Below are 57,671 nucleotides of genomic sequence, written 5' to 3'. Positions count from 1 at the left end.
GACAGATGAACGAGCCTCCTGGGGCACGTGCTCGTGTTGCTCTCTCTGGTTTAACAGTTGCTGAGAGTTTACGTGACGGTGATGAGAAATCAGGTGGACGTGATATTCTTTTCTTCGTTGATAATATCTTCCGTTTTACACAGGCAGGTTCTGAGGTGTCAGCACTTCTAGGTCGTATGCCTTCTGCGGTAGGTTACCAGCCAACTCTTTCTACAGAGATGGGTATTATGCAAGAGCGTATTACATCAACCAAGCGTGGTTCTATTACATCGGTACAAGCGGTATATGTACCAGCCGATGACTTGACAGACCCTGCTCCGGCGACAACATTTGCTCACTTGGATGCAACAACCGTATTGAATCGTAAAATTGCCGAGTTGGGAATTTATCCTGCGGTAGATCCATTGGATTCAACTTCTCGTATTCTGACACGTGATGTTGTTGGTGATGCACATTACGATTGTGCTCAAAATGTAAAAGAGTTATTACAACGTTATAAAGAACTTCAAGATATTATTGCAATTCTTGGTATGGAAGAGCTTTCTGATGAGGATAAATTGGTTGTACACCGCGCACGTCGTGTTCAGCGTTTCTTATCTCAGCCATTCCACGTTGCAGAGCAGTTTACTGGTCTTAAAGGATGTCTGGTTCCAATTGAGGAGACAATCAAAGGTTTCAACATGATTATGAATGGTGAAGTTGATAAATATCCTGAGGCAGCATTTAACCTTGTTGGAAACATTGAGGAAGCGATTGAAAAAGGTGAGAAATTATTAGCTGAAGCTGAAGCCTAAGTACTTAATCTTGGAATATATGCATTTGGAAATTGTTACACCCGAAAAAAGTCTTTATTCTGGAGAAGTTACTTTAGTTCAACTTCCTGGTAAAAATGGTTCTTTCGAAATTCTGAAAAACCATGCTCCAATTGTTTCTACTCTCGAAAAAGGAGTAATTAAACTTCATCCTGTAGAAGGAGAAGAAATCTTTTTTGAAGTTAGTGGAGGAGTTGTTGAATGTAAGAAAAATGTAATCTCTGTTTTAGCAGAGAGTTAATTGAAGAAAGATTTAAATTATTATATCTCTCAAACCCCGGATGCAATTCCGGGGTTTCTTTTTTGCAGACAATTTGATTTTTCTACTTTTGTTCTTAATTCTATTTTTGTCCTAAATTCCCGAATTGAAATTTATTAAAATGCCAAAAAAGTTCCTGATCATTCGTTTTAGCTCTATTGGAGATATCATTCAGTGTATGACTACAGTAGACGGAATTTTAAATCATTATCCAGATGCAGAAATTCATTGGATAGCTAGAAAAGACATGTCCTCTTTTTTAGCAATGGATCAACGCATCCATAAAGTATGGGGTTTTGAGAGAGGAGCTGGATTCAAAGGACTTTTAAAGCAAGCAAAAGAGCTTAAAAAGGAAAAGTTCGATTACGTATATGATGCACACAGTAATATTCGATCTATCGTTCTAAAAACAGTACTTGTTCCGCGATGGAAACGTTGGTTCGGCATCGGACCCAAATTTACCATGCGAAGCAAGGATCGTATCAAGCGAATTTTGTTGTTTAAATTGAGAATTGATCGTTTCCCAATGCCTTTTAAAGGAATGCTTTCTTTTCGTAAACCTCTCGATAAATGGGGCTTAAGCGATTATTCTAAAGTGAATACCAATTGGTATTTCCCAGAGGATTTGAAAGTGAAAATGGATGCAACTGTGTTCTCTAATTTAAAGGGAGATCAGTCTAAATTAATAACATTAGTGCCTTCTGCGGCTTGGATCATGAAACGTTGGCCTGTTTCACATTGGCAGAAGTTGGTAAGTTTACTTCCTGATTACAATTTTATGATATTGGCAGGTCCAGATGATGTTTTCTGCAAGGAAATTGAAAATGAAGCACCAGATAGAATCTTAAACTTGGCTGGAAAAACGAACCTACTGGAATCCTGTTATCTTACGCAAAAATCTAATTTGGTGATTTCAGGTGATACCGGATTTTTACATGCTGCCGATAAATTTAATGTAAAAGGATTGTCTTTAATGGGACCAACAGCCTTTGGCTTTACAACAGGTGAGCACATTACAACTTTAGAACTTGATATGAAATGTCGCCCTTGCACCAAGGATGGATCAGGGAAATGTTCGCAAGCTATTTATCAACAATGTATGGTTGATATTACGCCGGAATGGGTTGCTAAAGAGGTAATTCAAAGAATGTCTTAAGTCTTTAACTGATATTTAACAATCTTTATTTGAATCAATTCAAAATAAAAATATATATTTGTATCGCACGCGACATTAATTGCGTATTTATTGAATATCAACAAAGACTAATAGTAAAATAAGAAGATGAAAAAAATTGCCTTAGTACTGTTTTTAGCAGCAGGATTGTTTTCAAATCAAGCAATTGCACAAAAAGAAAAAAAGAAAGAATGTAAAAAGGAGTGTTGTTCTAAAAAGAAATGCTCTGCGGATAATATTTACAGCTACAAAATGAACTCTTTAAACGGAGAAGAACTTTCATTGGATGCATATAAAGGTAAAGTGGTACTTGTTGTGAACACTGCCAGTAAATGTGGGTTGACTCCTCAGTATGAAGGATTGGAAGCTATATATAAAAAGTATAAAGATCAGGGGTTTGTGATTTTAGGAATGCCATGTAATCAGTTTTTGGAGCAGGAGCCAGGTTCTTCTTCTGAAATTGCAGAGTTTTGTCAGAAAAATTATGGCGTTAGCTTCCCGATGTTTGAAAAAATTGAGGTGAGAGGTGAAAATGCACATCCTTTATATAAGATGATGACGTCGGAGAAACCTTTTAAGGGCTTTGATGATTCTGCTTCGGGGCAAAAATTCAAATCTTTTTTAAGTGGCAAATTTCCGGAAATTTACAATGGAGATGGTGTTAAATGGAATTTCACAAAATTCATTGTTGGTAGAGATGGTAAAGTAATTGAGCGTATTGAACCGAACATTGTTCCAGAGGACTTTGAAGAAGAAATCAAGAAATTGTTATAATTTTTTAATTTAAAAATATAAAATGAAAGGGCTCCTAGTTGGAGCCCTTTTTTTCATTTAAGCTAGTAGTTTTAGGCTTAAAGGGTCGATTTTTAGGTGAATTTCTTTTCCAAAATAGATCGGTTCTCCATCTATATGTCCTTGATCTGATTGTTGAACAATTGTTATTTCATTGGTAATGATTTCACTAAACAAAGAGGAAGTATTTATTCCTTTCGTAAATACTTTCCAGCCTAATACAGGAATCTGAAACCATTTTGGTTTTTTTAGTAGCGAAATGTTTATTTTTCCATCATCAACTTTTGCCGAAGGAGCAATGTAGGCGTTGTTTCCAAATTGAGATGAATTGGCAAAACAAAGCATCATTCCATTTTCTATTGTTTCGATCTCTTTATTTTTTAATACAAATGATTGGTTAGAGAAAATTCGGAAGCACTTTAAAATAGCTTTAGCATAGCTTGCTAATCCTCTGGATTTCATTTTTGCAAATTCGTGAGCAATTAAAGCGTCAAAACCAATACCAGCCACATTTATAAAACGATAATCATTTGCTCTTATCGTATCTATTTTGTTAATAGTAGCTTTGTTTATGCATTGAATTGCCCTTTTTGTATTCATTGGAATGCCAAGGTGTCGTGCTAAGCCATTACCCGAGCCACAAGGAATTATTCCCATAGCAACATCGCTAAATGTTAATGCATTAGCTATTTCATTAATGGTTCCATCTCCTCCAATTGCAATTACGACATCAAAATCATTTGTAACAGCAAGCTTTGCTAATTCGGTGCCATGTCCTGCGTAGCCTGTCTTTTCTACTTGAAGATGAAATCGCTCATGGTCGAGATATTTTTTTAAAAGGCATTCAATATTTTTTTGTTTACCCGTTCCCGAAATGGGGTTAACTATTGCAAGGGTTTTTAATGCTGTTATCATTCTTTTAAATTAGGAGTAAAATTTGCAGGGCTTTAGTGTTTTGATTATCGATGCATTAAATTAATCCAAAAAATTATATCCTTTGTGATGAAATAGATAACTTGCTGTTTGGTAGTAGCTTATTGCTTCTTCTAATTCCTGTTGATCAACATTATCCACTTTTTGTTTGTTATCAATTACTTGATAAGATTCGACTTGCTTGGTAGGAATTTGAACAGTCAATTTTCCACCTTTTAGCAAACCAATCTTCTGATAGGTGCCCAGTAAGGCACGATTAGGTGCTTCGAAAAGTATATCTTTCCCAAAGAATTTAGAAGTGTAATCCATATTTAGTAAGCCCATAATTGTAGGAGCAAAATCGATCTGTGAGGCTACAGTATTATTCTCTGAAGCAGGAACAATAGCAGGTGCATATACAATTAAAGGAATATGATATTTTTTAACGGGTAAGGATGTTTTTCCTGCGCTTGATGCGCAATGATCGCCAACAATAACAAAAATGGTGTTTTTAAACCAGGGCTTGTTTTTAGCTTCTCGTAAAAATTTGGCAATAGCATAATCAGTGTATTTTACAGCGCCTTTTCTTCCTGAATGTGAAGGAATATCAATTTTTCCCTCAGGGTAGGTATAAGGGCGGTGATTGGAAGTTGTCATGATAAAGTTATGAAAAGGTTTCCCGGTTTTGTACGCACTATCTGCTACCTGAGAGGCTTTCGCAAATAAATCTTCATCGCATACACCCCAGGCATTTTCAAATGTAATTTCATTATCGCTAAAAGCTTTTTTGTCGACTATATTGTAACCACTGTTGCCGAAAAAGTAGTTCATATTATCAAAATAACCATTGCCGGCATAAATGAAATTGCTTTCATAGCCTTTCGAATTTAAAACATGACCAAGTGTAAACATATTTTCATTGTTTGGACGTTTAACAATGGAGTAACCCGGAGTTGGTGGTAATGATAAGGTTAAAGCTTCCATACCACGTACTGTGCGGGTTCCTGTTGCATAAAAATTGGTGAAGAATAAGGATTGCTGAGCTATAGTATCCAGATTAGGTGTGATGTTATATTGCCCTCCAAATTTAGTGAAAAATGAACCACTTAGACTTTCTACAGTAATCATCATTACATTGTAATTTTTGTCTTCACCCTCATAAGTAATATCTCTTCTCACATCAAATATGTCATCGCTAATAAATTCGCTATTCGAAGTTTTAATTAGTTTTCGAAGATTTGTGAAAGCTTCCTTATCGTCTATACTCTGATAAAAAGCTTTGTAGTCTAGCTCATTGTTCCTAAATGCTGAGAAAACCTGATAAATACCATTGTGAGCTAATTCGTTAGAGTAGGTATTATCTTGTATTTCCGCAGAACTTTTATCGATAGAGTAAAAAGCTAAAAGAGGAATTAGCCATAAGACTAAGCTTGTTGCTAAACGAGAAGTGAATCGTGATTTGGAATTAATAGTTTTATCGAAATACTTTTTAACGAGAACAAAAATTCCTGCAGATAATAATAGCATGCCAATAATGATAATGGGCATAGGATAGGATTCACGAATATTGGCAATAACTTCATGAGTATATACCAAATAATCCACAGCTATAAAATTATAACGAACCGAGAATTCTTCCCAAAAGAACCATTCGCCAATGCCCGAAAAGACAAGAATACCAATGCTAATAATAAAAAAAACATAAGATATCCATCTGTGAATATTTGTATTGAAAATTTGATCTGGAACAACAAGCAAATACAGAACAAATGGAATGATGAAATAGGAAATAGTTATTAAATCGTAGAACAAACCAAAGCAGTAAATTTGAAGCAATCGAACAAGATTTAAATCAACATTTTGAATGTCAGTAAGAAGTAGAATGGTTCTAACCAAAAAAGAAAGTGCGAGGAAAATAAAACTAAATATTACAAGACCTCCATAACGACTTTGTAGGATGCTTTTGAATTTCATATTATTGAATTGTTGACTTTGATAAATGACTCAAAGAAAGAGGTGAGTTCTAACAAAAATCTAACAATTCGCCCCTTATTGACTTGTAACCTGTAGAAAATTTTGAAGAATAAAAAAAGGTCCATAAATGGACCTTAAGAAAATGGATTTTTAAAAAATAAATATAGGATTGATGAACTATAAATCTCTTTGTTTGTATTCTTCGATATTATAAATCTAAATTTTAGCTGATATTACTGCTGACTCTTTATTTTTGAACCAGTTAATAAATATATCTATTCCCTCTTCAAAAGGTACTTTTGGACTGTAGCCAATCAAATCTCTGGCTTTGGAGATATCGGCATATGTTTGCTCAACATCACCAGCTTGCATTGGTAATTGATTAATGATCGGAGTAACAGCACAATTTTTTGCAATTACCTCAATCATCGTACTCAGCTGAATAGGATAACTATTACCAAGGTTAATGGTGTTAAATACCGAATGATTTGCAAACAAGTATTCACAAGTTTTTACAATTCCATCAACGGTATCATCTACAAACGTATAATCTCGAGCTGTTGAACCGTCTCCAAACATTGGAATCGGTTCGTTGTTATGAATGAGTTTTACAAATTTATTAATAGCCAAATCGGGGCGTTGACGAGGACCAAAAACAGTAAAAAATCTCATGTTAATGATATCCAGATCGTAGAGGTAGTGATAACTATGATTTAAAATTTCACAAGATTTTTTTGAAAAGGCATAAGGGGAAATTACATTGTCTACATTTTGATCTTCGGTAAAGGGTACGATAGGGTTGTTGCCATATACTGATGAGGAAGAGGCGAATGCAAGTTTCTTGATTCCTTTTTTCTGCATAAAATCAAGAATATTTCTAGTCGCACTAATGTTGCTATCAATATAGCTTTGCGGATTTTGAATGGAAGGACGAACACCAGCCTTACCAGCCAAATGTGCAATAAGAGAAATCTCTTCTTGTATCATATTTAAACTACCATTTTGGCAAAGGTCTAATTGGTAGAATTTAAAAGCCTTATTTCTTTTGAATCCCTCCATATTTTCCATTTTTAAGTCAATGGAATAGAAAGGGTCAAAATTGTCAACACCAATAACCTTATATCCTAAACTTAATAATGTTTCGCTGAGGTGAGAACCAATAAAACCAGCACATCCAGTTACAAGAACTGTTTTCGCTTCTACTTGTTTGCTAACGATACCCATAGTTTCTAGTATTGCTTGATTCTAATATGTTATTTATTTGATGATATGATAGAAGTGGAAGATTTAGCTTCACTATTGTTTAAAGGAGTAATTAAGCTGACATATTTTTTAAAATGTTCTTTGTTTCTTCTTTTTCCGGCTCTTTGTTTGTTGTTATCAAAATGATCGATAATCGTAAGATTCATTTGATTTTTTTGAGCTTCGGAGAATAAATCATTGGGATCCTCAGATGACATAACAACAAAAGGTTTATTTTCTGGGAAAGCAGGATTCATTTTTGAATCCCATGCAGTAATGTCTTTACCAATTTCATATACCAACTCAATTCGAAATGCTTTTTCCCCAATGCTGTAGTAATTGAGACTATTTATTTTGGCGTTATTGCTTACTTCAGATATACTTTTGAATTTTGGGTTTTTATTTAAAACACCTCCAGTGTGTGGTATAATAAATACAAGAACAACCAACATTAATGTGGTCATTCCAATCAGCATTCCTCTTATGTTCTTATTAATCCAACAAACAATTAGAATTACAAAAATGAGTTCTGCAAAAATCGAGAAAAGTGCAAAAGTTTGAATTGACATCAATTTTTGTTGGTGGAACATTAGAAATACAACAATTGGTAAAGCGAAGGCAACAATAGCTATCAACCAAATGTTGATTCCAAAGAGAATTCGATCAATTTTTTTTGAATTATTTTCTTTGAAAACCAGATACAGATGATGAAAAAATTGTCCTGCTAATATTGCACTTGGAATCAGTACTGGTAATAAGTAGCGATCTTTTTTTTCGGGAATTAGCGACAGTAGAATTACGGATGATACCGTCCATATTAAAGCAAATTTATATTCCTTTATTGCCTTAAAATTCTTTAGAGCATAAGGAACTAGTAGGCTAGTGAAAATTGCCATAGTCCAAATTCCCGATTGAATTGGAAAGTTCCAATAATAGAAAAATGGCCGTACATGTCGATTCATCCATGAACCAGATTCTAATTTTGCTACAGCTGCTGCTTCAGGAGCATAAGCAATAGCAATATAAATTGGCCACCAAAAACTGACTATAATGAAAATGATTACGGAAAGAAGTAATGGCTGCCATTTTTGCAAAATAATTTTGCCTCCATAAATCCAGGAATAGGCAATTACAAAGGGAATAAGCATTGCAAAAAAGGCAACGGGCCCTTTGCTTAAGAAGGATAAACCAAGCAATAATCCTATTGCAATAAACAAAATGTAGGATTTAGAATCCCTAGTCCATGCCTTATGAAAAAGCCATATTGCACCCAACATAAAGCTATGACAATAGATATCCCAAGTTCCCGTACGACTCATGTATAGAACATAGAAGCTGGTAGTAAGTATTAAGCTATTAATTAGTGCTTTATTTTTATCTCCATTTAAACTTATGGTAAATCGATACATGAAAAGTACCATCAGAGAACCCATTATTCCAGCAGGAAATCGAAGTAAGCTTAATTTCTCCATCCCAAACCACATGCCAAATAATGCTGTAATCCAAGTTGGTAGAGGAGGTTTGGCTAATCGTAATTCTCCGTTCATTGTTGGAACCAACCAATTTCCTTTCTCTATCATTTCACGAGCGGTAACAAAATTTCTTGCTTCCATGATATTCACAAAAAACTCGCTATTGAAGAGGAAAAATGAGATGTAGCATGCAATTATAAGTATTATTGCATGACTGTATCGGTTATTATCTAAAATTGAATCCAAGTTCATTTTTATTAATTTTCAGTGTTTAGTTGAAGTCTTTTTTTTCTGATAAGCACGATGTTTCGGGCATATACTAGCACCCCAAATCCTTGCCCAATAAACAAAACGGGGTCGGTACGATAAATTGCATAGGATAAGATCATACATGATCCAACGATGCTTATAATCCAAAATCCTAATGGAAGGCAAGATTCTCCTTTACGTTCGGAGTAAATCCATTGGTAAATGAATCGGAATGTGAAGGTAACTTGTCCTGCAACTCCCCATATTAGAAGAGGAAGAGGAACATTTTCATTGTGAAAGAATTGTTGATAATGTACATCCCAATTACGAAGTATACTAATAAAGGCTATAATAGGGGTTGATAGCGCGATTATCCTCGTTATAAGAGGAAGTTTACTCCATTGATTTTGCAATTGCAGATTTCTTATATAGATTGTATAAGCAATAATTTGCCCAATAATAATGGCAAAATCATTACGTAATAAGCCATAAATAAACAACAGCCAAGATGCAAGAATGCTCAATTGCCAAAAGATAGCAGGCGAAAGGGAATCGCCAGCTTTTTCTGACTTAATCCATTGTGCAATTAATCGTGCAGAAAATAGTGCTTGCGCTAAAAAACCAATAATATAGATGTAATAATTTTCCATCATCCTTGATTGATAATTTCGTAATTGATGTAACGTTTTTTCATCCATCGATAAGCAAAACAATCTTTAAAAGGACCAATCATTCGATTAAACAAATGATATTTGGCTTCACCAGCAATTCGTGGAAAATGTTGAACGGGAACTTGTTTTATTTTACCATCCTGTAGCATAATTAACGCAGGGATAAATCGGTGCATTCCTGTGAAAAATGGGATTTTTTTGGCGTAATCAGTTTTCATGATTTTAAGCGGACAACCAGTATCTTCAGCAGTATCTTTTGTCATGTATCTGCGAAAGCCGTTGGCAATTTTAGAACTCATGTTTTTTACAAAACTGTCCTTTCTGTTTTGTCGAACACCTGTCACTAAGGCGTAGTCGTGACGATATTCCATTAACAAATCGAAATCGAAAGGAGTGGTTTGCAAATCGGAATCGATATAACCAACAAATTCGGTATTTGCATAGTCGATTCCAGCTTTTAAGGCTGCACTCAAACCCATGTTATTGCTTAATTGTAGGTAGCTGTATTTGTTGGAGCTTTTACAAATACTTTCGATGAACATCTGGCTATTGTCCGATGATCCATCGTTAACGAATAATACTTTTGATCGATATGGAGATTTGGATAAATAGGAATCAAATTCCTGTTTTACTCTTTCTAAATTGTCTTCCTCGTTAAAAACGGGAACAACGATGGTAAGTTCAAATGCGGTATTAGAATTGTTCATTTTTAGATCAGTTAAATACTCCGTTCCAATAAAAATCATGGAACAAAGGAATCTAACTGATCTAACAAAAACCTAACAAAGGCTTAGTGAAAAAGTGAATTGATGTTTACAATTGTTAAAATTGTAGTGTATTGTCATTCCGTAATGATCTGCAATCTTTTTCACAAGAGCCAGACCTATTCCTGTTGATTTACTGCTTTCACTTTCTTTATAAAAACGATTGAATATCGATTCGGCGTTTTGAATTGGCTTTTCACCGTAATTAGAAATACTGAATTGATTTTGAGCTATTTTTATTTCAATAATTTTGCTACTTGGGCTGTAATTTATAGCATTGGTGGTAATGTTCTGTATAAGAAGGCTTGCCAAACGCATGTCCATTTTCACGAGACAATCTTCGGCTGCACTAATATCTACACTTAGGTTACGATCTTGTAAAATATCCTTTAGGTTTTCAACACGCAATTGAATGAGTTGGTGTAAGGATATCTCTTCTGTATCGTTGAATTGACCGTGATCAATTTTTGCTAGTAGAAGAAGTGCTTTGGTAATCCCTGATAATCGATCTGTTGAAAGGTATATTTCTCGAATGGATTGAATCGTTTCATCGTTTAAGTTTTTCTCAGAAAACAGATTTTCACATTTATTTCTGATTATGGCAAGAGGTGTTTGCAATTCATGAGCCGCATTGGCCGAAAATTCTTTAGAAGCACGATAATCTTTTTCCAATCGATTAGACATGCTAGTAACAACTTGGTTCAGATCATCAAATTCATCTATGCCAGTTGTATTCAATTGTAGTTTTTCATTAGAACTGAATGAATAGTTCTTTAATAGCTCCACATTTTTATTAAATGTTCCCCAAAGTATTGCATTCATTTTTTGAGTAAACAGGAGTACCAATACGAAAATTAAGCCTAAAACGGTTGAAATTAAGGCGGTGTACAAGGAAAAGATATCATCAAACTCCATTAACATTTGTCTTGTAGTAATCCTATAATGTTTACCTTTTATTGATTTGTAAACAGTGCATTCTCTATAGGGTGTCAGTTCGCCTTCACTTGCTTCATAGAGTAAAGTATCTTTGGATGTTTCAATTCCAATTTCAGAATAGGAAATTTTTTCGACAATATCTGTAGGATAAACACTGTGAAAATTACCTTCTCTTCTAACTGTTTCAGCAATAACTTCAGTTTCCATTTTTAATTGCTGATCCATTTCATCTTTCAAGATGTAATTACTCATCAGAATAATTACTACATCAGCTATTAGAAATACAAATAATCCGTATTTAAAATAGGTTCTATTAATCTTGGAAAGTAATTTCATTTTTTAATGAATTTCTAGTTTGTAGCCAAAGCCATGAACTGTTTTAATATAGTTTTCGCCTGTGCTTGTTTTTATCTTTTTTCTTAGTCGATTGATGTGCGTGTAGATAAAATCTGAATTATCCATAAACACCGAATTTTCACCCCAAACATGTTCAAATAGACTCTCTTTAGTTAATACTCTGTTCTCATTTTCAATAAAATAGAGTAAAAGATCATATTCTTTTTTACTAAAATCGATTTTTTCACCAGCTATCTGTACAGATCTGTCAAGCGTGTCAATTTCAATATCTTCAAAATTAATTTTGATTTTATCAGTATGGAAATTACGACGTAAAAGTGCGTTTATTCTGGCATTTAATTCAGACAGATGAAAAGGTTTTACCAAATAATCATCAGCTCCTAAATTTAAACCATCAACTCTATCTTCTAGTTTTTCTCTAGCCGAAATAATAATAACGCCTGTGTCTTCCCAAATGGATTTGATAAATGTGATACAATCCAATCCATCGCCATCAGGTAGACCCAAATCAAGAAGAATAATTGGGTAGAATTTTTTATCGAAAATTTCTTTGGCCTTAGTAATTGTATTTGCTTTGGTACAATTAAAGCCTGAATTTTCAAGAAAATCAACAATGGTCTTTTGTAAAATTAAATCATCTTCAATTATTAAGATCTCTTTCTTCATATCTCATTCTCCATTTCAGATTGCACCTAACAAACATACGAAAAGCAAAGAATATTTTATGAATGAAGTGTTTTTTTCCAAAATTCTGTAAATTCGAACCAGTAAACCAATCATAAAAACCTTTACGGATGAGTAAAATTCGCGATTATTTTGACTTGACAATGAACTTCTTAAGCAGAGGAGTATGGAACATGCGCTTGAAAGAATTGTCAGGACATCGGTATTTTTTGATCCGACAGTTGCGAATCTACTTATTAGCGATTAAAGGGTTTTACGAAGATAAATGCCAGTTGAGAGCTTCTGCCCTCACCTTTTATTCTCTGCTTTCAGTTGTGCCCGTTTTGGCCATGTTCTTTGGAATTGCCAAAGGCTTTGGAATGGAAAAACTTTTGGAAAAAGAATTGACCAAAAGCCTTGCCGGGCAAGAAGAGGTGCTGACCTGGCTGATTGAGTTTGCAAATAAAATGCTCGAAAATACCAAAGGGACACTAATTGCAGGTTTAGGTTTTGCAATTTTATTTTGGTCTGTCATTAAAGTCCTTAGCAATATAGAAGAAGCATTTAACGATGTATGGAGAATTAAAAAATCCAGAACATGGGGAAGAAAATTTAGCGATTATACGGCTATCATGATATTTGCACCAATTTTATTGATTGGTTCGAGTGCAGGAACAGTTGTTTTAAAAACAATGATCAAAGAATTTACGAAAGGAAATACCTTGCTAGAAGCTGTTGGTCCATCACTTACTTTTTTAATCAATTTGGCTCCGTTCTTCTTGGTTTGGGTCTTGTTTACCTTGTTGTACACCTTCATGCCCAATACTCGCGTGAAATTCAAATCTGCTATGTTAGCGGGTATTGTAGCTGGTACAATTTATCAACTTCTACAAGTTGCTTATATTGAATTTCAGGGACATGTGACCTCTTACAATGCTGTTTACGGTAGTTTTGCTGCTCTCCCGTTATTTTTAATGTGGTTGCAATTAAGTTGGTTAGTCGTTTTATTTGGGGCTGAAATTTCATTTGCCGAACAAAATGTTGAAAGTTATGAGTTCGAAGCTGAGTCAACTCAAATTTCATACGATTACAAGCGTTTATTGAGCTTATACATCTTGCAGGTAATCATTCAAAATTTTGAGAAGAATGAAGAACCGCTGCACTCACAAGAAATATCGCACAGGTTGGAAATGCCAATACGTTTGGTTCGAGAAATACTCTTTAATTTGAATAATTCAGGTCTTATTTCTGAACTGGTAACCGATACCGATAAGCAAATGGCCTATCAACCTGCTTTTGATATCAACAAAATGACCATCAATAAAGTTACAGATGTGCTGGAAAAAGCTGGATCTGATAAAATTCCTGTGTTAGAAACAGATACTTATTTCGAACTTAAAAAGTTAATGGAAGAGTATAGAAAATCGGTTTCATTGGATCAGAAAGAGACTTTATTGAAGGATATTTAATCCTAATTCTATTTCTCTCTTATAAGAAGAGAAGAACAGCACTTCGAAACAATTTCTCCCTTTTAGGGGAGATTCCGACAGGGAGAGGGGTGTATTGTAGGAATTAAAACTAATAGTTAAAATCTAAAGAAGTAATAGGTAATTCTACCTTGATACTTTTACTTGGTACTTAATACTTGATACGCCATGATATTTATTTTTGGAGCAAACGATAAAGTTGTTGAAAGACAACAACAATACGCGCAAGAGCATTGCGGCAATTGCAACAATATCACCAATTGGATATTGGAAAAGAATGCCACCTATGCTAGCCTTTTTTTCATATCCATTATACCCATAAAAACTCGATACATTTATTACTGTCCTATTTGTAAAAATGGTCGAAAGCTCGAAAAAGAAGAGTACGAAAGGATGAAGTAAGTTTTCAATTGAAAATTATTAGCTATTTTTATATGAAGTTTGAATTCATGCAATTCGATGCATGAGTACAGGTATCCCAAAAGCCAAATCTGATTACCTAAAATTCAAATTAATGAACAGATCTGTTATTGCTATTTTTATTGTTTTCACAATGATGTTGACCTCTTGTGAACAAGAAAAAAATAAGCTTCCTAAAATCGCCATTGCTGGATTTTGGATAGAATCAAGCACTTTTTCTCCTGCCAGAAGCGACATGAACTCCTTTAAGCAATTACGTGGAGAAGAAATCTTCAATTATTATCCATTTTTTGGTATTGATTCAAGTTTGAGAAATCAAGCCGATTGGATTCCAACGCTGCGAGCAAGAGCAATTCCTGGAGGTATGGTCACTAAAGAAACATACGAAAGCTTGGTTGGAGAGATTCTTGAAAAATTGAAGAAAAATGCTCCCTTTGATGCTTTGTTTTTGGATATCCACGGAGCGAGTAGCGTAGTAGGAATGGATGATCCTGAAGGAGATTTTTTAAGGAGAGTTAGAGAAGTTGTTGGAACGGAACCTTTGATTTCTACGAGCATGGATTTACACGGTAATGTAACCAAAGAATTGGCTCAACATACTGATTTAATTACCTGTTTTAGGATGGCTCCTCACGAAGATGCAACGGAATCTCGAAGAAGAGCGGTAAGTAATTTACTGGATCGATTAGAGAGTGGAAAAGGGAAACCAAAATACAAAGCCTGGATTCCAGTTCCAATTCTTTTGCCAGGAGAGAAAACAAGTACTAGAATAGAACCAGGGAAGAGTTTATATGCGAAAGTTGATCCACTTACCAAACATGAAGGAGTGATTGATGCTGCTATTTGGGTTGGATACGCTTGGGCCGATGCGCCAAGAAACAGAGCTGCAGTTATGGCTTATGGCGACGATAAAGAACAAGTTTCCAAAGCAGCCGAAGAACTGGCTAAAAGCTTTTGGGATGTTCGAGAACAATTTGAGTTTGTTGCACCTGTTGCTAGTCTAGAAGAGAGTTTGAACAAAGCAATTGAGAGTAAAAAGCAGCCTTTTATTATTAGTGATATGGGTGATAATCCTACTGCAGGTGGTGCAGGAGATGTAACTTGGACTCTTCAGGAAGTATTGAAGCAAAAAGAATTTCAGAAAGAAGACGGAACAAGTTTGATTTATGCATCCATTCCAGGGCCAAAATTTGTTGCAAAAGCAATTAAATTAGGGGAGGGAGCGAAAATTGAAGCCTTTGCTGGCGCTAATGTAGATGCGCGGTATGCTGGTCCGGTAAAATTGAAAGGAACAATAGAAAAAATTAGACATGGTGACAAGTATGCCGAAACGGAAGTTGTAGTGAAAGTGGGTAGTGTGCATGTTATTGTGACAAAAATACGTAAGCCCTACCATCATGAAGCTGATTTTACCAATTTGGGCTTAAATCCGCGTAAGACGGATATTGTGATGGTGAAAATTGGTTATTTAGTTCCTGAATTGTACAACATGAGAGGAGATTGGCTAATGGCGCAAACACCTGGAGGAGTAGATCAAGATTTGGAACGAATTGGTTACAAAAGAATTCAAAGACCAATGTTTCCTTTAGATCCAGACATGGAAGATCCCGATTTATCGGCAAGAATGATTCCTTTAGCAGATCAATTAAAGTAAAAGATAAAATTCAAAAGAATAATGGCAGTTCAGTTTTGAGCTGCCATTTTTGTTTCTTCGACTCCTATAAAGGAGAGCTTGTGTGGGGTGATTGCAAATAATTTTTCAAGATTCTCTCTTTTTTAGGGGAGATGTCCGAAGGACAGAGGGGGGTGTTCGCTCTTTTACTATTTTCTCAATAAAAAAGTAAGAACCAGTCTGGCATAAAGACTAGAGTGAAAAATAAAGTTCATTTTCCCATAGGGTATTCTTACTTTTACTCATCATACTATCACACATAAAATATTAAATAATGAAGAAACTCACTTTAATTGTATTAACACTAGGTTTTTTTCTAGTATCGTGTCAGCAAAAAGCACAAAAAACTGAAGCAAGCTTAGAGACAGAGCAAAAGGCAGATTATCCTAAAGTTTTGGAATTTCCTTCCATCGATTCACTTATTATTACTGCACATTTGTATCAGATCGATGAAACATCGCCTTTTATCTTACTTTGTCATCAAGCACGCTTTAACAAGTTCGAATATGCCGGTATAGCAGAGCGATTAAATAAAATGGGTTTCAATTGCATGGCAATAGACCAACGCTCAGGCGGACCAATCGGGAATACTCAAAATGAAACTTATTTGCGAGCAGTTCAAGCAAATAAAGGAATTGATTATGTAGATGCAGAAGTTGACATTGTAGCAGCTATTAATTATATCAAAGCAAATTTTGCTGAAAAAGTGATCTTATGGGGATCGTCTTATTCATCGACCTTGGCATTGTATTTAGCAACAGAAAGAGACGATATAAGGGCAGTTATCTCCTTTAGTCCTGGAAATTATTTAGCTGATGTTAAAGGCTCTTTAATTGAGAAGTTAGAGGCATTTGATAAGCCGATGTTCATAACCAGTTCTAAAAATGAAGCAAAATATGTTGAAGCATTATTAGAGAAACACAAATTAAAAGAAAAGCAGATACACTTTGTTCCAGAAGGTTATGGACATCATGGTTCACGTAATTTATGGATAAATCAGCAGGATGGAGAAGAGTACTGGACTGCTATAAGCTCATTTTTGAATAGCATGAAAGAATAGATCAATATATACTGATAAGAAATAGGGAACGGCTATGCTGTTCCCTTTTTTATGGATTTAATTTTTATCGTAACTTCAGGTTAATTAATTTTTTAAAGTCATGATAAAGAAATTATTACTTGCTTTTGTATTTCTTTTTGCTTTTTCGTGTTCTTCTTCTAATGAGGATAGTCGATTAATGGACGTTAATAAAATGAGTCAGTTAATCTCTAAAAAAGACAAAACTCTCGTCTATATCTGGACAACTTGGTGCAGTGGTTGCAGGGAAACCCTGGCCGAAACATTGCCCGATCTTAAGACCAATATTGATACTTCTGAAGTTCAAATAATTTTAATTGCTGCTAGCAAAAACAAAACTGAGGTTGACTCTTTAGTCAGTATGTCTGGATTTTCCGAGAGTTCTTACTTCCTAAATTTTATTGGTCCAGACAAAGGCAAATTTCAAACTCTAGGCATTAGGCAATTTTTATCAGCCAATTTTAAGGGTGAGAAAATTTATACAGGTGGAATTCCCGTGTTTTTTCTGGTAGATCGGAATGGAAAAATTCTGAATAAAAAGCTACCACATTCTTGCGAGGAGTTAATTAGTAATTTAAAGTGAAAGGTATAATCACAAAGAGCACAAAGAAAAGTTAGTTACGAATTTGTAATGCAATTTGAGCGTGATTTGTCAGCCTACCGCAAGGCGTGATAATAAGGAACAATGAAGGGCAGACAAGGATCAGGCTGACTTGATTCTTTTGTGTACTTTTCTCATTTAAGGAGAAAAGTAAAAGTCTGTCCGGCTTGAGGACAAGTCAAATACTAAAAAGACCCATCAGAATTCTGACAGGTCTTTTTATAAAATATCTATAAAAGTTTAAGCTTTGTTACTCTTCATACATAAACTTATCCGCAAAAGCTGGTTTTAAATCATCCAACCAAAGTGCTTTTGGATCGTATTTAGCAAAGAAAGGTTTTCCAACCCAATCGGTATTTCTTGCCTGAATAAAATTCAGAATAAATACTTTTTCACCATTTATTTCAGTAATACCTAATACCTGTACTTTACCAGGATTAGCCGACATAACTGGTCCACGAACCGTACGGCAAATACCACTCACTTGAGAATAAGCATCGCGGAAAATGTTCCAGGCTTCTTCTAAAGTTAATCCAAAGTATTCCTGAGCACCTGTTTCACGAGCCATAAACATATAGTAAGGAATCATACCCATATCAACTTGTTTACGCCACATGTTTGCCCACATATCTGCATCATCGTTAAGATGCTTCAAAAGTGGAGATTGAGTACGGATAGCAGCACCAGTTTCACGAATATTTTTAACTGCTTCAGCAACTGCTTCTGTGCCCATTTCGTTGATGTGGTTAAAATGTGCCATAATTGACAAGTTTAAACCATTATCAGCGATCTTTTTGAATACATCTAATAATTGCTGAGCATCGTTATCATGCGTATAACGGTATGGCCAGTACGCCAGTGTTTTTGAACCAATACGTATTGTCTTTAAGTTTGGTATATCAGCTTCAAGTATCGCATCAATATAGGCTTTGAACACCTTAGTTTTCATTACCATTGGGTCACCTCCTGTAATCAACAAATCTGTAATTTGTGGATTGGCTCTTAGGTATTCGATAACCAAATCAACTTGCTTCATTGCAAATTTTAATTCGTCGATACCGGTAAACTGTGGCCAACGGAAACAGAACGTACAGTAGGCATGACAAGTTTGTCCTTGAGTAGGGAAAAACAACATGGTTTCCTTGTATTTGTGTTGAGCTCCAACTAGCTTTTCACCATTCAACTCAGGAACATTATGTGCTTGCCCTGCAGGATTTGGGTTCAAATCCATACGGATCTGATTGGCTGCTTTTACAATTTCGTGTTTTGGAGCTTCCTCTTTGATTAATTTGGCCATACGATCGTAATGATTCTTCGAAAGCATACCTTTCTGGGGAAAGGTCAGACGAAAAATAGGATCTTTGCTAAAGTTATCCCAATCTATCAACTCATCAATCACATAGTTGTTTACCTTAAAAGGGAAGAACCTCTCCAACCACTTCAATATCAAAAATCTGTTCTTCGCTTAACCTCGAAATCTGAGGGATCTTTTTAAAGGTCTTCAGCGTGTAAGCTCTATACTTCATAGGCCAATATCCATTTTATGTTTTAACATGCAAACGCGTTGTGAAAACGATTGCTTATGCCTTAATCGTTCATCTAAAAAAGCTATTAGGATAGGGTAGCAGCGAAATAATATAAAAACTCGCAAAAATTAGAGGCTACAAAAGAGATTCCTAATACAAGTTAGGAAGAAATGGGATATTTTCCATATAAACTGTTCACCATCAGTCGTAAAAGGAAGGCTATTATCCCAGTGTATCAAATAGCTGTGGCGCAAAAGTAAATTAATTAAATTTCTTAAACAAGAGGCAGATTTTCGATTAAGCAATATAAAGCCAGAGAATTAACTGTTTTGGAAGCTTTATTTGTATTGCAAGACTGGCGCAGAAAGAGTACTTTTGCTGAAAATCAGAAAGTCTGTGCATTTGTTGGCATATCTGTATTTAACAGCTGTACAAAGGCTTAAATATTGTAATTTTTATTTTTTCCAGATTAAGGAGATTTATTAGATGAATAGAAGTGAAATTGAATTAATGGCACCCGTTGGATCATACGAATCCTTAATGGCTGCTATTCAAGGAGGAGCTAATTCCATTTATTTTGGCATTGAGCAATTGAACATGCGTGCCCGATCGTCAAACAATTTTACCATTGAAGATTTGCATAAAATAGCTTCCATTTGTAAGGAAAATAATATCAAATCTTACCTTACTGTGAACACAGTATTGTTCGATCATGACATAAAGGTGATGCATAAAATTGTAGATGCAGCAAAAGAAGGTGGCGTGACAGCTATTATTGCAGCCGATGTATCCGCTATTCTTTATGCGCGATCTATCGATGTAGAGGTACATATTTCAACCCAATGTAACATCACCAATATCGAAGCGGTTAAGTTTTATTCTCAATTTGCCGATGTTGTTGTGTTAGCTCGAGAATTGAATTTGGATCAGGTGGCAAATATTTACCATCAAATTGTCAAGCAAGATATCAAAGGGCCTAAAGGAGAACTGGTTCAGATTGAGATGTTTGCTCATGGGGCTTTGTGCATGGCTGTTTCAGGTAAATGTTATTTGAGTTTGCATGAGAAATCATCTTCTGCGAATCGTGGAGCTTGTATGCAAACCTGCCGAAAAGCTTATACGGTTACCGAAAAGGAGTCGGGTAATGAGTTGGAGATTGATAACCAATATATCATGTCGCCTAAAGACTTGTGTACAATTGGTTTTGTAAATAAATTAATTGATGCCGGGGTTCGTGTACTTAAATTTGAAGGCAGAGCTCGCTCTCCTGAATATGTAAAAACTGTTCTTGCTTGTTATAACGAAGCAGTTGATGCCTATTTGGATGGTAGCTATGGAGAAGAGAAAATAGCCGTTTGGAAGGAGCAATTATCTACTGTGTTTAATCGTGGTTTCTGGGATGGTTATTATATGGGACAAAAGCTTGGTGAGTGGAGCTCGGAATACGGAAATCGTGCGACTAAGCGTAAAATGTTGATTGGAAAAGGAACCAACTATTTTAATAAGATTAAGGTGGCTGAATTCCTATTGGAGTCACAAGAGTTAAATATAGGGGATAAAATTCTGATTACAGGTCCGACCACTGGTGTTGTAGAAACGACCATTGAAGAAATGAGGGTTGATTTAAAGCCAGTTGAAAAAGCAGTGAAAGGTGATAGCTTCTCAATAGCATTGGATACAGTTATTCGCCGATCAGATAAATTATATAAGATTGTTGAAGTCACTAATGATCTAATACAATAAGCGAATTATAAAGACGCTGATAAATTGAAAATGTACAGACGCACGGCCGTGCGTCTCTAAAGAGATTAATATGAAAAAACTACTATTTGCACTAATTGCCTTAATTGCTACAACAAATTTAATTGCCGAAAATCACCAAGGATCGCTTTTGAAAGAAGGTGATCAGGTACCCGCTTTTACAATCAAAACTCTTGATGGAGAAGAAGTTGCCATTGAAAAGCTAAAGGGAAAAGTGGTATTAATTAATTTCTTCGCTACCTGGTGTGGACCATGTATGAAAGAATTGCCAGAAGTTGAAGCAAAATTGTGGACTAAGTTTAAAGGTGAGAAATTTGCAATGGTTTCAATTGGTAGAGAACATACAAAAGAAGAATTGCTGAAATGGAATAAGAAGAAAGGTTTTACTTTCCCTATTGCTCCAGATCCTAAACGTGAGGTGTATTCTAAATTTGCAAGTCAATACATTCCTCGTAACTTTATTGTTGATAAATCAGGAAAAATTATCTGGCAAGGCGTTGGTTTCGATCAAAAAGAGCTAGAGCAGATGATAAAAGTTATTGAGTCGAATTTGTAAATAAAGCTTGAATGCAAAAACAAGGAAATATAAGAAAAATGCATACTGATCTAGACGATCAGGTTAAGTATAAATTGCCAATTGGTGATGAAAAATTGGATATGAATGCTTTAATTGGGAAAGAAATAACGCTTACCTATTTGGGTCAGATTAATTGTATTCATTGTGGAAAAAAAACAAAAACATCCTTTTCTCAAGGTTATTGCTATTCTTGTTTTACGACCTTGCCGCAAACAGATCCTAGTATTTTACGTCCGGAGTTAGATCTTTCTTACCTTGGAATTGCGAGAGATATGGAATGGGCAAAAGAGAATTCTTTGAAACCACACTATGTATATTTTGCCTATTCAGGGAATTTAAAGGTTGGTGTAACGCGTGAATCGCAAATTCCAACCCGATGGATAGATCAAGGGGCGGTAGGAGCTATAAAGCTTGCCAAAACGCCCAATCGACATATTGCTGGTGTTATCGAGGTGGCTTTGAAAGCGCATTTTGCGGATAAAACCAACTGGAGAGCTATGCTAAAGTTGGAAGATTCGAATGACATCGACTTAGTTGAGGAGAAATTAAAAGCAAAAGAATTACTTCATCCTGAACTACAGCAATATATTTCTCTTGATGATGAGATTACTGACATTGTTTACCCAATGGAGATCATACCAGAAAAAGTGGTGAGTTTTAGCTTTGAAAAAGAGAATGAATTTACTGGAGTTTTGAAAGGAATCAAGGGACAATACTTAATTTTCGACGGGGGAAAAGTTATGAATATTCGAAAACACAACGGATATCTTGTTGAATTGAAAGTAGATTGATTAAAAATCAGATAAATTGTAGGCAAAAAGATAAATTTTCTTGATACATTTGTATTGTGCATTAAATACTTGCATAAAACAATAACACTAATCGCTAAATTCAGAATTGAAAATGGAAAATATTGACTGGTCTAAATTTGGTTTCGGTTATACCAAAACTGATTACAATGTTCGTTGTAACTACCGTGATGGAAAATGGGGAGAATTAGAAGTATCTTCATCTGATCAGGTAAATGTTCATATCGCTGCCACAGGTTTACACTATGGCCAGCAAGCATTTGAAGGCTTAAAAGCATTTAAGGGTCCTGATGGAAAAGTAAGAGTATTTCGTATCGATGAGAATGGAAAACGTCTTCAGAATTCATCAAATGGTATCATGATGGCTGAAATGCCTCTTGAATTGTTTGAAGAAGCTGTAGTCAAAGCAATCAAATTGAATGAAAGATGGATTCCACCATACGAGTCAGGTGCTTCTCTTTATATTCGTCCAGTTCTTTTTGGTAATGGAGCTCAAGTTGGTGTAAGTCCGGCTGCTGAATATACATTTGCTGTATTCGTAATGCCAGTAGGACCATATTTCAAAGAAGGTTTCAAGCCAACTGACTATGTTGTTTACCGCGAATACGATCGTGCAGCTCCTCAGGGAACAGGTACAATCAAAGTAGGTGGGAACTATGCTGCTTCCTTAAGAGGAGGTTCTCGTGCACACGATGAAGGTTTTTCTGCAGTATTGTTCTTAGATGCTAAAGAGAAGAAATATATCGACGAGTGTGGACCAGCTAACTTCTTCGGAATTAAAAACAATTCATATGTAACTCCTAAGTCTAATTCAATTCTTCCATCTATTACAAACAAGAGTTTGTGTCAGATTGCTGAAGATATGGGTATGACTGTTGAACGCCGTCCAATTGAGGTTACTGAATTAGCAGACTTTACTGAGGCTGGTGCTTGTGGTACTGCTGCTGTAATTTCTCCAATTCGTAAGATTGTTGATGCAGATAATAATATTGATTATTTCTTTGGTGATGAAGCTGGTAAAACAAGTTTCAAATTATATGAAACACTTCGTGGAATTCAATACGGAACGGTTGAAGATAAGCATAACTGGAATACAATTATCGAATTTTAATCAATAAAAATATAATTCTATGGATAATCTAAATTGCTGATTATCCATAGAATATTTTGCCTTAACTATAGGCAACTTCTTCTAACTGGTTTGCCAAAAGCAAGCCTTTTATTTTATCATCAAATGCCGAAAGGGCGGCTTTTGATCCTTCTCCCATTGCAATTACTATTTGCTTGTAAGGTACAATTGATACATCACCAGCAGCATATATTCCTGCCTGATTAGTTCTACAATTTGAATCAATTTCAATCTCACCAATTCGATTGGTCTGAACTGTATCTGAAAATACTTGGCTGTTTGCGGTTAAACCAATTTGAATAAAGACACCGTCGGTTGTTAAAACCTCTTCCTTATTCGTTACACGGTTTTTATATCTAATTGAATTTACTTTGCTTCCATCACCCTCAATGCTTAAAGTTTGAGCACTGGTAGTAATACTTACATTCGATAATTCTTTAATTTTATCTTGAAGTACCTGATCGCCTTTTAATTCATCCATAAATTCAAGCACCTTTACTTCAGTGGCAATTGCAGATAAATCAATTGCAGCTTCTAGTCCAGAGTTTCCGCCACCAATTACAACCACTTTTTTCCCTTTGTAAAAAGGACCATCGCAATGAGTGCAAAAGGCAACACCAGCACCAATGTAGTCACTTTCGCCAGGGATATTTAATTTTCTCCAACTAGCTCCGGTAGCAATAATAAGAGCAGGTGTTTGTAGCGTTTCGTTTAAAGATGTTGTAAGTGTTTTTATTCCATCAACTACCTCTAAATTTTCTACCTTACGATTGTCTAAAATATCAATTGGATAATCGTTAAGGTGTTTCATTAAGTTACCGGATAACTCAGATCCAGTCGTTTTTGGAATCGAAATCATATTTTCGATAGAAACTGTTTCAGTAACTTGGCCACCAATTTTTTCAGCAACAATGGCAACTGAAAAACCTTTACGAGCAGAATAAACAGCTGCAGAAACACCGGCAGGTCCTCCACCAGCAACAATTACATCATATTCTTTGTCTTCTTGGGCTTGTGGCTGGTAATCACTTCCAAACTGATCTTCAATTTTCCCCAATAATTCACCTAATGATGAACGACCAACATGCAATTGTTTTCCATTTGCATAAACACTTGGAACTGCCTGTATATTTAATTTTTCAACTTCTTCAATATTAATCGCACCATCTATTATTTCATGAGATATATTCTCATTATAGAAAGCCATGATATTCAATGCTTGAACAACATCAGGACAATTGGTACAAGAAAGTGAGATAAAACTCTTTAATTCTACCTTTTGTGAGATGCTTTGAATTCTTTGGGTAAGAATTGCATCAGGTAAGTTTTTCCCAATTCCATCTAGATTTAAAATAGCTAATAGCAAAGTGGTAAATTCATGTCCGTTTGGAACAGCCTTGAAGGTTACATTGGTATTTTTGTTGTTCTTTAGGATGGTAAATGATAATCCCGATTCTTCCTGTACTTCCACATTTACTTTATCTGCACAAGATGCAACATCCCTTAAAAGTGAAACTAATTCTTCTTTGTTAGAATGAGTAGAAGCTACCTTTATTTGAAATGTATATTGATTTTTAAGCGATGCAAATAAATCAATAACCTGATTTTTTATAGTTTGTTCGAGCATTGTTTTTTTTTGATTTTGAAACAAAACTGTCCCTAAAATAAATTTAAGGACAGCTTTTGGGTGTTATTCTTATTATATTTTACCAACCAGGTCGATACTTGGTTGTAAGGTTTCATTTCCTTCTTTCCATTTTGCTGGACATACTTCAGAAGGATTTTTAGCTACAAACTGCAATGCTTTCAATCTTCTTAGTAACTCTTCAGCATTTCTTCCTACGTTTCCTGCAACAACTTCGTAAGCTACAATTTCGCCTTCAGGATTTACAATAAAAGTTCCTCGTTCAGCCAATCCAATTTCCTCAATCATTACATCAAATCCACGAGATAAAACTCCTGTTGGATCTGCTAACATAGGGTATTGAATTTTCTTGATTGTGTCTGAAGTATCGTGCCATGCTTTGTGTACGAAATGGGTATCGGTAGAAACCGAATAAATTTCACTATCGATTGCTTTAAACTCAGGATAAAGGTTCGCAAGATCTTCCAATTCAGTAGGACACACGAATGTAAAATCGGCAGGGTAGAAGAAAAATACAGACCATTTACCTAGTAAATCTGATTTTTTAACGCTTTTAAAATCGTTGTTTGCAAATGCTTGAACTTCAAAATCTACAATTTGTTTTCCAATTAATGACATACTTATTTTTTTTTAATATGATTATTTATTGTTTTGTTTTTTATCCGCTGCAAACCTAATACGACTTGCAATATAAATCAAATAGATAATAATTAAAAAACCATAGATAATATCGATATGTGTTACTGTAAGCCTTTATTTGCGTATGTTTTATAAGTGGAAATTAATTTATTATAAAGATTAATTCTATCTAAAACAGGAAATAAGTGATCTGTTTTATTAAAATCAGATAGCCTGAAATCAATTTATAGATATGTTTAATTAGAATTTATTGAAAAATAAAAGAGAGAGTCCCAAATGGAACTCTCTCTTATCTCATTGTAAGGTGAGAATTAGGATTTATAACTACTAAAAAAGTGTTTGATTTTAATAAAAATCAAACGGTTAAACATTTGTTATTCAATAAGGTTTGAATCGATTCAGCCAAGCGTTGAACACCAATTCTATTCTGGTCTTCATCCATATAGGAAAAGTTAATCCTCATGGTATTTTTGCCACTACCATCGCAGTGGAAAACCGAACCCAATACAAATGCGACATTCTTCTTAATTGCAATTTCAAAGAGGTCTTCCGCATCCATATCTTCAGGCAAGATAAGAAAAAGAAATAAACCACCCTCGGGTTTTGTCCATTTAACACCCTTAGGCATAAATTCTTCAAAGGCTTCTAACATCACATCGCGTTTGCGATGGTACATTTTTATAATGTTTTTTAAGTTTTTGTCGAACAATCCTTTTTCTAGATATCTGGCGGCAATTTTTTGTACAAAAGGAGAGGTGCAAAGGTCAGTCGACTGCTTGGCTTTCACAAATTTGTCAAGAATCGCTTCGTGAGCAATTACCCACCCAATTCTAAATCCAGGAACAAATATTTTAGAGAAAGTTCCCAAGCAAATTACTTGCCCTGAATTGTCCAGATCATACATCATTCTTTGAGATTCCCCCTCGAAACGTAATTCTCGATACGGACTGTCCTCAATGATTAAAATATTGTATTTTTTCGCAATATTGATAATTTCCAATCTTCTCCATTCTGGCATTGTGATACCGGCAGGATTTTGAAAATCAGGGATTACGTAAATGAATTTTGGTAAATCATTAGCTGCTTCAAGTTTAGACAAGCTTACTTCTAGTAAATCTGAACGCATTCCAAATTCATCAAATTTTATTCCAACAGGAATTGCTCCATAGTTCGAAAAAGCACCTAAACCACCTAAATAACTTGGTAATCCGCAAATGATTTTATCGCCACGGTTAATGAATATTTTACCCGCTAAGTCGAGTCCTTGTTGCGATGAGGTGAGTATACTAATGTTATCAATACTAATATTTAAGCCAATTTTTTGATAGCGTTCAAGCAGGATTTCCCGAAGATGAGTTTCTCCCTCAGTTTGACCATATTGCAAAGCAGAACTTCCCTCTTCTTCCAGAACTTCATTGCTAATTTGCTTTAGTTCTTCAATTGGAAAGGTGCTAGGAGCAGGTAATCCGCCCGCAAAAGAAATGATGTCAGGTCTTTGAGTTAATTTTAAAAGCTCTCTGATAACCGACCGTTTCATGCCCTTGGCACTATCAGAAAGAATGTTTTCTAAATTTGTGATCATGTTCCCCCTTTTCTAGAATGTGTGTTGTGTTCAATCACTTATGTGTTGATTATCACTCTATTCAATTTACGCCAATTTTTAAAAGAGATCAAAAAAATTGATGTTGGAAACGGAAGGGGTTTGCTAATTTAAAATCAATATACTCAGCTTAAATAAAACAGTTAAATCAACTCTCTAAGTTTATCGAGCTGTCTTATTTTATTTACGTCTCGCATGTTGCGTGCTGTTTCGGTAAAATACTGATGATTCTCTATGAATTTGATTTGGAGTCTGTTCCAGTCGTCAATGCTTTTGATTTTACTATGCTCTTTCAATTCTCGATACAAATTTCCCGATACTGGAATAAAATCGGTGCGACCAAGGTAATCAAGATCAGCATCGCATATGATCATCTCTAATTTTGTCTTTGGTTCAGGTGGAAACTTGGTATTCATAATAAGATTGGCAACCTGATCAATTTGTTCTTCAGAGTAGAAATATTTTGGTAAGATATGACGAGCCATTTTAACACCACATTCTTCATGATTATTATACGATAAGATAAAACCTGTATCATGAAATAAGGCTGCAGTTTTTAGAATAATCATCTCAGGATCTTTAACACCTTCTTTTCTGCCAATAATTTCAACCTCTGTAATTACATCAATGGTGTGTTTTAGGTTGTGATAATATAGATTTTTAGGCAATTCATTTTCCAACTTGGTTAGAATGGCTTCTTCTAAATCATCGTAACGCAGCATTTGAAATTGCGTGATGAAATGTTGATTTGGTACCAAGCCCTTTAGATCGGAAGACATATTGGGCTTAAAACCTTTTACAAAGTACATGTCAATATTTCCTTTGTATTTGACTGGCATTCGTCCTCTGTATTCACAAATAAAGAAATCACGAACTAGCATATAGGTCATTCCTGAAATATTTATTTCGCTTACAGAACCAGATGATTCCATTCTACTTGCAGTGTTTACAGTATCGCCCCATATGTCGTAGCTAACTTTTTTAGTTCCAACTACACCAGCAATTACAGGACCAGTATGTACACCAATTCGTAAGCCCCAAATGGCTTTTTTACCCGCTTTTGAGTTGATTTTCATGCTTTTCATGTACTGCTGAATTTCCATGGCAGCCAAAATTACCTCTATTGGGTTGGTTCGATTTTTATTTGGAATACCACCGGCACACATGTAAGCATCACCTACCGTTTTAATTTTTTCAATATTGAATTTTTCAACAACAGAGTCAAAGTGCATAAAAAACTTGTCCAGTTCATCTATTAGATCTTCTGGGTTCATTTGTTCGACAATTTTGGTAAATCCATGGATGTCGGAAAACAAAACGGTTACCATTCTATATCTTTTAGAGCTAACTTTTCCTGTAGATTGTAATTCTTCTGCAGTTTGTTTAGGTAGTAAATTGGAAAGTAATTTCTCTGCTTTTTCTTTTTGATCTATTATCTCTTGATTTTTATCGTAAAATTCATTTTCAATGCTTTTTCTTTGTTTTTTTAACCTTAGTTGATGCCATAAATACATCAAGGCAAAGAGAAATATTTGAATAATCCCAACTACTACTATGTTTTCGGAGATGAAACTGACTGTGTTTTCCCCCAAACTTAAAAGTAAATTTGAAAAGTAATTGGCTGGAAATAATAAACTTAAACAGTATAGAGAGACGTACATTAGATTCAAATTAGTATTCAGTGCAAAGAATGGTAATAAAAATAGCCAAGAATTTTTAAAATATCAGCCTTCTTCGTAAATTAATACTCAATCTTAACAGAAGCCCTATATATTTGCTTGTTTAGAAGAAAATAGCTAAATTGTCCAACGGTTATGTTAATTTTTTTATTGACCATCCTTTTTACTTAAAACTATGGAAAACACTAAAAGATCAATACTCGTGGCATGGGATTTTTCAACTGTCGCAGAGTACGCATTAGAGCATGCTTTAATATTTGCTGAAAATGTTGATGCAAATGTAACATTGCTGCATATTGTAAAAAAAGGATCTCATATTGAGGAAGCTAATGCAAAAATGCTTGAGGCCGTTGAGAAAATTGAAAAAGAGAAGGGAATTCGCCCTGAAATAGTTGTACGTGAAGGAAGTATTTTTACTTCAATCAACGATATCGCAAAAGAAATGAATTCCATGCTAGTACTTATGGGTACTCATGGCATTAAGGGAATGCAAAAATTGACAGGTAGTTGGGCTTTAAAGGTTATTATTGGTTCACGTGTACCTTTTATCGTTGTGCAAGCTCCTCCAGTGCATAAGAAATATTCGTCTGTTGTTTTGCCTGTTGATTTTAAGAAAGAGAACAAAGAAAAATTAAGCTGGGCTGAATTTTTAGGTAAATTCTTTAAAGCAAAAATGCGAATTATTACACCTAAAATACCTGAAGGTCAAATGCTTCAGAGAACAAAAGCCAATTTGGTATTTGCTAAAAAGTATTTGGAGAACAGGGGTATTGATTATGAAATTGATACGGCTGATGGGGGTAGCGATTTTGCAATGGAAACAGTTGATTTTGCTAAAAAAATAGAAGCAGATATCATCTTAATCATGACAACAAAGAACATTTCATTCCAAGATTATATGTTGGGTGCTCATGAGCAGTTTGTGATTGCTAATTCGGCTCACGTTCCTGTTATGTGTGTTAATCCAAGAACAGACTTAGCCAAATATGGCAGTTTTTATTAAAGCATAAATTTGAAATTTATATATTTGAACAACGGTTGTATGGCCGTTGTTTTTTTGTATCCATAAACTGATAAGAGAGTAATTATGAAGCTTGTTTTTGCAACCAATAACCTGAATAAATTAAAAGAATTACAGCATATTTTAGGTGAAGATATTGAACTTTTAAGCTTGTCGGATATTAATTGTACCGACGAAATTCCAGAAGATTACGAGACATTAGAAGAAAATGCGAACCAGAAGGCAAAGCATATTTTTGACAAGTACAATGTAAATTGTTTTGCTGATGATACTGGTTTAGAAATTGAAGCTCTAAACAATGAACCTGGTGTATATTCCGCTAGATACGCTGGCATTGATAAGGATGCGAAAGGCAATATGAAAAAGGTACTTGCAAATTTGAAAGGCATCGAAAATAGAAAAGCGCGATTCAGAACGGTAATATCTTTATTAATTGATGGTAAAGAGACTCAGTTTGAAGGTATTGTTAAAGGAAATATCCTTGAAAAAGAGCGTGGAATTGATGGGTTTGGATACGATCCAATATTTGAACCGGAAGGTTACGATGTTTCTTTTGCGGAAATGGAAATGAGCGAAAAAAATAAAATTAGTCATCGAGCTTTGGCAGTACAAAAACTGGTGGCGCATCTAAATAAGATTAAATAAATCCTTAAGAACAATCATATGTCAGTTTTGCGAAATCTACTTCTTGCACTATTCGTTCTGTTTTCCGTAAAGGGTTATGGACAATTGCGATTAGGTGAATGGCGTGAGCATTTACCCTATCAAAAAGCCAATAGATTGGTAAAAGCTGGAGATAGATTGTATTGTTTAACGGAATCAGGTTTCTTTTCCTATTCGTTGATTGATAATGAAATTGTGGCATACAGCAAAACCAACGGCCTTTCAGAATCGAAGGTCAGTTCAGTAGCTTGGTCAGAAAATGAACAAACATTATTAGTAGCCTATGCAAATGGGAATTTGGATTTAATATCAGAGGGAAGAATTACAAACCTTCCTGATATTAAAAACTTTGCTTTGGTAAGTGATAAAAAAATCAACTCGATTGTAATTCGTGATGGGCTTGCTTACCTAGGAACTAATTTTGGAATTGTAGTAATTCACATTGATAGAGAAGAAGTTGCAGATACTTACTTTATAGGCAATGGAGGAGAGCAACTTGTTGTTAATGAGTTAACACTGAGTGAAAATGAGATTTGGGCAGCTACCGATCGAGGAATTTTCTCAGCAAATTGGAACGCGATAAACTTGGCTGATTTTAACAGTTGGACACTTCAAAATGGTATTCCTGATTTTCAAAAGGAGTGTAAGCATTTGACGTTTTTGGATGGAAACCTTATTGTTAGTCGTGATTTTTTAGAGACGCAAAGTGAGTTGTATCAGTATAATAATGGTGTCTGGTCTACTTTTGGAAGTGGTTTTTCAAAAATCCATTCATTGAATAGTTTAAACGATCAATTGTGGGTTGTACAATCGGAAGAAACACAAATATTCAACTCAAATGGCATACAGGCAGATGCAATTGGTTCATCGAGTTTGTTGCACATGCGCGACGCCTATAAGTTTGATGGTAGAACATTTGTTGCCGATTGGGAACAATCATTAACGGAAATAACAGGAGGTAATTTGAGCTTTATTAAGCCTGATGGTCCTTTGAGTGGAAACATTAGCAATGTTTATTCAAATGGCAGTGATACATGGGCTGTAGCAGGAGGATTTGATGATTCCTATGAAGCTTTGGATCGAAAGGCTGAGTTGTACCAATTTCGCGATCAGGAATGGTCTAATTATACTGAAAAGAATACAGATGCTTTTATTGGGAGTTCCGATTTGATTGCAGTTAGTGGGAATCAAAGAGATCAATCGCGTGTTTATACAGCTAGTTGGGGCGATGGAATTTTTGTTTTTAAAGATCAGCAATATTTAGAGAAATGGAATTCTGGAAATTCACCCTTAGGAACAAAAGGCATAAGTGGTCTTGATAGCGATACAGATGGAAATTTATGGATTTTGGATGCCAACTCATCAAGTCCGGTAAAGGTTCTTTCTTTAGAACGTGAATGGACAAGTTTGAATTATTCAACACTTGCAAATCGGGTGAATATGAGAAAGATTCTCTGTTTGTCGAACGGTGATAAATGGGTTTTAAATAATCTGGGGCAATCCTTATTTGCATTCAATGAAAATGGAACTTTGGCAAATGAAGATGATGATGTGATTGCTTCTTTTCTTGTTCGGGATGAAAATAACGCTACCATCAGTTCGCAGGTATATGATGCCGTTGAGGATGAGGATGGAAATGTTTGGTTGGGAACAGATAATGGAGTAGCAGTTTACGCTAATCCTGGAAATCTTTTCCGAAGTGGTGACTTTATTGCTTATCAGCCAATTATCACAATCGATGGATCAACTCAATATTTATTGGGAAGCGAAACTGTGGTAAGTATCGCTGTTGATGGAGCCAATCAAAAGTGGCTAGGAACAGAAAATTCAGGTGTGTTTTTGGTATCTGAAAATGCAGATGAGCAATTGGCACATTTTACAAACGAAAACAGTCCTTTACCTTCTAATTATATTCGAAAAATTTCAGTTAATCCTTCTAGTGGGGAAGTGTTTTTCCTTACCGATAAGGGAATGGTATCCTACAAAGGTGGAGTTACAGAAGGACAGGAGTCTTACAATGATTTGTATGTTTACCCAAACCCAGTTAGAGAAACTTATCATGGCGATATTGTTGTGAGTGGCTTAATGTCTGAGTCAACTGTGAAAATTACCGATATAAGTGGTAATTTGGTGATGGAAGGAAAATCAGCTGGAGGACAGTACATCTGGGATGGCAAAAACTTTAACGGTTCTCGAGTTCATACAGGTGTTTACCTAATATTCTGCTCCAATTCAGATGGTTCCAAATCAAAAGTGATTAAATTACTCTTTATTCACTAAACTTATTGGCATGATTCATCAAACCAAAGGCATTGTATTTAGCCAGTTAAAGTATGGCGAAACAAGCATAATTGTGCAAGTTTATACAGAGAAGTTTGGACGTCAGGCCTATATTGTAAAAGGTGGTCGATCGAAAAAGTCAGTTAGCAAAAGCAATTTATTTCGACCTTTCTTTCTTTTGGATATGGAAGTGTACCATAGAGAAGGCAAGAATCTTCAATCCTTGAAAGAAGTTCGATTGTGCGAGAATTTAAACAATCTGGTTTTTGATGTGTACAAAAGTGCTATGGTACTTTTCTTAGCAGAAGTTTGCTCAAAAGTACTTCGTGAGGAAGAGCATAACCAAGATTTATTCGTTTTCTTATACAATAGTATTCGTTACCTTGATTTAACGGAAGAGTCGATAAAACGATTCCATTTGTATTTTTTAAGCAAGTTAACACGCTTCTTAGGTTTCTTTCCACAGTTAAATTGGTCGGATGAAAATGCCTTTTTCGATATGGATAATGGCTTTTTTGTACCTGAAGCAAAGACACATGCTCATTGCCTGAATTTACAGCTTAGTCGAAAGCTTAATTCTTTATTTAATACTTCAATTGATCTTGTTAATGATTTAAAGATGAGTAGTGAAGAGCTTGGTGAGGTTTTAAGAGCTATTTTGAATTTTTATGCCCTCCAGATTGATGGTTTTAGCAATTTAAAGTCTCTATCTGTACTGCATGAACTCTTTCAGGAGGAGGAATGATCTGTCCATTCTTTTTATTTATTAAATCCTTTCTCCAATTGTTTTGCTGATTAACAAGATTTGAATATTTTTGCATGTCTTTTGGCCCCATAGTTCAAGGGATAGAACAAGTGTTTCCTAAACACTAGATACAGGTTCGAGTCCTGTTGGGGCTACAAAAAAAACACTGATAATCAAATGGTTGTCAGTGTTTTTTATTTTAATGCTGTTTCTGTTCCATTCTTAACAGGCAAATTCTTCGAAGAAATATTACTTCTTTAAAGAACATTTGAGTCATTTTTTAACTAATTAGCGGCTCAAACATGCCAAATCCTAACAATTTATAGATTCATTCTGAAAGTCTTTTAGGATCGCATAAAACCCGTTTAATTTTCATTCCGTTATTCAGCTACATATTATTTTACATACCGTTTCATTTGTTGGAATATCAAGCACATTAGAAACTTACATGGTGAAATGCAAGTGTAATTGTCAAGTAACTGACATTTTCGACTTCAGTTAATGGAAACTTGATTCCCTTTAATATTGATATGAATAAGAATCAGAAGATTTTTGAAAAAAAGTACAATAACATTTGTATGTACAACTAATATATCTATATTTGCAGCAGATAAAGAAACAAACATGACTAAAGAATCTAAGACATTTCACGAATGCTGCCTGTATTTTACAGTCAATTCTTTCGCCAGAAAAATTAATGAAATGGCAGAAGAGGAGTTTAAAATAACAGGATTGACTTCCTCTCATGCTTACTTGATGCTCACTTTGCTTGATGAGCCAGGACTGAGTCAGAATGAATTGAGTCAAAAAATGAATCTGAAAGCTTCTACAATGACTCGTTTTATCGACAAGTTAATGCAAAAGCAATTGGTGGAGAGAATGCAAAAGGGGCGATCCGTTTTTATTTATCCAACCGCAAAGGGAAAAGAACTGAGAGTATTGATTGAGGGAGCAATGAAAAAAATGTATGAAAGATATTATGAAGTGTTGGATGAAGATTTTTCCAAGAATCTAACTGCAGATATTAACAAAGCAAATATGCTTTTAAAGGATTAGTCCTTTTTTAGTTATATTAATAGTTGTATGTACAACCAAATGATAAATGGTTTTAATCATACGTAAAAAATTCTAATATATTGTATGTGAAAGTGTTATAAGATGTAGTGTACAATGGTTTTTTAGGGAATAGAGAATAATAAATTTAAATATTAAGAAAATGAGTAAGCTGATTATTACAAAAGACAATGGAGTGGCAAATGTTATTATTAAAAACCCACCAGTAAACGTTCTGACAATCGATTTAATTAACGAAGTCAATGCTTTTATCCTTTCCTTAAAGGATGATCGCGACACTAAAGTCGTTGTATTTAAATCCTATCACGAGATGTTTTTCTCGGCTCACCTTGATTTAAATGTCATAAATGGCACACCAGGAGGGCAAGCTGCAACTATTGAATTCAGTAGTATGATTAATAACATCAAAGCCATGAAGCAACTTTCAATTGCTATTGTTGATGGTGTGGCCCGTGGCGGGGGAAATGAATTTGTCATGGCTTGCGACTTGGCCTATGGTACAGAGAATGCTGCATTTGCTCAACCAGAAATAGGAGTTAATATACCTACTGGAGGTCAGGGTGCGGTACAATTTGCACGCCGAATGGGGAAAAGTAAGGCTCTTCAAGCGCTATTAATAGGTAACGATTTTACGGCACAAGAAGCTGAGAAACGAAACATCATCACTCAATTTGTGCCTAAAGCAGAAATGGATAATTTCCTTGATCAAATACTAGCGGTTATTGGAAATTTGGAAATACGTGATATCGTGATGTATAAAGAAATTATCGCTGCTTCCATTCTGGATGAAGAAGCTGGAGCTGAGATGGAATTGCGATATTTTCTTGAGCGCGCCAAAGAGAAAAAAACAGAGATAATTATCGAAGCCTTTTTAAAGCATGGTGGCCAGACAGAACGAGAAGGCACTGACTTTCCGGGTTTGTTCGCCGATATTGCTGCAGATTTTTCAAAATGAGTCCTGTAAACAGTAAACAAACATTTAAAGGCATTACTAGTTATTCTATTGTGTTTATTTAATAATTAAACCCAGTAGGGAATGAATTACCCCCTTACTGGGTTTATATTATCTAGAACAACAAGCCTAGTTAGATATAAAATTTTTAAAAAGTATAAAAATGAAATTTGAAGGAACAACCTATAGGCCCCCGGTAGAAGCAAACAGCATGTTATTGCAAGTAACAGTCGGGTGTGCTCACAACGAGTGTACGTATTGTAATATGTATGATGATGTTAATTTTCGTGTGATAAATACCGATCAGATAGAGCGGGATCTGAAGGAATCTAGGCAAATGTATCGCAATGTGGAACGTATATTTCTTGTAAATGGTGATGCTTTTGTTTTGAGTGCAAGACAATTGAAAAAGATCGCAGAGATGATCCATGATTATTTCCCAGAATGCAAAACCATTACGATGTATGCCTCTATTCAAAATATACAATCAAAAAGTGATGAGGATCTTAAAGAACTGAAAGCTTTTGGAATTAATGATTTATGGGTTGGAGTAGAATCTGGTTGGAATCGGGTCGTTTTAGATATTAAGAAGGGATATACGGTGGATGAAGCCAAAACAGAACTTGCCCGCCTAAATGCTGCTGGTATCAATCACATGGCAGGTTTAATGCTTGGTGTGGCAGGAAAAGACAAGGGCTTGGAGAATGCAAAACAGACTGCAGCCTTTCTGAACGAAACGAAACCAAAACTAATTTGGGCAGGTACTTTGGGCTTGTTTGAAGGTACGCCTATGGCTAATGATGCTAAGAATGGTCTGTTTTTACCAGCTTCAGAAATTGAAATTCTTGAGGAAGAAAAAGAACTAATCAGAAGCATCAATTTGGAAAATATTCCCTTTTACGGGGTTCATCCTACAAACACGTTTCCGGTTATTGGTGACCTACCCAGAGACAAACAAAAAATGATTGATAAGATAGATCTCGGAATTAGTGAATTAGGAGAGGAGAGACTTTCAGATTCTTTCCAACGAAACTCTTTATAAAACGATACTAAATAGAGACGACTATTAATTGCAAAAGTTAAAATTTAAAGAACAAGAAGATGAGATATGAAGGCAAAATTTTCAGACCCCCTCCAGAGGCGGATAGCTTTCTGTTGCAATGTACCATTGGCTGCTCCCACAATGAATGCACCTTTTGTGGTATGTATAAAGACCGTAAATACAGGGTACGCTCCCTGCCAGAGATCATAGGTGATATTAAGATGGCAAAAGTTACTATGGGGCGGCGCTTGCTAAAGGTTTTCTTATGTGATGGGGACGCCATCTCTCTTGATACTGAGATACTGCTTGAAATATTATTCGAACTATATAAGGCGTTTCCCTATCTACGACAAGTCAGCACTTATGTGGGACCACAAAGTACGCTTAGTAAAAGTGTTGATGAGTTAAAACAATTGCGCGAAGCCGGATTAACAACAACTTATCTTGGTGTAGAGTCTGGAGATGATCAAGTCTTGAAGGATGTCCGTAAAGGTAGTTCTTCATTAGAGATTCTTCAGGCAGGACAAAATATTGTCGAGTCCGGGATGAATTTGACAGCGATGATAATGCTCGGCTTGGGGGGGAAAGGTTCGAAATCACATATTTTGGCAACGGCTGAGATTATTAATAGGATGAAACCTCATCATCTGGGTATTTTAACGACAGTTCCTGTAGCGAAAACGAGCCTTGCAAGGCAAGTGGAAAAGGGTGAGTTTAAACTACAAGATGCCTACGAAACTCTGGAGGAGATGAAAATACTTTTAGAAAACATTACCCTTGATAATTTAGGAATAGACGGAACTCACAAGTCAAACTTTTTGCCCTTGATGGGCTATATGAAAAATGACAAATTGAAGTTGATTGATGAGATCGAATTTGCTCTGATAAACAAGGAAAGAGCTTTGGTTGGAGTACCATATTTAGGCCAATTCTAAATCTTTCCTTCCGGGAGTTTGTTTATGATCTATTGGATATTTTCAAATCTTGTCTTTTTATGAAATCAAAGTCTTACAGAGGTTGTTGCTTTCGATAATGTTTAGTTTTGGATATTAGTATTAGTAGTTTGAATTGTTAAACACTTCATACGGCAAACGTTATATACTATAATCAACTCATATTAACAAGGGAGGCAAATAAGGGTATATTTACCTAAGGGAAATCTAGCAATACACTAATAGTTAGGGGGGTGTGGTTTTTAAATTGGGTTCCGTTGGGGGTGTATATAATCCTTGTAAGTACATACTTACGAGGATTTTTTGTTTTTATGCAAAGGCATGAATTTTTTACTATGTTTGGCGCACTTAAAACAACAATAACAAACATTAAAAAGTAATTATTATGAGTGGCGTAATCATAAAAAATTCGAGAAACACGGAGAATGCACCCCAATGTGCTATGTCTACACAATCTGTAGCTTTTTCTCATTACAATAATATCTCAGCTCAATTGCCTATCGATGCGAAATCGGGTAAAATTGTAGCTGGTGGTGTAAAAGAGCAGGCCGAGCAGTGCTTAGCAAACATTAAAGCAATTGTAGAGAGCATTGATCATACGATGACTGATGTGGTTCGCATTAATGTTTACCTTAAGAATATCATGGACATTAAAGTTGTAAACCAAGTGTATACAACATTTTTCCAGAGCTATCTTCCAACACGTACAGTACTTGCTGTTGCTGCTTTACCTTTGGATGGTGCTTTAGTGCAAATGGATGCCGTTATTTCAAACGGCGAAGGAACTACACCACAAGAGCCTTGCGATCTTGTAAAATTGGTAAGAAATACAGAAAATGCTCCTAAAAATTCTGTATCAACACAGACTGTAGCTTTTTCTCATTACAATCATATTTCAGCACAATTACCTGTCGATCCTAAAACGGGTAATATCGTAGTTGGCGGTGCAAAAGAACAGGCAGCACAGTGTCTTAAAAATATCAAAGGAATTATGGAAGGTATCGACCATGTTATGGACGATGTGGTTAAAACAACGATATTCCTTAAAAACTTATCGGATGTTGAAGCTGTAAACGAAGTTTGTGCAAAATTTTTCCCAAACTATGTTCCTGCACGTTCAATTCTTAATGCTTCTGCTTTACCAATGGATGCTTTGGTGCAAATTGATACTGTTATTTCGCACGGAGATGGCACACCGCCACAGCTTCCTGAAGATACCAGTCTACTTGTGATCGAAGCAAGCAATACGGAAAATGCACCAAAAGTGCCTTATTCACATACGGTTGCTTTTTCTCATTACAATCATATCTCTGGTCAGTTGCCTATCGATCCAAAGTCTGGCGAAATAGTAGCTGGTGGTGCAAAAGAGCAGGCTACTCAGTGTTTGAATAACATTAAGGCAATTGTGGAGAGTATCAACCACAACATGGACGATGTGGTTAAAATTAATATCCAAGTTAGAAATATCGCAGATATGGATGCCGTAAACGAGGTTTATCCAACATTCTTTAAAGGCGATCTTCCAGCAAGAACAGTAATTGGTGTTTCAGCTATCGCTCAGGATGCTTTGGTACAAATGGATGCCATTCTTTCTAACGCGGAAGGAACACCTCCAGCTAAATAAGGAGATCCATCTTTGATTTTCTTATCTTAAAAGATAGTATTTCATAACTTATATAAGTTCTAATAGCTTGAGTTTCGCTCAAGCTATTTTTTTTCACTGTACTGATTGGCTTTTTGTAGGAATTGCTGTTTAGACTTCCTTACAGCAATCATTTTATTTTACCGTATTAGCATGTTTATAATAATTATATTTAGAGAGATAAGAGAGCTGTTTTAGGAGGTTTGAAGATGCTTTTTTGAAAGAAATAACTATATTTAGATAACCGAGAATAACCACATTTAACGATGCCTTAAAAATCGGATTGCAACCTAATTGATTATTAACTAAGCAATTTGTATGTTCCAAATCGACTTCCCCACAGTCTTTATTAGCTATTTAATTACGAATATTGTCAGCCTAGTTGTAATTGGTCTACTCTTTTTACAAATCAAAAAGAGATTTCCTGGTACAACTGAGATACTGCTTTGCTTTGTTTTTAATGCATTAGGAACCTTCTTAATTTTTATGCGCGGTGTTTTTCCCGATTGGATTTCAATGACTGTAGGAAATACTTTAATTTTCTCATCAGGAGTAATGATGCTAATTGGACTACAACGATTTTATGGAAAAAGAGCATCTCAACTTCATAACTATATTTTAATATTAGTCTATTTCCTTGTTCATTTTTATTTTGCCTATTTCGACCCAATACTCTTTGCAAGAGTCCTTATTTCATCCTTTGTTTTATTCTATATTTTTTCTCAGAGTGCATGGTTCATGTTGAGAAAAACGCCCCTTACGATGCGAAGTATGGCAAGAGGAGTGGGTATAATTTTCCTCATTTTTAGCTTGATCTATGTATGGCGGATCTTTTATCTTTTAAGCGAAGATCAATTCACAACTTACTATTTTAATGCAAACAACTCTGAAACAGGCTTTATCATAGCCAATCAAATTGTTTTTCTATTCCTTGCTTACAACCTCACTTTGATGTTTAATAAGCGTTTGCTAACGGAAATATCAACACAGGAAGAATTGTTTCAAGGCCTCCTAAAAAATTCTTTTGACATGATTGCTCTTCTTGATTCTAAGGGTGTTCAACATTATGTGAGTGAATCTTGTGAGAAAATTTTGGGTTTTAAAGCAGAAGAACTGATAAATATTCCCGTTATAGAAAGGTTAATTCATCCAGAAGATCAAGAGTCAGTGCTAAAAGATTTTCTGGATATGATTGAAAATAAGGAAAGTGGAGGAGTCCAGTACCGACATCGTCATAAAAATGGAAATTGGGTTTATCTGGAAGCATTTGGGAACAATCAATTAGATAATCCTGCAATTAACTCGGTTATTGTTAACGTTCGCGATATAACGGAACGAAAACTTGCAGAAGAAAGGTTAAAAGAAAATGAGATAAAATATAAAGATTTAGTTGAAACAGCAGACATAGCAATTCTTATCGATGATGAGGATGGATATTTTAAATTCTTTAATGATAAATTTTGTGAAATATTCGGTTATACCAGACAAGAAATAGAACAATTGCCCATACGAGGCTTAGTTCATCCCGATGACGTTGAATTCGTAATGAGTCATCATGATAATAGAGTAAAAGGTGAAAAAGCCAATGCAAAATATGAATTTAGAGGTGTTCGCAAGAACGGTAAAACAGTTCATTTAATGGTGTCAGCAGTTTCTGTAAAATCGAATGGTGAAATTACAGGTTCGCAAAGTTATATATGGGATATTAGCGAACGCAAACATATGGAAGCTGTACTTTTGGAAAATAAGCATCGTAACGAAAAAGCTCAGGCATTGGGGCATGTCGGAAACTGGGAATATAATCTTAAAACAAATGCTTTTTGGGTCTCAGATGAATCAAAAAGGATTTATGGTTTTGGCTTGGATGCAAATAATTTTAGTGCAGAACAAGTTGAGAATTGCATTCCAGAAAGAGAAAAGGTGCATCAAGCATTAATTGATCTTATTAATCGTGATAAAAAGTATGATATAGAATTTGAAATTATACCTGCAGATAAAACTCCTCGAAGAATACTTCATTCCATTGCAGAGTTGGAAAGAGATGCTTCTAATAATCCCTTAAGGGTACGCGGTGTGATCCTTGATATTACGGAGCGAAAACAAACAGAACAAATTATCAAAGAAAATGAAATACGGCTAAAGGAACTGAATGCTACTAAAGATCGTTTTTTCTCTATTATTGGGCACGACTTAAAAAGCCCTTTTAACAATGTAATTGGCTTTAGCGATCTTATTATAGATCAAATTCAGGAAGGTGATTACGAGCAAGTAGGCAAATACGCTGCAATTATTCAAGATTCCTCGGAACGAGCTATGAATCTGCTTAATAATCTTCTTGAATGGTCGCAAACACAAACCGGCAGAATTAAATTTAACCCAGAACATACCGATTTAGTAGGTATAATCGATGAGGTGCTAGAATTGTCAAACGTTGCTGTTCAGCAAAAGAATATAACTATTTTTAAAGATATCCCTAAAAGCATTTCGCTTGTCGCGGATCAAGAAATGATCAATACGATATTGAGGAATCTAATTACCAATGCCATAAAATTTACCAATTCGGGAGGAGAAGTAAGCATTAGCACCAAACAAAGCGAAAAGGAATTGATTGTTTCTGTTGCTGATAATGGAGTTGGGATGAAAAAAGAAGACATTGATAAACTATTTCGGATAGATTACTGTCACACAGAAAAGGGCACAAACAAAGAAGCAGGAACTGGCTTGGGCTTACTACTTTGCAAAGAGTTTGTCGAAATCCACAAAGGAAAAATTTGGCTAGAAAGTGAACTAGGGAAGGGAAGTGTATTTAAATTTTCGATTCCAAAGAATTAACTCACGACACTGGCGATCGTCTTTATTCCATTTCACCCTACAATAGTTTCAAAATCAAGCCATCCAATTTTGGAATTCAACTATTTTATCTACTTTTGTGCTGTTATGATTAAGTAATCCACATATACGAAGCTTCAATCCTGAAGCCATTGAAACGATTCAATGCATGCCATTATTCTAAATGGTAGATGCTTTGCAATATCAAGTTTCAATACAATCAATTTTTATTTAAGAACTGATACGGTTTGGTCTATAAGCATATGTCTTATGGTGTCTATCCGTATGGAAAAAACTACAAAATGAAACTCGTAGATATTCATAACAAAACGATTAAGCCAGCACTATACGAAAAAGGAAATTCAGTTATGTGGACTGACACCCATATTTCGAAACAGCTGCTTCATGTCCATTTGAACGCGGAGCTCGACCTTGGCAGTAGAAAAACAAAAACGATAATTAGTACCGTAGATTGGGTGCTCGAGAATACCGATAAGGAACAGCTTTCTATTCTCGATTTGGGTTGTGGACCAGGACTATATTCTGAACTACTTGCAAAGAAAGGGCACAAAGTGACAGGTGTCGATTTCTCGGAGAACTCAATAAATTATGCACGAAATGAGGCTGAAAAGAAGCTGCTCGACATTACTTATTTGAAAGAGAATTACCTAAATCTGAGACTGGAAGAAAATAGCTTCGATTTGGTTATTTTGATTTTTACTGATTTCGGACCTCTATTGCCTAAAGAAAGAGAACAACTACTAGGCGTGATTAAAAAGGTGCTTAAGCCTGGAGGTGTTTTTATTTTCGATGTACTCAACGATAGGAATATTCACAATAAAATAAGCCCTAAGAATTGGGAAGTTTCTAAAGGAGGCTTTTGGGATAGCAAACCTTATATGGCCCTTTCCGAATCTTTTGTTTACGATGAGGCCAAGGTGATTCTTTATCAGCACCTGGTGCTCGATGAGGAAGACACGCTTAAGGTTTATCGTTTTTGGACTCGCTTCTTCTCACACGATGACCTAAGAAACATACTTGAAGTAAATGGCTTCGATGAGCTTAGCTTTCACGAGAATGTACTTCCTGAAGGTGACCTTTGGAATGGTGATAATGTAACCTTTTGCAAGGCTACTAATAATAAATAAGCCCAAGGCATAAACAATAAAAACGCCTCCCAAACAATGGTTTGGGAGGTTTTTTTATGCCCAAGTCATACGCTGACGATAAGCAAACTGTAATTGTTATCTCATGACTAAATTCTTGGCATTCCTTTTTTAAGCCCCTTTAGGGGTTTGGGGTTTTAAAGTCTCACCTTCAGAGGAGATACAGAGGGATGTTTATTGAAAAATTGGTCATATTCTGACTATAGGAAAGCCGTAAATGTCAGGCTATGACTAGAATTTTAGCAGTCCTTTTTTAAGCCCCTTTAGGGGTTTGGGGTTGTAAAGTCTCCCCTTCAGGGGAGATACAGAGGGATGTTTATTGAAAAATTGGTCATATTCTGACTATAGGAAAGCTGTAAATGTCAGGTTATGACTAATTATTAGCAGACCTCCGCTGGTGTGCAATTAGCTTCGCTGATCACCACTTCGTTTCGGTAGTATCGCGATCCATTCTCTTTCCAAAACAGCCACACCTTAAAATGATTCTACGGACAAAGATAACAGGCAGTATTTACAGTACTAAGCTAAGTTTAGTGCTGTAGTTTTTGTGAAAATTTTCGGATCATTTTTTACAATCGAACTTTGAAAATATCATCTTAATATGTGTACATTGTAGTAACAATTGGGCAATGAAACACAGGTTAATAACAAGAACAAATGATACAAAAAAAAGGATGAAATTTTAAAGAGCATAAATTATTTTAATGGGCTGAAATAATTTACTCAAGTCAGTATTCACCGCCCCAAAAATGAGATCAGTAAAAACCAACGACGATTCATTCGGTCGTACCCATAGCTAGTATTCCAAATAAAAGAACAATGAAAATAGGAGAAATTGATAATATCGAACTTAAATTCCTTGATGTTAAAGATTATCAAGAATTGAAAGAAACCATGATTCTTTCCTACAGCACCATGCCCGATGACTATTGGAAGGAAAGTCAAATTGAATCTTTAATTAATAAATTTAGTGAAGGACAGGTTGTTATTAAAATTAATGGCATGCTTGCGGGTTGTGCGCTGTCTATTATTGTTGATTACGACGATTTTTCAGAGAATCATACCTACTCCGAAATCACAAAAAATTACACTTTTGATTCGCACAATAACGATGGAGATGTTCTTTACGGAATAGATGTATTTATAAAACCTGAATTTAGAGGCTTAAGGTTAGGTAGAAGATTGTACGACTACAGAAAAGAGCTATGCGAAAAATTAAATTTAAGAGGCATTGCATTTGGCGGAAGAATACCAAACTATCATAAATTTAAAGATGAACTAAGCCCTAAGGAATACATCGATAAGGTGAAAAGGAAAGAAATTAACGACCCAGTTCTTAATTTTCAAATTTCAAATGATTTTCATCCCGCTAAAATTTTAAAAGATTATTTGATAGGAGATGAGGCTTCAAGTGAATTTGCAGTTTTGTTGGAGTGGGATAATATCTATTATCAAAAACCATCTAAAAAAGCAGCTACAAAGAAAAAAGTAGTTCGAATTGGACTTATTCAGTGGCAAATGCGGCCCTACAATAAACTAGAAGATCTTCTTCAGCAAGTAGAATATTTTGTTGATGCCGTTTCTGGATACCGTTCCGATTTTGCCTTGTTTCCCGAATTTTTTAATGCTCCACTAATGGCCGAAAACAATCACTTGCCCGAGCCCGAAGCAATAAGAGAATTGGCGAAATACACTGAGCAAATTGTAAACAGATTCTCCGAACTATCCATTTCGTATAACATCAATATTATATCGGGTAGTATGCCCGAAATAAAAGATGAAGTATTGTACAATGTTGGCTATTTGTGCAAGAGAGATGGAACGGTCGAAAGATATGAGAAGTTACATGTAACACCCGACGAAGCAAAAGTTTGGGGAATGCAAGGTGGAACTGACTTACGAGCATTTGATACCGATTGTGGGAAGGTTGGCATCTTAATTTGTTACGATGTAGAGTTTCCAGAGTTAAGCAGAATATTAGCCGACGAAGGAATGGATATTTTATTCGTTCCCTTTTTAACAGATACACAAAACGGTTATTCGAGAATACGAAACTGTGCTCAGGCAAGAGCGATCGAAAATGAATGTTATGTTGCAATAGCCGGAAGTGTTGGAAACCTGCCAAATGTGCACAATATGGACATTCAATTTGCCCAATCGATGGTATTTACGCCTTGCGATTTTTCCTTTCCTACAAATGGAATTAAAGCTGAAGCAACGCCAAATACCGAAATGATTCTAATTGCCGATGTAGATATTGATTTGCTAAGAGAGTTGAACCGATTTGGGAGTGTTAGAAACCTTAACGATAGGCGTAAAGATATTTTTGAATTAAAGAAAAAGCGATAGCAAACAGATGCCCTCATTTGCTACTGCACCATCACATTCCATTACCCAACAAGTCCCCCTCTCAAGGGGGATTTTTACTGAAAAATTGGTCATATTCTGACTATAGGAAAGCCGTAAATGTCAGGCTATGACTAGTTCTTGGTAGTACCTTTTTTAAGCCCCTTCAGGGGTTTGGGGTTTTAAAGTCTCCCTTCAGGGGAGATACAGAGGGGTGTTTATTGAAAAATTGGTCATATTCTGACTATAGGAAAGCTGTAAATGTCAGGCTATGACGAGTTCTTGGTAGTACCTTTTTTAAGCCCCTTCAGGGGTTTGGGGTTTTAAAAGTCTCCCCTTTTTAGGGGAGATATAGAGGGGTGTTAAGCGGCCATAAATATCATACACTAACTAAACTCTTAGCAGTCCTTTTTTAAGCCCCTTCAGGGGTTTGGGGTTTTAAAAGTCTCCCCTTTTTAGGGGAGATACAGAGGGGTGTTAAGCGGCCATAAATATCATACACTAACTAAATTCTTAGCAGCTCCTTTTTAAGCCCCTTTAGGGGTTTGGGGTTTTTAAAATCCCTCTTTCAAGGTGGAATCAGGGGGATTTTTATTGAAAAATTGGTCATATTCTGACTATAGGAAAGCCGTAAATGTCAGCTTATGACTAATTCTTAGCAGATCTCCGCTGGTGCGCGATTAGCTTCACTGATCTCCACTTCGTTTCGGTAGTATCGCGTTCCATTGTTTAGATAAAAATAAGATCTTCAAGGAAAAAGAATCCTCCCAAACCACAGTTTGGGAGGATTTGTTTTGAGCACAAGTGTTCCAAAAATAGCAAGTCCTTAAAATATATTTTATGTATAAGGCAAGTTGGCAGATTTGACAGTAGGAAGGATAAGTTATTATATCTAGTTTTAAATCATAAATAACAATCACCTAACATTTTAAATAAGTAAGAAATGAAAAAACAATTATTTGTAATTGCGGCCATGCTAATACTTGCTTTTAGCGCTTGTAGTAAGGATTCAGAAGAAGTAAAATCAGAACAAGACTTATATACAGTTAACTTTAAAAGCTCATTTACATCTTCTTTTAAGAGTGCAGACCTAAGTGCAGATCTACCAACTTTTTTAGATTACGTGTTGTTTAATGCGGAAGGAAAATATGTGAAAGAATTAAAGTTCTTAGCATCGGAACAAGTTGTAGATGAACTTTCTGCAGGCGATTACATTTTGAAAATACTTGGCAATAGTAGTAGTTATAGTTGGGAAACCAACGACTACATATGGGGTGATCAATATTTAAATAGTTTCTATTTTAGTGATCACGAACCTTCTAAAAGTGTTTTTGGAGGAACCTTGAATTTTACGGTTAATGAAAATGCAACTTTTGATCTTACTTTGAATAGATTAACATCGCAAGTACAAGTTTACATTAAAGATTTACCATCCAATGCAGGTAAAATTGAAATGACGCTATATGATGCTAGCTATGGTCTATACCTAGAGAATTACACACCTTCTAGCCCTTCAGATAGTAGGGTAGTTTCTACAGATTGGACTGAAACGAGTGACGAAGTAAAATATCACCTTCACTTTTCGATGTTTGATACCGAAGCTGAGTTTACTCATGAAGGGCTTATAAAAGTGTTTGATAAATCAGGACAATTAATTTCTTCAAAAGAAGTACATGATATTAAAACAACTAGAAATAAAATAACATATATCGAAGGAAATATTATGCCAGCAGATCCTGGTACGAATACTGGTTTTACCATTACATACAATAGTAATTGGGGAGAAACAATTAACGTACAATTTGAGTAATTAGATTTAATTAATAAATAATGGCAAGAATATTACCAGTGAAAATCAATAAAAAACCAATGAATAAGACAATAATTGCAATAGCATTTTTATTGATATCTCTAAACAGTTTTTCGCAGAAAGAAGATGTTTACAAAAAGTGGTTTTCTGCAGAACAATTGGACTGCAAAGGTACAACTCAAAGCGTGAGTTCTAATTTGAAGTGGTCAATTGAGTTCAAAAACAACCAAACAGCCGAAATCATATTGAATAATGGTAAAGTAGTTAATACTCAAAATTTCAGAATTGATGGTGATTGTATAAAACTTGATTTTAGGGAATTTATTATAGAAAAACTATACAAAGATTCATTAGTTCTTACAGAAGAAAATGCTAGCTCCTGCAATAAGTATGTTATGATTTCAGGTGCTTTAAAAGCATTGCATCAAAAGGAAAAATTTGCGATAAGTAATTCAGATACTCTTTATTATCCAGAATTTGGGAATGCTCCAATATTGAAGGGTTTTAACGATTACACTACTTTTTTTATAAAAGAGTTTGCAAGAAAAATGCAAGGTTCAAGTAAAGCATGTCAAATTACATATCGATTCATCATAACAAAGAATGGAGAAATAAAAAGGCCTAATGTACATGCTAGTATTGATAAAAAGTACGAAAAGTTTCTTCTCAAGATTTTAGATAGAACTAAAAACAAATGGACTCCAATGTACTTATTTAATAAACCCGTAAATACGATAGTAAAATTTAAGTTTAAGTATCAAAAAGGATAAAAAGAATTACGGTAAACAATAGTAACGCAACCATTTAATTATTTATACATCATTGGTATATATAATGTTAAATTACCGATCTATGTATAAAGTTTTATTAGCTGCGCTGTTAGTAATGTCAGTCATTTTTACTTCCTGTGATAAAGAAGACGATTTTGAAGTAGTTAAAATGCGAATAAATCATTACCAACAACCCGTAAACAATCAAGAATTTTACCAGGGCTTGTCGTACGAGGTTCATGAAGGCGATAAGATTGGAGAGGATAAATGGTATGGTTTTCTCAATAAAATTTCCGGATTTGAATATGAACTAGGATATATTTATGACATTGAAGTTCTGGTGAAAGAGGTGAAAAACCCAATGGTGGATGGGGCAAGTGCTGAATATTCTTTGCTTAAACTTATTTCAAAATCCAAAGTACCTGAAGAAACAAACTTTGAAATTACTTTATCGATTAGTTACTCTAATGGATTTGAGTCTTTAGTAAGCAAGAATGAATTTTCTAAATACACGCTTATGGGTAAAACAGAAATTGAATGCGGAGATCTATATGATGCATTAGAAGAGAATATCAATAACAAAATTGGAATGGTTGGGACCTTTCAACATATCAACAGTAATACAATCCAATTATTGGAACTTAAAGCACAGGAAGAATAAACATCTACTTCGCTTCATAGCACCATACAATCCACCTAAGTACTCACTTTCGTGGATTTTTTATTTACATCCGTTGGTGTGCGATCGCATCGCTTTCCTTTTTAAGCCCCTTCAGGGGTTTGGGGTTGTAAAGTCTCCCTTCAGGGGAGATACAGAGGGGTGTTTATTGAAAAATTGGTCATATTCTGACTATAGGAAAGCCGTAAATGTCAGTTTATGACTAACTCTTAGCAGTCCTTTTTTAAGCCCCTTCAGGGGTTTGGGGTTTTAAAAGTCTCCCCTTTTTAGGGGAGATACAGAGGGGTGTTTATTGAAAAATTGGTCATATTCTGACTATAAGCAAGCTGTAAATGTCAGGCTATGACTAGAATTTTAGCAGCTCCTTTTTAAGCCCCTTTAGGGGTTTGGGGTTTTTAAAATCCCCCTTTCAAGGGGGATACAGGGGCATGTCTTGTCTCGAAAATACAAGTTAGCGCACAAAAATATCTTTTATGTGAATTAAAAACTGGACAGCTTTGACAGTATACTATCAAATTATATTTAATACTTTCGTAAGAATTTTAACGTGTATTCACAAATTACACTGATAATAGGAGCCATTTTTGGGTTCATTTTTTTCGATGATGACTTAGCTGTAATCTCTTATATGATTGCCAATAAAAAATGATTAAATATGAAAAAAGGATTTTATCTAATTGCTTGTGCCATTTTGCTTATTGCCTGCGATAAATCGGATAATGAAGTGAGTAACAGACCACTCTTAAAAGAAAAGTTTAACGGCAAATATGAATTGATCTCTTCTGTTGCAGATAAAGCAGTCGATTTAAATAACGATGGTATTGCTTCAAAAAATCTTTTCTCAGAAAATTCTACCATGTATTTTTCAGAAATAGTAATTCAAATTCCTCAAGAAGAGGACCTTAGTTTAAAAGAAAATGAGTTTTGCTTCACGGAACTTTGGCCTACAGGGAACGATCACCGACAAAACTATAAGGAGGTTATCACAACTTATAAAACTCCGGTTGATAATCCATTTTATGATCTGAAATGCAATATAAGAATTGGTCATTTTCAAGACGATCTAAAATTTTGTACCCTAAATAACGATGTTGATGAATATTGGGAGAAGATGCCAGCAGACTTTAAATTAGTTGAATTTGGAGAGGATGAAACCATCGAAATAACAGTTCTTAGAAACTTATTTACCAAGAATGGTTGGGTAACTACAGAAATCAAATCCTTATATAAAAGATACACTATTATTACCTGAGATAAACAGCTCAAGATCTAGTAACTCCGCTGATGCGCGATTAGCTTCACTGATCTCCACTTCGTTTCGGTAGTATCGCGTTCCATTGTTTAGATAAAAATAAGATCTTCAAGCAAAAAGAATCCTCCCAAACCGCAGTTTGGGAGGATTTTTAATGTAAATGATTTAGATTTTTTGCCCTATATAGAAAGCATAACCATAATAAGCCTTGTATTTGTTGTACAATTGCTGCTCATGCCTCTGATTGGCTATAAAACCTTCTGCAGCCCTATTGCCAGCATGCTTGGCTAAAAACGCCTCCTGTGCAGCCACCTGCGGTGCATAAAAATCATCAATCCAGCAGTTATCCGGCAAAATAAAAGAAGCCACAGGTTTGTAGCCGGCCTTTTGCATTTGAGCGACTTTATTTGGAATCGTATCTATCTCCGGATAAGCATCCATCCAAAAGTCTTCTATTTCCTTAGGTCTCTCTTGTGTGAACCATGAAGCTTCTGAAACAGCAATATAGCCACCTGTTTTTAGAAACTTTCGCCACTCATTTAGGCCACGTTCAAAACCGATATTATAGATAGCTCCTTCCGACCAAATGAGGTCTAGCTCTTCATCCTTAAAGTGCAGGTCGTCCATTGAACCAACGATCCCCTTTACTCTGTCTTGAAGATTTGCTTGACGAGAATTTCTGTTGAAAAGTTCGATAAATTTGGGAAACAAGTCGATACCTGTAACAGTTCCCGGCGAATGTTGTGCTAGCACTCGGGTTTGCCCGCCTGTACCGCAACCAAGATCCACAATGCGCGAATCCTTGTTCAAATTATCGACAAAACTTAAAGCTTTACGCGTTATTTCAGGACTACCGGGCCCTTGTCGTTCTACGCTTGCGTAGTATTCGCAGATTAGATTGATATCGAATTCGTGAATTGAAGTATTTTCTTTACTCATGATGTTAAAATTTGGTGTTCGAAATCAGGGTATAAGCTCATTGATTCGCTTTATACCAAGTTTCAAATTATTACTAATGTATAGACGTGAAACGAGCTATTGAAAATCTTTCCAAACAAAAGGGAATGACTAATTGTGCGAGTTCCATGCAACAAATAAAAATCAGATAATAATGCATGCAAATAAGTCTGACAAGAATATGTCTGACTTATACCAGGGGATAAGCTTGGTAGAACACCACAGCTTATTTACTTCACCAAATCCTTCTTAATTTTTAACATCAATTGTTTTTAGACAACGCAATAATAAGAAAATTTTGATTAGAGTGCAAGTGCTCTTTAGGCTTGCTATTACCAACTAAAACACATGCCTTTTAAATATGTTTTATGTATAAAGTAAGAAATTTGATTTATGTAGATACTTTCTATTTAATATTGTTCATGTTATTTTACAGGTGATGTAATTATTGTTTACTTTTTATTATGCTTAATTTTATCTACTTAATTAGATTTCTGAAGTTTAATTAAAATAAGAATAATAAAACATAAAAAATTAAATAATAATAAATGATGAATATTATTGTATTACAAGGATTATCAAACTCAGGTAAATCAACAACAATTGGATTAGTTTACGAATTATTATTATCCGATGGAGGAATATCTACGAATAGACAACCTCTTGGAGGCGATCCTAAAGATTTCTCAGATATAGTTATTAATTATAAGAACTTGAAAATTGGATTTTTTTCGATGGGAGATAATTCAAATGCGCTTTCAATAGCAATGGATGAATACAATAGCATAAATTGTGATCTTTTTATATGCTCATTAAGTACTGCAACCAAAAAAATTAGAGCCAATAAGAAAATTGATAAATTTAGTTCTAAAAGAATAGATAAAACACTCGCGAATAATATTGTAACTGAAAGTCAGGCAAACAAAAATGATGCAGATCTGATATTCAATATTATCTAAATAATGTTGGTTGCTTCACGTAATATAAACGAAAATATCTCAATGGATATTGAAATCCTTTTTTTTTGATTTTAATAGAGTCGTAAGAAAAAATTGAATAATTAAGTTTCTAAAATTATTAATCTATAATATATGTTTATTTCAAAAGTATCACTAGTTAATTATAGAAACTTTGCAAATGCAAGTTTTAAGTTTAATGAAGGAATTAATACAATAATTGGCGAAAATGGATCAGGAAAAACAAATCTTTTTAGAGCCATACGTCTCTTATTAGAAGATACTTCTTATTCACATGCATATAGATTAAATAAAGATGATTTTAATAGAAACCTTAACCGTGTTAATCCTGATGGTTGGAAAGGTCATTGGATTATTATTAGTTTAGAGTTCAGTGATATTTCAGATGATGAAGCTATCCAATCATTATTTATTCATAGAACTGGAGATATTCCAGATGGGGATAGTTTCAAATGTGCAACATACAATCTTTATTTCAGACCAAAACCAGAAATTAGACTTCAACTTTCAGAATTGAATGAAGGAGATAAAGAAGGGTTAAATTCTATTTTAGCAAATCTTACCATAGAAGAACACTATGAAACATTCTTTACTGGCAAGAGTATAGTAGATTTTAATGATCCAACAGTCTATGATGAACTCGTAGGAGATTTTGAGAATGTTAAGTTTTCATTCGATTACGATCAATCTAAATATGGAGTTAGAATTCCGCATCAATTATCAGTTTCTAAAGAAGTTTCTTTCACTTTCATCAAAGCATTAAGAGATGTAGTTTCTGACTTCCACGATAATAGGAAAAATCCACTATTACAATTATTAAAGAATAAATCTGGCGAAATTAAGAAAGCAGATTTTGATCCTATAAGTACGCTCGTTGATACTTTGAATAGTAGTATTGAAAAATTGCCTGATGTGCAGAATATAAGGAATGATATTGCTAATACCATTAATGATGCTGTTGGTGAGACTTATGCTCCATCTTCCCTTTCTATTAAGTCAAATCTTTCCAATGAAGCAGAGAGATTACTCCAATCGTTGAAGTTATTTATAGGAGAACCTGATGAGTCTTATGAGGGTGATATACATGAGTTAAGTTTAGGTGGGGCAAATTTAATTTTCCTGACACTTAAATTGTTAGAGTATAAATATCGTAAATCTAAAGAGACTTTTGCAAACTTCTTATTAATTGAAGAGCCAGAAGCACATATTCACACACATATTCAAAAAACGCTCTTTGATAATATTAAATATGAAGACACTCAAATAATTTATTCTACTCATTCAACTCATATCTCAGAAGTCTGTAATGTTGAGAATATGAATATCCTTGCTAAGAAGAAAGATTGTGCTGAAGTGTATCAACCATCTAATGGATTATCCGATGCCGCTGTAACAAAATTAGAAAGATATTTAGATGCCGTCAGAACAAATTTATTATTTGCAAAAGGGGTAATGTTAGTTGAAGGAGATGCTGAAGAAATTCTAATACCGATTCTAATTCGTGAAGTTCTTGGAATCAGTTTAGATGAGTTAGGGATTAGCTTAATTAATATTCGAAGTACTGGTTTTGAGAATGTTGCCCAGTTATTTCATGATGACAGAGTGAGAAGAAAGTGTGCAATCCTAACTGATTTAGATGCGGCAATTTGTGACACGACCCCAAATGCATCTGATGGTAAAAAGGAAGAAAAGTATAAAACTAAAGTAAGAAACTCCGATAAGAAAGGAGCACAGCGAAAACAATCATTAGACCTATACATTAAAGATAATGAATGGTTGAATGTATTTTATGCAGATCATACTTTTGAGGTTGATTTCATTAAAGCAGGTAATGCACATGAAGTTGGAGAAGTTATTCCATCAGTATATGAAAAACCATCGATCATTACTTTAGCTAACCAAGAGATTAATTCTAAAAATGTATCTCTGTACGGTAAAAGAGTATTAACAATGGCTAATCAAGAAGGGAAAGGTTGGTTTGCTATAATACTTGGTGAACATGTTACTGATGAAACTTACATACCGAACTATATATTAGAAGCTTTAAAGTTTATTAATCCAGATCTCTCTAAGAATTTAATTATTCGATTTGTTACATATCGCTTGGATCAAGTTATAGAATTAGATGATTATGACTTTAATAAGTTGTATGAAGCATTTAGTAACGGAAAAATAGAACTTCAAGAGCTTCTTAAAACTATAGCAGAAGAGATAGAACTTGAAGAGTTTCTAGAGGATCATGTATTAACTTTTTTAATGAGTTTATAGCCTATGTTTGTTTGGAAGAAAGACGATCTGAATAGAGAGCAGGAAGACGCTATATTTGAAGAAGATAGTGTATTTCTAGTGGCTTGCCCAGGAAGTGGTAAAACAAGAACACTCACTTATAAGATTGCCTATGAGTTGTCTAGGATAGAATCTAAGAAACAATTTATAGTTGCTATCACGTATACAAATACTGCAGCTGATGAAATAAAAGAACGAGTTGAATTATTAGGAGTAGATATAAAGCAGTTATGGATAGGTACTATACATGCCTTTTGTTTGGATTGGATAATTAAACCTTATGGTCTTTATCATGATCGCTTAAAGACAGGATACTCTATAATTGATCCCTTCGAATCAGAAAAAATTCTAACAGAACTATGTGAACCATATAAAAGTTTGAAGGTAAGTTATTATGACTGTGACTATATCGCCATGCCTTCAGGATGTAAAATGCTTTCTGAAGATGGTAGTAAAACGCCATATATTAAAAAAGTACTAATAGAGTATGGAAGAATTCTACGTGAAAATCGACAAATTGATTTTGAGCTAATTTTGCATTATACCAACCAACTAATTCTGAAGAAACCACTTATTTCAGTGATACTTTCAAACCTCTTTAAGTTTATTCTTATTGATGAGTATCAGGATACCAAAGAAATTCAATATCATATTATTTCAAGTGTTTTAAAATCCGGTAGAGGTAAAACAAAAGCATTAATTGTAGGTGATCCAAATCAATCAATTTATGAAACAATGGGAGGATATCCTATTGTAAAAGAGGATTTAGAGGAATTGATTGGTTACAAATTGAGAAAGTATAATCTATCTTCAAATTATAGATCATCATCAAAGATTATTGAATACTTCGATTACTATAAAACATCAGACAATGATATCATAGCTGGAGGGAAAAATCATGATTATAATAGTATTATAACTTATAATAATGCAATTGATGAATCTAATCTTGAGGATGAAATTGTTGACTTAATTAGATACAATATTAATGAATGCAAAATATCTCCTAATGAAATTTGTGTAGCAGCCCCCCAATGGTACCCGCTTGCTAAAATAACAAGAAATTTAATAACGAAGTTACCAGAGTATAGTTTTAATGGTCCTGGAATGGCTCCATTTGCACGTAATTTAGATAATTTTTGGTATAAGGTGGGTCGAATTGCTTTAACTGAACCCGATCCAAGAATATATATTAGACGTTTAAGGTGGAGTGCTGAACTAATTGAAGAATTGTTTGATTTGGGAGTCGATGTGAATAAAATCACGAACAAAAACTTTCTCAGGTTTTGTAATTCGCTAGAGATTAACAAGGAAAGTGGTTTAGAATATTTAGAAGTTTTCTTTTTTAATGTAAGTGTTTATTTCAGTTTTGAGATAAAGAGTATCCAAAGATTAAACGATGATTATAATGCATTTTTTGAAGGAGCTACATCTCGAATTAAGAGAGCTAAAGAAGAGAATAATAATACCACAACCGAAAGTCTAGATAATTTTAAGAAGGTGTTTAAACCTCGCGAGGGCATAAAAGTTACTACGATCCATGGTACGAAAGGAGAAGAGTATGATACAGTAATTGGATTTGGATTAGTAAATGATTGGGTTCCACACTTTACTGATGATAATGGAGACGCAAATTCCTCTAAAATGCTTTATGTTCTTAGTTCTAGAGCTAGGAAAAATTTGCATTTATTTTCTGAGAGAGGCAGATCTGTGCATAGAAAATATGCGCCAGAAGGTAAGCCTCCAACTCCTTGTTTGGGAGAATATGATTTTGAATATGATGACGTAGTGACAACAAGTGGATAATATAATTAGAGGGTTTTAATATATCAAAATTCATTCATTGTAGAATGTGGAATATTGATAAGGAAATTACCCTGCTAGCGCGAGCTTGTAGCTAGTGTTCTGCGCATGCAGGTTATAAGCCAATCTAAAACCGCCCCAAACGCCCACACGTTTGGGGCGGCTTTGTTTTTATATATCCCGTATGTTTACTGGTGCTTATTAGTGTTAAACAAGAAAAATCATAAATAATATTATTAAAAGACTTATTGTTAATAATATTATTCTTAAATTCATGATTCAATTTAAAATAATGTTGAGAGGTGGGAGTTGTAAGGCGAAGGAAATGAGCTGTAAGCGGAAGGGATAGGATTGCAGCCCGAAGGAGCGGAAATGTAAGCAGAAGAAACGGACTTGCAGGCTGAAGGAACAGAGATGCAGGCAGAAGGAAGTGAAATGTAGAGGGAAGGAACGGAGATGTAAGCAGAAGGAACGGACATGCAGAGGGAAGGAGTGGAGATGAAAAGAGAATCAAAAAACAAGTATATACTTTAAAATCAAAAACTCAATTCTTATGGTAACAAAATTCAAATCTTCCGAGTCAACAACATTAGAAGACTACCGCATCGCATTAGACAATGCAGAAGCCCAACCCGTAATTTCATTTGTAATGACCGAATTGGGTTACGATTCGGAAGAATTGGCAAAAGGCAAAAGATTATTGGCCACAACCCGCCAAGCCTACGATGCAAACAAAACCGAAGACGATGAAACCAGCGAGGCCTATGCCGATTTCTCTCACAAAAGAGCTTTACTCGACGATGTTTTTACCATGCACCGTAAAAAAGCCAAGGTGGTATTTCGCAACGATCTGTTAACTGCCGATAAATTGGGCCTTAGCAATGCAAAACCTCGTAGCTACGTCAAATGGATCGAAGCAGCTAAAAATTTCTACAACCTTGCCTTAGCCGATACCGAAATTCAAGCCAAATTAGGCCGCCTAAAACTAACAGCTAAAGATTTAAAGGGTGCCAGCAAGTTAATCAGCGAAATAGAAACAGCACGTTCACTTTACTTACAAGAAAAAGGGGAGTCGCAAGAGGCAACCCAAATAAAAGACGAAGCCTTTTACCAAATCGACGATTGGATGAGTGAATTTTTTGCCGTTGCCAAAATCGCTTTGGAAGACAAACCACAATTGTTAGAATCATTAGGCAAAATCGTTAGAAACTAAAAGCCTACCGCAGCTAGAATAAGAAAACTACTACACTTACATACAACCAACTCAAACCCCTTTGGAATTATCCCAAAGGGGTTTTTAATTCTCAAGTCATATTCTGACGATAAGCAAGCCGCAAATGTCAGGCTATGACTAAAATCTTGGCAGTCCTTTTTTAAGCCCCTTTAGGGGCTTGGGGTTTTTAAGTCCCCCTTCCAAGGGGGATACAGGGGGATGTAATCCATTCTTTTATCCTGTAAATGTGATGTAGGATTCTGTATGTATTGTTTTAAAAACACTCCCCTTAGTCCCCTCTCAAGAGGGGA

47 protein-coding genes and 1 tRNA gene (1 of these 48 running past the window's edge) are annotated in these 57,671 nt (G+C 35.0%); 34 read left to right on the top strand and 14 right to left on the bottom strand.

Features of this window, described 5'->3' with window-relative positions:
* From atpD to L3049_RS17690, 4 genes are all read left to right on the top strand, one after another.
* Positions 1-794, top strand: the 3' portion of a protein-coding gene (gene atpD / locus L3049_RS17705; protein ID WP_275111158.1) for a F0F1 ATP synthase subunit beta. Its footprint begins 718 nt before the window's first position; only the last 794 of its 1,512 coding nucleotides appear in the window; the start codon falls outside the window, past its left edge; it ends in the stop codon at positions 792-794.
* A gap of 19 nt (positions 795-813) precedes the next feature.
* A complete protein-coding gene (gene atpC / locus L3049_RS17700) occupies positions 814-1,053 on the top strand; it encodes an ATP synthase F1 subunit epsilon (protein ID WP_275111157.1) in 240 nt (79 codons plus the stop codon).
* Positions 1,054-1,192: 139 nt separating this feature from the next.
* Entirely contained in the window at positions 1,193-2,227 is a 1,035-nt protein-coding gene (locus L3049_RS17695; RefSeq protein WP_275111156.1) for a glycosyltransferase family 9 protein, read from the top strand.
* Between the two features lie 126 nt (positions 2,228-2,353).
* Entirely contained in the window at positions 2,354-3,019 is a 666-nt protein-coding gene (locus L3049_RS17690; RefSeq protein ID WP_275111155.1) for a glutathione peroxidase, read from the top strand.
* Positions 3,020-3,076: 57 nt separating this feature from the next.
* Here L3049_RS17690 and L3049_RS17685 read toward each other — a convergent pair whose 3' ends face one another.
* The 8 genes from L3049_RS17685 to L3049_RS17650 form a co-directional block, all read right to left on the bottom strand.
* Positions 3,077-3,952, bottom strand: a complete 876-nt coding sequence (locus tag L3049_RS17685) for a diacylglycerol/lipid kinase family protein (RefSeq protein ID WP_275111154.1) — start codon at positions 3,950-3,952, stop codon at positions 3,077-3,079.
* A 60-nt stretch (positions 3,953-4,012) separates the two neighbouring features.
* Positions 4,013-5,923 (bottom strand): LTA synthase family protein, encoded by a 1,911-nt coding sequence (locus L3049_RS17680; protein WP_275111153.1) that lies wholly within the window; start codon positions 5,921-5,923, stop codon positions 4,013-4,015.
* Between the two features lie 216 nt (positions 5,924-6,139).
* Positions 6,140-7,147 carry a GDP-mannose 4,6-dehydratase gene (locus L3049_RS17675; protein WP_275111152.1) on the bottom strand — a complete coding sequence of 336 codons (1,008 nt, stop codon included), beginning with the start codon at positions 7,145-7,147 and terminating at the stop codon, positions 6,140-6,142.
* Positions 7,148-7,176: 29 nt separating this feature from the next.
* Positions 7,177-8,889 (bottom strand): ArnT family glycosyltransferase, encoded by a 1,713-nt coding sequence (locus L3049_RS17670; protein WP_275111151.1) that lies wholly within the window; start codon positions 8,887-8,889, stop codon positions 7,177-7,179.
* 5 nt (positions 8,890-8,894) lie between these two features.
* Positions 8,895-9,536, bottom strand: coding sequence for a lipid-A-disaccharide synthase N-terminal domain-containing protein (locus L3049_RS17665; RefSeq protein ID WP_275111150.1), 642 nt, complete (start codon positions 9,534-9,536; stop codon positions 8,895-8,897).
* Positions 9,536-10,264 (bottom strand): glycosyltransferase, encoded by a 729-nt coding sequence (locus L3049_RS17660; protein WP_275111149.1) that lies wholly within the window; start codon positions 10,262-10,264, stop codon positions 9,536-9,538. Before L3049_RS17660 ends, L3049_RS17665 begins: the two co-directional genes overlap by 1 nt.
* A 72-nt stretch (positions 10,265-10,336) precedes the next feature.
* The gene (locus L3049_RS17655; RefSeq protein ID WP_275111148.1) at positions 10,337-11,593 is read right to left on the bottom strand and encodes a sensor histidine kinase; all 1,257 of its coding nucleotides are present in this window, start codon (positions 11,591-11,593) and stop codon (positions 10,337-10,339) included.
* Positions 11,594-11,596: 3 nt separating this feature from the next.
* Complete coding sequence (locus L3049_RS17650) at positions 11,597-12,280, bottom strand: response regulator transcription factor (protein ID WP_275111147.1); 684 nt, start codon at positions 12,278-12,280, stop codon at positions 11,597-11,599.
* Positions 12,281-12,408: 128 nt separating this feature from the next.
* Here L3049_RS17650 and L3049_RS17645 point away from each other — a divergent pair, with 128 nt between their 5' ends.
* The 5 genes from L3049_RS17645 to L3049_RS17625 all read left to right on the top strand — a co-directional run bounded on the left by L3049_RS17645 (position 12,409) and on the right by L3049_RS17625 (position 17,517).
* On the top strand, positions 12,409-13,746 hold the full coding sequence (locus tag L3049_RS17645; protein ID WP_275111146.1) for a YihY/virulence factor BrkB family protein: 1,338 nt from the start codon (positions 12,409-12,411) through the stop codon (positions 13,744-13,746).
* Between the two features lie 186 nt (positions 13,747-13,932).
* Complete coding sequence (locus L3049_RS17640; protein ID WP_275111145.1) at positions 13,933-14,166, top strand: zinc-ribbon domain-containing protein; 234 nt, start codon at positions 13,933-13,935, stop codon at positions 14,164-14,166.
* A gap of 112 nt (positions 14,167-14,278) precedes the next feature.
* Positions 14,279-15,838 carry a M81 family metallopeptidase gene (locus tag L3049_RS17635; protein ID WP_275111144.1) on the top strand — a complete coding sequence of 520 codons (1,560 nt, stop codon included), beginning with the start codon at positions 14,279-14,281 and terminating at the stop codon, positions 15,836-15,838.
* A gap of 292 nt (positions 15,839-16,130) precedes the next feature.
* The gene (locus tag L3049_RS17630; RefSeq protein ID WP_275111143.1) at positions 16,131-16,916 is read left to right on the top strand and encodes an alpha/beta hydrolase; all 786 of its coding nucleotides are present in this window, start codon (positions 16,131-16,133) and stop codon (positions 16,914-16,916) included.
* Positions 16,917-17,016: 100 nt separating this feature from the next.
* The gene (locus L3049_RS17625) at positions 17,017-17,517 is read left to right on the top strand and encodes a redoxin family protein (protein WP_275111142.1); all 501 of its coding nucleotides are present in this window, start codon (positions 17,017-17,019) and stop codon (positions 17,515-17,517) included.
* A 268-nt stretch (positions 17,518-17,785) separates the two neighbouring features.
* Here the strand turns inward: L3049_RS17625 and L3049_RS17620 are convergent, their stop codons facing one another.
* Positions 17,786-18,985, bottom strand: a complete 1,200-nt coding sequence (locus tag L3049_RS17620; protein WP_275111141.1) for a KamA family radical SAM protein — start codon at positions 18,983-18,985, stop codon at positions 17,786-17,788.
* A gap of 562 nt (positions 18,986-19,547) precedes the next feature.
* Here L3049_RS17620 and L3049_RS17615 point away from each other — a divergent pair.
* The 4 genes from L3049_RS17615 to L3049_RS17600 all read left to right on the top strand — a co-directional run bounded on the left by L3049_RS17615 (position 19,548) and on the right by L3049_RS17600 (position 23,319).
* Positions 19,548-20,804 (top strand): peptidase U32 family protein, encoded by a 1,257-nt coding sequence (locus L3049_RS17615; RefSeq protein WP_275111140.1) that lies wholly within the window; start codon positions 19,548-19,550, stop codon positions 20,802-20,804.
* 70 nt (positions 20,805-20,874) lie between these two features.
* A complete protein-coding gene (locus tag L3049_RS17610) occupies positions 20,875-21,378 on the top strand; it encodes a TlpA family protein disulfide reductase (RefSeq protein ID WP_275111139.1) in 504 nt (167 codons plus the stop codon).
* An 11-nt stretch (positions 21,379-21,389) separates the two neighbouring features.
* Entirely contained in the window at positions 21,390-22,190 is an 801-nt protein-coding gene (locus L3049_RS17605) for a DUF2797 domain-containing protein (protein ID WP_275111138.1), read from the top strand.
* A gap of 112 nt (positions 22,191-22,302) precedes the next feature.
* Positions 22,303-23,319: a branched-chain amino acid aminotransferase gene (locus tag L3049_RS17600; RefSeq protein WP_275111137.1), complete on the top strand. Its 1,017-nt coding sequence runs from the start codon at positions 22,303-22,305 to the stop codon at positions 23,317-23,319.
* 61 nt (positions 23,320-23,380) lie between these two features.
* Here L3049_RS17600 and ahpF read toward each other — a convergent pair whose 3' ends face one another.
* From ahpF to L3049_RS17580, 4 genes are all read right to left on the bottom strand, one after another.
* Positions 23,381-24,964, bottom strand: coding sequence for an alkyl hydroperoxide reductase subunit F (gene ahpF / locus L3049_RS17595; RefSeq protein WP_275111136.1), 1,584 nt, complete (start codon positions 24,962-24,964; stop codon positions 23,381-23,383).
* Between the two features lie 72 nt (positions 24,965-25,036).
* The gene (gene ahpC / locus L3049_RS17590; RefSeq protein ID WP_275111135.1) at positions 25,037-25,600 is read right to left on the bottom strand and encodes an alkyl hydroperoxide reductase subunit C; all 564 of its coding nucleotides are present in this window, start codon (positions 25,598-25,600) and stop codon (positions 25,037-25,039) included.
* A gap of 376 nt (positions 25,601-25,976) precedes the next feature.
* The gene (locus L3049_RS17585) at positions 25,977-27,203 is read right to left on the bottom strand and encodes an aminotransferase-like domain-containing protein (RefSeq protein WP_275111134.1); all 1,227 of its coding nucleotides are present in this window, start codon (positions 27,201-27,203) and stop codon (positions 25,977-25,979) included.
* 161 nt (positions 27,204-27,364) lie between these two features.
* Positions 27,365-28,882, bottom strand: coding sequence for an adenylate/guanylate cyclase domain-containing protein (locus tag L3049_RS17580; RefSeq protein WP_275111133.1), 1,518 nt, complete (start codon positions 28,880-28,882; stop codon positions 27,365-27,367).
* Positions 28,883-29,075: 193 nt separating this feature from the next.
* On the opposite strand from L3049_RS17580, the gene L3049_RS17575 reads away from it, so the two are divergent.
* The 17 genes from L3049_RS17575 to L3049_RS17495 all read left to right on the top strand — a co-directional run bounded on the left by L3049_RS17575 (position 29,076) and on the right by L3049_RS17495 (position 50,124).
* Complete coding sequence (locus L3049_RS17575) at positions 29,076-29,903, top strand: universal stress protein (RefSeq protein WP_275111132.1); 828 nt, start codon at positions 29,076-29,078, stop codon at positions 29,901-29,903.
* Positions 29,904-29,987: 84 nt separating this feature from the next.
* Entirely contained in the window at positions 29,988-30,566 is a 579-nt protein-coding gene (locus tag L3049_RS17570) for a non-canonical purine NTP diphosphatase (protein ID WP_275111131.1), read from the top strand.
* 18 nt (positions 30,567-30,584) lie between these two features.
* Entirely contained in the window at positions 30,585-32,864 is a 2,280-nt protein-coding gene (gene porZ, locus L3049_RS17565) for a type IX secretion system anionic LPS delivery protein PorZ (protein WP_275111130.1), read from the top strand.
* Positions 32,865-32,874: 10 nt separating this feature from the next.
* Positions 32,875-33,609 carry a DNA repair protein RecO gene (gene recO, locus L3049_RS17560; RefSeq protein WP_275111129.1) on the top strand — a complete coding sequence of 245 codons (735 nt, stop codon included), beginning with the start codon at positions 32,875-32,877 and terminating at the stop codon, positions 33,607-33,609.
* Positions 33,610-33,692: 83 nt separating this feature from the next.
* A tRNA-Arg gene (locus tag L3049_RS17555) sits at positions 33,693-33,764 on the top strand.
* Positions 33,765-34,233: 469 nt separating this feature from the next.
* Positions 34,234-34,665 (top strand): MarR family winged helix-turn-helix transcriptional regulator, encoded by a 432-nt coding sequence (locus L3049_RS17550; protein ID WP_275111128.1) that lies wholly within the window; start codon positions 34,234-34,236, stop codon positions 34,663-34,665.
* Positions 34,666-34,825: 160 nt separating this feature from the next.
* Positions 34,826-35,638 carry an enoyl-CoA hydratase/isomerase family protein gene (locus L3049_RS17545; RefSeq protein WP_275111127.1) on the top strand — a complete coding sequence of 271 codons (813 nt, stop codon included), beginning with the start codon at positions 34,826-34,828 and terminating at the stop codon, positions 35,636-35,638.
* Between the two features lie 160 nt (positions 35,639-35,798).
* A complete protein-coding gene (locus tag L3049_RS17540; RefSeq protein ID WP_275111126.1) occupies positions 35,799-36,677 on the top strand; it encodes a radical SAM protein in 879 nt (292 codons plus the stop codon).
* Between the two features lie 59 nt (positions 36,678-36,736).
* Entirely contained in the window at positions 36,737-37,612 is an 876-nt protein-coding gene (locus L3049_RS17535; RefSeq protein WP_275111125.1) for a radical SAM protein, read from the top strand.
* Between the two features lie 403 nt (positions 37,613-38,015).
* Positions 38,016-39,254, top strand: coding sequence for a RidA family protein (locus L3049_RS17530; RefSeq protein WP_275111124.1), 1,239 nt, complete (start codon positions 38,016-38,018; stop codon positions 39,252-39,254).
* Positions 39,255-39,590: 336 nt separating this feature from the next.
* A complete protein-coding gene (locus L3049_RS17525; RefSeq protein ID WP_275111123.1) occupies positions 39,591-42,104 on the top strand; it encodes a PAS domain S-box protein in 2,514 nt (837 codons plus the stop codon).
* 299 nt (positions 42,105-42,403) lie between these two features.
* Positions 42,404-43,249, top strand: coding sequence for a class I SAM-dependent methyltransferase (locus L3049_RS17520; RefSeq protein WP_275111122.1), 846 nt, complete (start codon positions 42,404-42,406; stop codon positions 43,247-43,249).
* Between the two features lie 837 nt (positions 43,250-44,086).
* Complete coding sequence (locus L3049_RS17515) at positions 44,087-45,616, top strand: bifunctional GNAT family N-acetyltransferase/carbon-nitrogen hydrolase family protein (RefSeq protein ID WP_275111121.1); 1,530 nt, start codon at positions 44,087-44,089, stop codon at positions 45,614-45,616.
* A gap of 940 nt (positions 45,617-46,556) precedes the next feature.
* Entirely contained in the window at positions 46,557-47,423 is an 867-nt protein-coding gene (locus tag L3049_RS17510; protein WP_275111120.1) for a hypothetical protein, read from the top strand.
* Positions 47,424-47,443: 20 nt separating this feature from the next.
* Positions 47,444-48,193 (top strand): hypothetical protein, encoded by a 750-nt coding sequence (locus L3049_RS17505; protein WP_275111119.1) that lies wholly within the window; start codon positions 47,444-47,446, stop codon positions 48,191-48,193.
* An 82-nt stretch (positions 48,194-48,275) separates the two neighbouring features.
* Positions 48,276-48,854, top strand: a complete 579-nt coding sequence (locus tag L3049_RS17500; protein ID WP_275111118.1) for a DUF4377 domain-containing protein — start codon at positions 48,276-48,278, stop codon at positions 48,852-48,854.
* A 673-nt stretch (positions 48,855-49,527) separates the two neighbouring features.
* A complete protein-coding gene (locus L3049_RS17495; protein WP_275111117.1) occupies positions 49,528-50,124 on the top strand; it encodes a hypothetical protein in 597 nt (198 codons plus the stop codon).
* Positions 50,125-50,289: 165 nt separating this feature from the next.
* Here the strand turns inward: L3049_RS17495 and L3049_RS17490 are convergent, their stop codons facing one another.
* The gene (locus tag L3049_RS17490) at positions 50,290-51,063 is read right to left on the bottom strand and encodes a class I SAM-dependent methyltransferase (RefSeq protein WP_275111116.1); all 774 of its coding nucleotides are present in this window, start codon (positions 51,061-51,063) and stop codon (positions 50,290-50,292) included.
* Between the two features lie 566 nt (positions 51,064-51,629).
* Between L3049_RS17490 and L3049_RS17485 the strand changes: the two genes are divergently transcribed.
* The 4 genes from L3049_RS17485 to L3049_RS17470 all read left to right on the top strand — a co-directional run bounded on the left by L3049_RS17485 (position 51,630) and on the right by L3049_RS17470 (position 57,360).
* Positions 51,630-52,040 carry a hypothetical protein gene (locus L3049_RS17485; RefSeq protein WP_275111115.1) on the top strand — a complete coding sequence of 137 codons (411 nt, stop codon included), beginning with the start codon at positions 51,630-51,632 and terminating at the stop codon, positions 52,038-52,040.
* A gap of 132 nt (positions 52,041-52,172) precedes the next feature.
* Positions 52,173-54,326, top strand: coding sequence for an ATP-dependent nuclease (locus L3049_RS17480; protein ID WP_275111114.1), 2,154 nt, complete (start codon positions 52,173-52,175; stop codon positions 54,324-54,326).
* Positions 54,327-54,329: 3 nt separating this feature from the next.
* Positions 54,330-56,150 (top strand): UvrD-helicase domain-containing protein, encoded by a 1,821-nt coding sequence (locus L3049_RS17475; RefSeq protein WP_275111113.1) that lies wholly within the window; start codon positions 54,330-54,332, stop codon positions 56,148-56,150.
* Between the two features lie 550 nt (positions 56,151-56,700).
* A complete protein-coding gene (locus L3049_RS17470; protein ID WP_275111112.1) occupies positions 56,701-57,360 on the top strand; it encodes a PQLLE family protein in 660 nt (219 codons plus the stop codon).
* Positions 57,361-57,671: the final 311 nt, after the last annotated feature.

The sequence above is a fragment of the Labilibaculum sp. DW002 genome (assembly GCF_029029525.1).
Taxonomy (GTDB): Bacteria; Bacteroidota; Bacteroidia; order Bacteroidales; family Marinifilaceae; genus Paralabilibaculum; species Paralabilibaculum antarcticum.
This window is presented reverse-complemented; position numbering and strand designations above follow the sequence as displayed.

Excerpts from the sequence above, each read along its gene's own strand:
- atpC (WP_275111157.1), top strand. The coding sequence starts at position 814 with ATGCATTTGGAAATTGTTACACCCGAAAAAAGTCTTTATTCTGGAGAA.
- L3049_RS17695 (WP_275111156.1), top strand. The coding sequence starts at position 1,193 with ATGCCAAAAAAGTTCCTGATCATTCGTTTTAGCTCTATTGGAGATATC.
- L3049_RS17690 (WP_275111155.1), top strand. The coding sequence starts at position 2,354 with ATGAAAAAAATTGCCTTAGTACTGTTTTTAGCAGCAGGATTGTTTTCA.
- L3049_RS17685 (WP_275111154.1), bottom strand. The coding sequence starts at position 3,952 with ATGATAACAGCATTAAAAACCCTTGCAATAGTTAACCCCATTTCGGGA.
- L3049_RS17680 (WP_275111153.1), bottom strand. The coding sequence starts at position 5,923 with ATGAAATTCAAAAGCATCCTACAAAGTCGTTATGGAGGTCTTGTAATA.
- L3049_RS17675 (WP_275111152.1), bottom strand. The coding sequence starts at position 7,147 with ATGGGTATCGTTAGCAAACAAGTAGAAGCGAAAACAGTTCTTGTAACT.
- L3049_RS17670 (WP_275111151.1), bottom strand. The coding sequence starts at position 8,889 with ATGAACTTGGATTCAATTTTAGATAATAACCGATACAGTCATGCAATA.
- L3049_RS17665 (WP_275111150.1), bottom strand. The coding sequence starts at position 9,536 with ATGGAAAATTATTACATCTATATTATTGGTTTTTTAGCGCAAGCACTA.
- L3049_RS17660 (WP_275111149.1), bottom strand. The coding sequence starts at position 10,264 with ATGAACAATTCTAATACCGCATTTGAACTTACCATCGTTGTTCCCGTT.
- L3049_RS17655 (WP_275111148.1), bottom strand. The coding sequence starts at position 11,593 with ATGAAATTACTTTCCAAGATTAATAGAACCTATTTTAAATACGGATTA.
- L3049_RS17650 (WP_275111147.1), bottom strand. The coding sequence starts at position 12,280 with ATGAAGAAAGAGATCTTAATAATTGAAGATGATTTAATTTTACAAAAG.
- L3049_RS17645 (WP_275111146.1), top strand. The coding sequence starts at position 12,409 with ATGAGTAAAATTCGCGATTATTTTGACTTGACAATGAACTTCTTAAGC.
- L3049_RS17640 (WP_275111145.1), top strand. The coding sequence starts at position 13,933 with ATGATATTTATTTTTGGAGCAAACGATAAAGTTGTTGAAAGACAACAA.
- L3049_RS17635 (WP_275111144.1), top strand. The coding sequence starts at position 14,279 with ATGAACAGATCTGTTATTGCTATTTTTATTGTTTTCACAATGATGTTG.
- L3049_RS17630 (WP_275111143.1), top strand. The coding sequence starts at position 16,131 with ATGAAGAAACTCACTTTAATTGTATTAACACTAGGTTTTTTTCTAGTA.
- L3049_RS17625 (WP_275111142.1), top strand. The coding sequence starts at position 17,017 with ATGATAAAGAAATTATTACTTGCTTTTGTATTTCTTTTTGCTTTTTCG.
- L3049_RS17615 (WP_275111140.1), top strand. The coding sequence starts at position 19,548 with ATGAATAGAAGTGAAATTGAATTAATGGCACCCGTTGGATCATACGAA.
- L3049_RS17610 (WP_275111139.1), top strand. The coding sequence starts at position 20,875 with ATGAAAAAACTACTATTTGCACTAATTGCCTTAATTGCTACAACAAAT.
- L3049_RS17605 (WP_275111138.1), top strand. The coding sequence starts at position 21,390 with ATGCAAAAACAAGGAAATATAAGAAAAATGCATACTGATCTAGACGAT.
- L3049_RS17600 (WP_275111137.1), top strand. The coding sequence starts at position 22,303 with ATGGAAAATATTGACTGGTCTAAATTTGGTTTCGGTTATACCAAAACT.
- ahpF (WP_275111136.1), bottom strand. The coding sequence starts at position 24,964 with ATGCTCGAACAAACTATAAAAAATCAGGTTATTGATTTATTTGCATCG.
- ahpC (WP_275111135.1), bottom strand. The coding sequence starts at position 25,600 with ATGTCATTAATTGGAAAACAAATTGTAGATTTTGAAGTTCAAGCATTT.
- L3049_RS17585 (WP_275111134.1), bottom strand. The coding sequence starts at position 27,203 with ATGATCACAAATTTAGAAAACATTCTTTCTGATAGTGCCAAGGGCATG.
- L3049_RS17580 (WP_275111133.1), bottom strand. The coding sequence starts at position 28,882 with ATGTACGTCTCTCTATACTGTTTAAGTTTATTATTTCCAGCCAATTAC.
- L3049_RS17575 (WP_275111132.1), top strand. The coding sequence starts at position 29,076 with ATGGAAAACACTAAAAGATCAATACTCGTGGCATGGGATTTTTCAACT.
- L3049_RS17570 (WP_275111131.1), top strand. The coding sequence starts at position 29,988 with ATGAAGCTTGTTTTTGCAACCAATAACCTGAATAAATTAAAAGAATTA.
- porZ (WP_275111130.1), top strand. The coding sequence starts at position 30,585 with ATGTCAGTTTTGCGAAATCTACTTCTTGCACTATTCGTTCTGTTTTCC.
- recO (WP_275111129.1), top strand. The coding sequence starts at position 32,875 with ATGATTCATCAAACCAAAGGCATTGTATTTAGCCAGTTAAAGTATGGC.
- L3049_RS17550 (WP_275111128.1), top strand. The coding sequence starts at position 34,234 with ATGACTAAAGAATCTAAGACATTTCACGAATGCTGCCTGTATTTTACA.
- L3049_RS17545 (WP_275111127.1), top strand. The coding sequence starts at position 34,826 with ATGAGTAAGCTGATTATTACAAAAGACAATGGAGTGGCAAATGTTATT.
- L3049_RS17540 (WP_275111126.1), top strand. The coding sequence starts at position 35,799 with ATGAAATTTGAAGGAACAACCTATAGGCCCCCGGTAGAAGCAAACAGC.
- L3049_RS17535 (WP_275111125.1), top strand. The coding sequence starts at position 36,737 with ATGAGATATGAAGGCAAAATTTTCAGACCCCCTCCAGAGGCGGATAGC.
- L3049_RS17530 (WP_275111124.1), top strand. The coding sequence starts at position 38,016 with ATGAGTGGCGTAATCATAAAAAATTCGAGAAACACGGAGAATGCACCC.
- L3049_RS17525 (WP_275111123.1), top strand. The coding sequence starts at position 39,591 with ATGTTCCAAATCGACTTCCCCACAGTCTTTATTAGCTATTTAATTACG.
- L3049_RS17520 (WP_275111122.1), top strand. The coding sequence starts at position 42,404 with ATGAAACTCGTAGATATTCATAACAAAACGATTAAGCCAGCACTATAC.
- L3049_RS17515 (WP_275111121.1), top strand. The coding sequence starts at position 44,087 with ATGAAAATAGGAGAAATTGATAATATCGAACTTAAATTCCTTGATGTT.
- L3049_RS17510 (WP_275111120.1), top strand. The coding sequence starts at position 46,557 with ATGAAAAAACAATTATTTGTAATTGCGGCCATGCTAATACTTGCTTTT.
- L3049_RS17505 (WP_275111119.1), top strand. The coding sequence starts at position 47,444 with ATGGCAAGAATATTACCAGTGAAAATCAATAAAAAACCAATGAATAAG.
- L3049_RS17500 (WP_275111118.1), top strand. The coding sequence starts at position 48,276 with ATGTATAAAGTTTTATTAGCTGCGCTGTTAGTAATGTCAGTCATTTTT.
- L3049_RS17495 (WP_275111117.1), top strand. The coding sequence starts at position 49,528 with ATGAAAAAAGGATTTTATCTAATTGCTTGTGCCATTTTGCTTATTGCC.
- L3049_RS17490 (WP_275111116.1), bottom strand. The coding sequence starts at position 51,063 with ATGAGTAAAGAAAATACTTCAATTCACGAATTCGATATCAATCTAATC.
- L3049_RS17485 (WP_275111115.1), top strand. The coding sequence starts at position 51,630 with ATGATGAATATTATTGTATTACAAGGATTATCAAACTCAGGTAAATCA.
- L3049_RS17480 (WP_275111114.1), top strand. The coding sequence starts at position 52,173 with ATGTTTATTTCAAAAGTATCACTAGTTAATTATAGAAACTTTGCAAAT.
- L3049_RS17475 (WP_275111113.1), top strand. The coding sequence starts at position 54,330 with ATGTTTGTTTGGAAGAAAGACGATCTGAATAGAGAGCAGGAAGACGCT.
- L3049_RS17470 (WP_275111112.1), top strand. The coding sequence starts at position 56,701 with ATGGTAACAAAATTCAAATCTTCCGAGTCAACAACATTAGAAGACTAC.